Annotated in this window: 56 protein-coding genes and 3 pseudogenes (1 of these 59 running past the window's edge); 18 read left to right on the forward strand and 41 right to left on the reverse strand. The window is 40.9% G+C overall.

Features of this window, described 5'->3' with window-relative positions; all coding sequences use genetic code 11:
• Positions 1–205: 205 nt before the first annotated feature.
• Together mazE and ACVC7T_RS03275 are read left to right on the forward strand one after the other, a co-directional pair.
• A complete protein-coding gene (gene mazE, locus ACVC7T_RS03270) occupies positions 206–421 on the forward strand; it encodes a type II toxin-antitoxin system PemI/MazE family antitoxin (protein WP_105160922.1) in 216 nt (71 codons plus the stop codon).
• On the forward strand, positions 411–755 hold the full coding sequence (locus tag ACVC7T_RS03275) for a type II toxin-antitoxin system PemK/MazF family toxin (protein ID WP_105160921.1): 345 nt from the start codon (positions 411–413) through the stop codon (positions 753–755). Before mazE ends, ACVC7T_RS03275 begins: the two co-directional genes overlap by 11 nt.
• Before the next feature lie 32 nt (positions 756–787).
• Here ACVC7T_RS03275 and ACVC7T_RS03280 read toward each other — a convergent pair whose 3' ends face one another.
• Positions 788–1,486: a GntR family transcriptional regulator gene (locus ACVC7T_RS03280; RefSeq protein ID WP_105123328.1), complete on the reverse strand. Its 699-nt coding sequence runs from the start codon at positions 1,484–1,486 to the stop codon at positions 788–790.
• A 272-nt stretch (positions 1,487–1,758) separates the two neighbouring features.
• Between ACVC7T_RS03280 and guaA the strand changes: the two genes are divergently transcribed.
• A complete protein-coding gene (gene guaA / locus ACVC7T_RS03285) occupies positions 1,759–3,309 on the forward strand; it encodes a glutamine-hydrolyzing GMP synthase (protein ID WP_447262457.1) in 1,551 nt (516 codons plus the stop codon).
• A 155-nt stretch (positions 3,310–3,464) separates the two neighbouring features.
• On the opposite strand, the gene ACVC7T_RS03290 is transcribed toward guaA, so the two are convergent.
• From ACVC7T_RS03290 to ACVC7T_RS03305, 4 genes are all read right to left on the reverse strand, one after another.
• Positions 3,465–4,919: a PIN-like domain-containing protein gene (locus ACVC7T_RS03290; RefSeq protein ID WP_024415802.1), complete on the reverse strand. Its 1,455-nt coding sequence runs from the start codon at positions 4,917–4,919 to the stop codon at positions 3,465–3,467.
• A gap of 129 nt (positions 4,920–5,048) precedes the next feature.
• Positions 5,049–5,453, reverse strand: coding sequence for a hypothetical protein (locus ACVC7T_RS03295; RefSeq protein ID WP_447262458.1), 405 nt, complete (start codon positions 5,451–5,453; stop codon positions 5,049–5,051).
• Between the two features lie 16 nt (positions 5,454–5,469).
• Complete coding sequence (locus tag ACVC7T_RS03300) at positions 5,470–6,309, reverse strand: hypothetical protein (RefSeq protein ID WP_044753043.1); 840 nt, start codon at positions 6,307–6,309, stop codon at positions 5,470–5,472.
• A 15-nt stretch (positions 6,310–6,324) separates the two neighbouring features.
• On the reverse strand, positions 6,325–7,302 hold the full coding sequence (locus ACVC7T_RS03305; protein ID WP_447262459.1) for a hypothetical protein: 978 nt from the start codon (positions 7,300–7,302) through the stop codon (positions 6,325–6,327).
• A gap of 116 nt (positions 7,303–7,418) precedes the next feature.
• Between ACVC7T_RS03305 and ACVC7T_RS03310 the strand changes: the two genes are divergently transcribed.
• Positions 7,419–7,625, forward strand: a complete 207-nt coding sequence (locus tag ACVC7T_RS03310; RefSeq protein WP_024406352.1) for a helix-turn-helix domain-containing protein — start codon at positions 7,419–7,421, stop codon at positions 7,623–7,625.
• Between the two features lie 24 nt (positions 7,626–7,649).
• Here the strand turns inward: ACVC7T_RS03310 and ACVC7T_RS03315 are convergent, their stop codons facing one another.
• Positions 7,650–8,951: a hypothetical protein gene (locus tag ACVC7T_RS03315; RefSeq protein ID WP_447262460.1), complete on the reverse strand. Its 1,302-nt coding sequence runs from the start codon at positions 8,949–8,951 to the stop codon at positions 7,650–7,652.
• A 252-nt stretch (positions 8,952–9,203) separates the two neighbouring features.
• Between ACVC7T_RS03315 and ACVC7T_RS03320 the strand changes: the two genes are divergently transcribed.
• From ACVC7T_RS03320 to ACVC7T_RS03355, 8 genes and pseudogenes are all read left to right on the forward strand, one after another.
• Positions 9,204–9,512 (forward strand): hypothetical protein, encoded by a 309-nt coding sequence (locus ACVC7T_RS03320; protein WP_447262461.1) that lies wholly within the window; start codon positions 9,204–9,206, stop codon positions 9,510–9,512.
• 22 nt (positions 9,513–9,534) lie between these two features.
• Positions 9,535–10,059, forward strand: a complete 525-nt coding sequence (locus tag ACVC7T_RS03325) for a hypothetical protein (protein ID WP_044753047.1) — start codon at positions 9,535–9,537, stop codon at positions 10,057–10,059.
• Positions 10,060–10,567: 508 nt separating this feature from the next.
• The gene (locus ACVC7T_RS03330; RefSeq protein WP_447262462.1) at positions 10,568–11,809 is read left to right on the forward strand and encodes a Rep family protein; all 1,242 of its coding nucleotides are present in this window, start codon (positions 10,568–10,570) and stop codon (positions 11,807–11,809) included.
• A complete protein-coding gene (locus ACVC7T_RS03335; protein ID WP_050573319.1) occupies positions 11,787–12,020 on the forward strand; it encodes a DUF3173 domain-containing protein in 234 nt (77 codons plus the stop codon). Before ACVC7T_RS03330 ends, ACVC7T_RS03335 begins: the two co-directional genes overlap by 23 nt.
• Positions 11,992–13,302, forward strand: a complete 1,311-nt coding sequence (locus tag ACVC7T_RS03340; RefSeq protein ID WP_447262463.1) for a tyrosine-type recombinase/integrase — start codon at positions 11,992–11,994, stop codon at positions 13,300–13,302. The genes ACVC7T_RS03335 and ACVC7T_RS03340 overlap by 29 nt, the downstream gene beginning before the upstream one ends.
• A gap of 162 nt (positions 13,303–13,464) precedes the next feature.
• A pseudogene (locus tag ACVC7T_RS03345) lies at positions 13,465–14,472 on the forward strand (MFS transporter).
• 45 nt (positions 14,473–14,517) lie between these two features.
• Positions 14,518–15,042, forward strand: a complete 525-nt coding sequence (locus ACVC7T_RS03350; RefSeq protein ID WP_105160918.1) for a hypothetical protein — start codon at positions 14,518–14,520, stop codon at positions 15,040–15,042.
• 83 nt (positions 15,043–15,125) lie between these two features.
• Positions 15,126–15,998 (forward strand): hypothetical protein, encoded by an 873-nt coding sequence (locus ACVC7T_RS03355; RefSeq protein ID WP_153056060.1) that lies wholly within the window; start codon positions 15,126–15,128, stop codon positions 15,996–15,998.
• 60 nt (positions 15,999–16,058) lie between these two features.
• On the opposite strand, the gene ACVC7T_RS03360 is transcribed toward ACVC7T_RS03355, so the two are convergent.
• From ACVC7T_RS03360 to ACVC7T_RS03405, 10 genes are all read right to left on the reverse strand, one after another.
• Entirely contained in the window at positions 16,059–16,487 is a 429-nt protein-coding gene (locus tag ACVC7T_RS03360) for a hypothetical protein (RefSeq protein WP_105160916.1), read from the reverse strand.
• Positions 16,488–16,498: 11 nt separating this feature from the next.
• On the reverse strand, positions 16,499–17,257 hold the full coding sequence (locus ACVC7T_RS03365; RefSeq protein ID WP_105160915.1) for an SDR family NAD(P)-dependent oxidoreductase: 759 nt from the start codon (positions 17,255–17,257) through the stop codon (positions 16,499–16,501).
• A 52-nt stretch (positions 17,258–17,309) separates the two neighbouring features.
• On the reverse strand, positions 17,310–17,909 hold the full coding sequence (locus tag ACVC7T_RS03370; RefSeq protein WP_105160914.1) for a lysozyme family protein: 600 nt from the start codon (positions 17,907–17,909) through the stop codon (positions 17,310–17,312).
• Positions 17,910–18,884: a nucleoid-associated protein gene (locus tag ACVC7T_RS03375; RefSeq protein ID WP_105110167.1), complete on the reverse strand. Its 975-nt coding sequence runs from the start codon at positions 18,882–18,884 to the stop codon at positions 17,910–17,912.
• Between the two features lie 2 nt (positions 18,885–18,886).
• On the reverse strand, positions 18,887–20,143 hold the full coding sequence (gene glyA, locus ACVC7T_RS03380; protein WP_447262464.1) for a serine hydroxymethyltransferase: 1,257 nt from the start codon (positions 20,141–20,143) through the stop codon (positions 18,887–18,889).
• Between the two features lie 33 nt (positions 20,144–20,176).
• Complete coding sequence (locus tag ACVC7T_RS03385) at positions 20,177–20,779, reverse strand: L-threonylcarbamoyladenylate synthase (protein ID WP_185741522.1); 603 nt, start codon at positions 20,777–20,779, stop codon at positions 20,177–20,179.
• A complete protein-coding gene (gene prmC / locus ACVC7T_RS03390) occupies positions 20,766–21,599 on the reverse strand; it encodes a peptide chain release factor N(5)-glutamine methyltransferase (protein ID WP_105160913.1) in 834 nt (277 codons plus the stop codon). The genes ACVC7T_RS03385 and prmC overlap by 14 nt, the downstream gene beginning before the upstream one ends.
• A complete protein-coding gene (gene prfA, locus ACVC7T_RS03395; protein ID WP_105160912.1) occupies positions 21,599–22,678 on the reverse strand; it encodes a peptide chain release factor 1 in 1,080 nt (359 codons plus the stop codon). The genes prmC and prfA overlap by 1 nt, the downstream gene beginning before the upstream one ends.
• Positions 22,679–22,906: 228 nt before the next feature.
• Positions 22,907–23,476, reverse strand: coding sequence for a thymidine kinase (locus tag ACVC7T_RS03400; protein ID WP_105160911.1), 570 nt, complete (start codon positions 23,474–23,476; stop codon positions 22,907–22,909).
• 337 nt (positions 23,477–23,813) lie between these two features.
• A complete protein-coding gene (locus tag ACVC7T_RS03405; protein WP_105160909.1) occupies positions 23,814–25,142 on the reverse strand; it encodes an excalibur calcium-binding domain-containing protein in 1,329 nt (442 codons plus the stop codon).
• Positions 25,143–25,263: 121 nt separating this feature from the next.
• Between ACVC7T_RS03405 and ACVC7T_RS03410 the strand changes: the two genes are divergently transcribed.
• Entirely contained in the window at positions 25,264–25,446 is a 183-nt protein-coding gene (locus ACVC7T_RS03410) for a 4-oxalocrotonate tautomerase (RefSeq protein WP_024413156.1), read from the forward strand.
• A gap of 38 nt (positions 25,447–25,484) precedes the next feature.
• On the opposite strand, the gene ACVC7T_RS03415 is transcribed toward ACVC7T_RS03410, so the two are convergent.
• From ACVC7T_RS03415 to ACVC7T_RS03435, 5 genes are all read right to left on the reverse strand, one after another.
• Positions 25,485–26,828: an MATE family efflux transporter gene (locus tag ACVC7T_RS03415; protein WP_105160908.1), complete on the reverse strand. Its 1,344-nt coding sequence runs from the start codon at positions 26,826–26,828 to the stop codon at positions 25,485–25,487.
• Positions 26,829–26,911: 83 nt separating this feature from the next.
• Complete coding sequence (guaC, locus tag ACVC7T_RS03420; protein ID WP_105110159.1) at positions 26,912–27,895, reverse strand: GMP reductase; 984 nt, start codon at positions 27,893–27,895, stop codon at positions 26,912–26,914.
• A gap of 284 nt (positions 27,896–28,179) precedes the next feature.
• A complete protein-coding gene (gene nth, locus ACVC7T_RS03425) occupies positions 28,180–28,803 on the reverse strand; it encodes an endonuclease III (RefSeq protein ID WP_105160906.1) in 624 nt (207 codons plus the stop codon).
• A gap of 8 nt (positions 28,804–28,811) precedes the next feature.
• Positions 28,812–29,606 carry a hypothetical protein gene (locus ACVC7T_RS03430; protein ID WP_447262465.1) on the reverse strand — a complete coding sequence of 265 codons (795 nt, stop codon included), beginning with the start codon at positions 29,604–29,606 and terminating at the stop codon, positions 28,812–28,814.
• A 2-nt stretch (positions 29,607–29,608) separates the two neighbouring features.
• Complete coding sequence (locus tag ACVC7T_RS03435) at positions 29,609–30,379, reverse strand: glycosyltransferase family 2 protein (RefSeq protein WP_447262466.1); 771 nt, start codon at positions 30,377–30,379, stop codon at positions 29,609–29,611.
• A gap of 85 nt (positions 30,380–30,464) precedes the next feature.
• On the opposite strand from ACVC7T_RS03435, the gene ACVC7T_RS03440 reads away from it, so the two are divergent.
• A complete protein-coding gene (locus ACVC7T_RS03440; protein WP_447262467.1) occupies positions 30,465–31,364 on the forward strand; it encodes a glycosyltransferase family 2 protein in 900 nt (299 codons plus the stop codon).
• A gap of 558 nt (positions 31,365–31,922) precedes the next feature.
• On the forward strand, positions 31,923–33,413 hold the full coding sequence (locus ACVC7T_RS03445; protein ID WP_447262468.1) for a lipopolysaccharide biosynthesis protein: 1,491 nt from the start codon (positions 31,923–31,925) through the stop codon (positions 33,411–33,413).
• A gap of 75 nt (positions 33,414–33,488) precedes the next feature.
• Here the strand turns inward: ACVC7T_RS03445 and ACVC7T_RS03450 are convergent, their stop codons facing one another.
• Positions 33,489–34,664, reverse strand: coding sequence for a hypothetical protein (locus ACVC7T_RS03450; protein ID WP_105123348.1), 1,176 nt, complete (start codon positions 34,662–34,664; stop codon positions 33,489–33,491).
• Between the two features lie 297 nt (positions 34,665–34,961).
• Between ACVC7T_RS03450 and ACVC7T_RS03455 the strand changes: the two genes are divergently transcribed.
• Complete coding sequence (locus tag ACVC7T_RS03455; protein WP_105110151.1) at positions 34,962–35,906, forward strand: glycosyltransferase family 2 protein; 945 nt, start codon at positions 34,962–34,964, stop codon at positions 35,904–35,906.
• A 58-nt stretch (positions 35,907–35,964) separates the two neighbouring features.
• Here the strand turns inward: ACVC7T_RS03455 and ACVC7T_RS03460 are convergent, their stop codons facing one another.
• The 4 genes and pseudogenes from ACVC7T_RS03460 to ACVC7T_RS03475 form a co-directional block, all read right to left on the reverse strand.
• Positions 35,965–36,708, reverse strand: coding sequence for a CpsD/CapB family tyrosine-protein kinase (locus ACVC7T_RS03460; protein ID WP_447262469.1), 744 nt, complete (start codon positions 36,706–36,708; stop codon positions 35,965–35,967).
• A 17-nt stretch (positions 36,709–36,725) separates the two neighbouring features.
• Entirely contained in the window at positions 36,726–37,463 is a 738-nt protein-coding gene (locus ACVC7T_RS03465; protein ID WP_105160899.1) for a Wzz/FepE/Etk N-terminal domain-containing protein, read from the reverse strand.
• Positions 37,464–37,551: 88 nt separating this feature from the next.
• Positions 37,552–38,898: a sugar transferase gene (locus ACVC7T_RS03470; RefSeq protein ID WP_447262470.1), complete on the reverse strand. Its 1,347-nt coding sequence runs from the start codon at positions 38,896–38,898 to the stop codon at positions 37,552–37,554.
• 287 nt (positions 38,899–39,185) lie between these two features.
• Positions 39,186–40,295: pseudogene (locus ACVC7T_RS03475) on the reverse strand (IS630 family transposase).
• 174 nt (positions 40,296–40,469) lie between these two features.
• Here ACVC7T_RS03475 and ACVC7T_RS03480 point away from each other — a divergent pair.
• A pseudogene (locus ACVC7T_RS03480) lies at positions 40,470–40,841 on the forward strand (IS30 family transposase); the annotation flags it as partial.
• 104 nt (positions 40,842–40,945) lie between these two features.
• On the opposite strand, the gene ACVC7T_RS03485 reads toward ACVC7T_RS03480, so the two are convergent.
• From ACVC7T_RS03485 to ACVC7T_RS03515, 7 genes are all read right to left on the reverse strand, one after another.
• Positions 40,946–42,016: an ABC transporter substrate-binding protein gene (locus ACVC7T_RS03485; RefSeq protein ID WP_447262471.1), complete on the reverse strand. Its 1,071-nt coding sequence runs from the start codon at positions 42,014–42,016 to the stop codon at positions 40,946–40,948.
• Positions 42,016–42,786 (reverse strand): ABC transporter permease subunit, encoded by a 771-nt coding sequence (locus ACVC7T_RS03490; RefSeq protein ID WP_172059287.1) that lies wholly within the window; start codon positions 42,784–42,786, stop codon positions 42,016–42,018. Before ACVC7T_RS03490 ends, ACVC7T_RS03485 begins: the two co-directional genes overlap by 1 nt.
• On the reverse strand, positions 42,787–43,587 hold the full coding sequence (locus tag ACVC7T_RS03495) for an ABC transporter permease (RefSeq protein ID WP_447262472.1): 801 nt from the start codon (positions 43,585–43,587) through the stop codon (positions 42,787–42,789). It abuts the gene before it with no gap.
• Positions 43,571–44,725, reverse strand: a complete 1,155-nt coding sequence (locus ACVC7T_RS03500) for an ABC transporter ATP-binding protein (RefSeq protein WP_105137431.1) — start codon at positions 44,723–44,725, stop codon at positions 43,571–43,573. The genes ACVC7T_RS03495 and ACVC7T_RS03500 overlap by 17 nt, the downstream gene beginning before the upstream one ends.
• A 132-nt stretch (positions 44,726–44,857) precedes the next feature.
• Entirely contained in the window at positions 44,858–45,757 is a 900-nt protein-coding gene (gene murB / locus ACVC7T_RS03505; protein ID WP_105110143.1) for a UDP-N-acetylmuramate dehydrogenase, read from the reverse strand.
• Between the two features lie 126 nt (positions 45,758–45,883).
• Positions 45,884–46,744 (reverse strand): homoserine kinase, encoded by an 861-nt coding sequence (gene thrB / locus ACVC7T_RS03510; RefSeq protein WP_394731457.1) that lies wholly within the window; start codon positions 46,742–46,744, stop codon positions 45,884–45,886.
• A gap of 2 nt (positions 46,745–46,746) precedes the next feature.
• Positions 46,747–48,033: a homoserine dehydrogenase gene (locus tag ACVC7T_RS03515; RefSeq protein ID WP_394731458.1), complete on the reverse strand. Its 1,287-nt coding sequence runs from the start codon at positions 48,031–48,033 to the stop codon at positions 46,747–46,749.
• A 111-nt stretch (positions 48,034–48,144) separates the two neighbouring features.
• Here ACVC7T_RS03515 and ACVC7T_RS03520 point away from each other — a divergent pair, with 111 nt between their 5' ends.
• A complete protein-coding gene (locus ACVC7T_RS03520) occupies positions 48,145–49,071 on the forward strand; it encodes a polysaccharide deacetylase family protein (RefSeq protein ID WP_105160892.1) in 927 nt (308 codons plus the stop codon).
• Positions 49,072–49,120: 49 nt separating this feature from the next.
• Here the strand turns inward: ACVC7T_RS03520 and ACVC7T_RS03525 are convergent, their stop codons facing one another.
• From ACVC7T_RS03525 to ACVC7T_RS03560, 8 genes are all read right to left on the reverse strand, one after another.
• The gene (locus ACVC7T_RS03525) at positions 49,121–49,432 is read right to left on the reverse strand and encodes a hypothetical protein (protein ID WP_105110139.1); all 312 of its coding nucleotides are present in this window, start codon (positions 49,430–49,432) and stop codon (positions 49,121–49,123) included.
• Positions 49,433–49,469: 37 nt separating this feature from the next.
• Positions 49,470–52,649, reverse strand: a complete 3,180-nt coding sequence (gene carB, locus ACVC7T_RS03530; RefSeq protein WP_105110189.1) for a carbamoyl-phosphate synthase large subunit — start codon at positions 52,647–52,649, stop codon at positions 49,470–49,472.
• A gap of 384 nt (positions 52,650–53,033) precedes the next feature.
• Complete coding sequence (locus tag ACVC7T_RS03535) at positions 53,034–54,113, reverse strand: carbamoyl phosphate synthase small subunit (RefSeq protein WP_105110138.1); 1,080 nt, start codon at positions 54,111–54,113, stop codon at positions 53,034–53,036.
• Positions 54,114–54,221: 108 nt separating this feature from the next.
• A complete protein-coding gene (locus ACVC7T_RS03540) occupies positions 54,222–55,145 on the reverse strand; it encodes an aspartate carbamoyltransferase catalytic subunit (RefSeq protein ID WP_105160891.1) in 924 nt (307 codons plus the stop codon).
• Positions 55,146–55,172: 27 nt separating this feature from the next.
• Positions 55,173–55,694, reverse strand: a complete 522-nt coding sequence (gene pyrR, locus ACVC7T_RS03545; protein ID WP_105123364.1) for a bifunctional pyr operon transcriptional regulator/uracil phosphoribosyltransferase PyrR — start codon at positions 55,692–55,694, stop codon at positions 55,173–55,175.
• A 240-nt stretch (positions 55,695–55,934) separates the two neighbouring features.
• The gene (locus ACVC7T_RS03550) at positions 55,935–56,579 is read right to left on the reverse strand and encodes a Pr6Pr family membrane protein (RefSeq protein ID WP_447262473.1); all 645 of its coding nucleotides are present in this window, start codon (positions 56,577–56,579) and stop codon (positions 55,935–55,937) included.
• 397 nt (positions 56,580–56,976) lie between these two features.
• Complete coding sequence (locus ACVC7T_RS03555; protein ID WP_105123365.1) at positions 56,977–57,315, reverse strand: zinc ribbon domain-containing protein YjdM; 339 nt, start codon at positions 57,313–57,315, stop codon at positions 56,977–56,979.
• A gap of 74 nt (positions 57,316–57,389) precedes the next feature.
• On the reverse strand, positions 57,390–57,671 hold the 3' end of the coding sequence (locus ACVC7T_RS03560; protein ID WP_105160889.1) for an RluA family pseudouridine synthase. Its footprint extends 615 nt past the window's final position; only the last 282 of its 897 coding nucleotides appear in the window; its start codon lies beyond the right edge, outside the window; its stop codon occupies positions 57,390–57,392.

Genomic DNA, 57,671 nt, shown 5'->3' on the forward strand with positions numbered 1-57,671 from the left:
ATAGCGAAGATTTTGTGGTATACTAGTCATGAGAAGATTTCCTTTTTGATGAGTAGGTGGTACTCTTATCATATCAGGGAATCTTCTTTTTGACTTCTAGAAGTCTCACATCTATTGTAACGCTACATTAAGACGAGCGAAAATACTCAAAAACCTTTGACTTTTTTGTCAAAATCGTGTATACGATGTACGGAGGTATCCTTTTATGAATATTGTGAAAACGCGTAAGGTGGGTAATTCACCGGCAGTAACCATTCCTAAAGAACTAGGTATTCGTGAGGGCAAAGAATTCCTTGTCTACAAAGGAGTTGACGATGTGATTGTTCTTGCGCCCAAAATCCCTAATCCCTTTGACAATATGGAACCCTTCATCATGGAAAATGACTTTGAGGGGGAGGTGTTACTCGATAATGAAGGTTGAGTATATTCCTCAAAAGCAGGATATTATCTGGATTGATTTTGACACTTCTATTGGTAAGGAAATTCAGAATCGCCGTCCTGTTTTAGTTATCTCCAGTCAAAAATACAGCCGAGCAACAGGTTTCGTCGCTGTCTGTCCTATTACACACGGTGCAAAAACTTTAGAGAGCCGTGGGCTATCTGTGCCGATTGACTCAGAAAAAGTCGACAGATTCGTCAATCCTATGCAACTCTATACTTTTGATTTCATATCTAGGAATGCCAGCAAAATCACACAGTTAGATACTTGGACTTTCCAGAAAGTCGTTCAGCTTTACAATTATATTTTTGAATAGAGTCGAAAGGCTCTATTTTGCTTGCTCTTTTCCTAATTATTCTCCAAATAAAACTCAAACCGTTCGCCAACGTACTGGCTGTTAACAAATTCAAAGGCCTGGCCGTCATCCAGGTAGGAAACCTGTCTCAGAGCCAAAATTGGCTGATTTTTGCTGATGTCTAGGTAGTTAGCCACCTTCTCATTGGCCAGCCGTGCAAAAATGGTCTGCTTGCTGGTGCCGATTTTATAGCCATTGTCCGTCAAGGTCTTGAAGAAATGGTTGGTCACTTCCTCCTTGGGAACGCTTTTAATCAGACGCTCCGGAATGCTGGCAACTTCATAAACGACAGGGACATTATCAGCATAGCGAACCCGTTCCATCCGGACGACATATTCCCCCTTGGTCAAGGCTAGCTGTTCAACTTCTTTCTCATTTGGTTTGGTTCGAGTATAAGACAAGAGCTTGCTACTCGGCTTTTTGCCCTGCAAGAGAACCAACTCTGTAAAGGAGGTCGTGCCGCGCATCTTTTCTTGAACCCGAGTGCTGGCCACATAGGTGCCGGAACCGACCTTACGCTGGAGCACTCCTTCTTCGACCAGGAGGGTGATGCCTTGGCGCAGGGTCATGCGGGAAACGCCGAACTCATCGGACAGGTCACGCTCGCTGGGCAGGCGCTGGCCAATCTTCCAAACACCCTGGTCAATCTGCTCCTTAATCTTATCGTGAATGGTAATATATGCTGCTTTCATTTGTCAAACCTCTCTCCGTCTAGTCTACCAAAATTAGACCAATTTTACAAAGGTCAGCTGTTTTTTATGAGTAAAAATAAGGCAGGCAAACAATGACTGGTAATCTGCTTTAATAAAATGAGTAAAATCTAGAAAAAAACGAACATGGGATTTCAAAAAAATCGCCATAGTTTGGAAAACTGATAATTGGCAAATATAGTTTGGAAAATGTTCGTATTTATGGTAAAATAGCTATCAGTATTTGAATGATTTTCAAATGGAAAGGGAAAAACATGACAAAACAAGATGTCCAAAAAATTATCGTTCTGGATTATGGTAGCCAGTACAACCAGCTGATTTCACGTCGCATCCGTGAATTCGGTGTCTTTTCAGAACTGAAAAACCACAAAATTACTGCTGAGGAGGTCCGCCAAATCAATCCGATTGGTATCGTTCTTTCTGGTGGGCCAAACTCAGTTTACGCGGAAAATGCCTTTGACATTGACTCAGAAATTTTTGAACTGGGGATTCCAATTTTGGGGATTTGCTACGGTATGCAGCTAATTACCCATAAATTGGGCGGTAAGGTGGTGCCTGCTAGCGAGGCTGGTAACCGTGAATATGGTCAGTCAACACTTGAACTCAAGGCTGAGTCTGCTCTTTTTGCTGACACTCCTTCTGAGCAATTGGTTCTTATGAGCCACGGTGACGCTGTGACGGAAATTCCAGCTGACTTCCACTTGGTCGGTCTGTCTGCGGATTGCCCTTATGCTGCCATTGAAAATATCGAACGTCGCATCTATGGTATCCAGTTCCACCCAGAAGTTCGTCATTCCGTATACGGTAATGACATCTTGAAGAATTTTGCCTTTGGTATCTGTGGTGCGCGTGGCGACTGGACCATGGAAAACTTCATCGAGACTGAAATCGAGAAAATCCGTGCAACTGTTGGCGACAAGAAGGTTCTTCTGGGTCTGTCTGGCGGTGTGGACTCGTCTGTTGTCGGTGTCCTTCTGCAACGTGCGATCGGTGACCAGTTGACTTGTATCTTCGTCGACCACGGCTTGCTCCGTAAAAATGAAGGTGACCAGGTAATGGAGATGTTGGGTGGCAAATTCGGTCTCAATATCATTCGCGTAGACGCTTCTAAACGTTTCCTAGATTTACTTGCTGGCGTATCTGACCCTGAGAAGAAACGTAAAATCATCGGTAATGAATTTGTTTACGTATTTGACGACGAGGCAAGCAAGTTGACAGATGTAAAATTCCTGGCTCAAGGAACGCTTTACACCGATATTATCGAGTCTGGGACGGATACGGCTGAGACAATCAAGTCTCACCACAATGTGGGCGGACTTCCAGAGGATATGCAATTTGAGTTAATTGAGCCGCTCAATACCCTCTTCAAGGATGAAGTACGTGCGCTAGGTACGGCACTCGGTATGCCTGATGAGGTTGTGTGGCGTCAGCCATTCCCAGGTCCTGGACTGGCTATCCGTATCATGGGTGAAATCACCGAGGAAAAACTCTACACTGTCCGTGAGTCAGACGCTATCCTCCGTGAGGAAATTGCCAAGGCTGGCCTGGACCGTGATGTGTGGCAGTATTTCACGGTCAATACTGGAGTTCGTTCGGTAGGTGTCATGGGAGACGGTCGTACTTATGACTATACCATTGCTATCCGTGCTATCACTTCTGTTGATGGAATGACTGCTGATTTCGCAAAACTCCCATGGGAAGTCCTTCAGAAAATCTCTGTCCGCATCGTCAACGAAGTCGACCACGTCAACCGCATCGTCTACGACATTACAAGCAAACCACCAGCAACAGTTGAGTGGGAATAATGGAGAGGCTTGATTTACCTTCAAAATAGCGATTCTACAGCAGTTTAGCAGGAACAAACTAGTCTAAAAAGGGTGAATCTTCGTTTGATTCCCCCCTAAATCCCCCCGAAAAAAGAATTAGCTAGAAATTTTTTCTGGCTAATTCTTTTTATATACTATTGATTTGTTTCAAATCCGTCATCAAATTCTTCACTGTGATAAGAACGTTCGTCTCCATCGTTTTCAAATGTTTTTGAAAATAATTCATCAGTATTTGCTGAAGTAAATAGATTGTTAAAATTCGTATACCTATTTGATTGCAAGGCATTCCAGTCATCCCCTAGAGGTATTTTTTTAGGTAACTCTTTCGCCTCCCCTTTAAATACTATTTTTTTCTTTGAAGAATCTTCAGGGGATATAGTAATATCTTCGATTTCTGCATAATGTGTAATTTTTTTAATAGGCGTTTTTTGGTATACAGCAATATACTTCAAAAATGGAATCCTATCCTCGTTAATCCTAACTGAATACCATGAATTTTCGCCAATAAATACTTTTTCGAAGCCACTCTTTCTTGCTCTAACAATTATTGTATTTTGATATTCTATTTCCGACTTAATTTTTTCAATTTCATCAATTTCCTTCTCTATACCTTTTTTCTCGTCTTCTGATAAGCTCAATATATCTTTAATAAATAGTGAACTTGATTTTCTAATAACGGGTATACCTGTTTCTTTAAGAAACTCTACCTTAAGTTCTGGTAATAACTCTAATTCTGAGGTTCCGTTACTAGTACACCAATCTGTCTTTTTATCATCAGAAACAATTACTACATTACTAAATTTTTTCTCTTTTACAAATTCTATAATATCAAGCCAAAGCATCGCATCACCAAAAGATGCATTAAATTCAAGTGTAGCAAATTTACGCATTTTTTTCTTTTGTTTATCTTTAAATCCGGGTGGAATATCTTTTTGATATCTTTCAGGAATTACTTTTCCAAAATAATCAAGTTTTTCCTGAGTATACTCTTTCCCAAGTACACCTTCTTTTAGGAAAATTGAATTAATTCGTTGAAGGCGCTCTTCAATACCTTCAATATATTTTTGGGAATTGAAATCCGCTTTGTCGGGTTCGATTTGACTCAGTGATTCAACTAATACCTCGTTTAATCCATCTAATTGTGACTTTACTTTGTTAAAAATTTCGTCTAAGAAAGAATCTATTTTTTTATTAGCTCCATTTTCTCCTTTAAAATTAATATTTCCATTTAAAGCATTAATGTCAATACCCTGTTTGTTTATGATTTTTTTCTTCAAAAAATCTTGGAACGCTTTAGTATCTGTGTCAAAGACAGAATCCAAATCCTCTATTCCTTCAAATATGCTGTTAATTGCATCTAGTGTGTTTTTTGTACCAGATATGTGACTCCTAATGTTATCAATGCTTTCAAGATAAACAATAAATGGTAAATATGTTTTGTCAATAACATTTTCTAACGCATTAAAAAATTTTTCTGAATTATGTACCGATTGAATTGCATACGATATATAGTTTGAGTCAAATACATATAAGGTCTGTTCATCTTCATTAAAATCAAGATTATACAATGATGCAAAATAATTATTCATATTAATAATTCTTTCTATAACTTAAATTTTCGATATTTAGATAATAACTTACAGTTATTAATAATGTCAATAGAATTAAGTAAAATAAATCCATAAGAAAACAACCAAGAAATTTCTCGGTTGTCAACATTATTTATTTAATGTTACTGTTTCACCACTGTCCCCTGCTAAATCAGGTATTGTTACAGAATCTCCTGAAACTGAATATTTCAGCTCAGTACCATTGTTATCACTGATAATCTGTTTGTCTGTATCAATAGTTACTTTCTCGGAATAGAGGTACTTCACATTATTGCCTCTCTCTGAAAGGAGATTGATATTAAGTATGTTTTCATCACCACTTACTTTTAGTTCATAATGCAATGTCAATTCTTCGTCTTCAAATCCCATTTCAGAACCATCAATACCGCCTTTTTCGTATGAATATGTTCCTGATAACTGACTATCATTGGCATTCGATTGATTACCACAAGCACAAAGGACAATTGTCAGCGTTAGAGTGAGCAGGGTCAATATTAGTTTCTTTATGTTCATCAGTTTGCTCTTTTCTTTAATTGTTTGAAATTTGATTTTCTAGCTCTGAATCACTTGGAGCTGTAGATGGGTAAGTTTCAAATACTAGCTTGGGTACAATGTAGATATTCGCAAGGCTAGATAATACTATTTGTTCTGAAATAATCTCTTCTCCCATTACTTGGTCTCTAGTAATATCCCATAAAGAATTTCCGTAATCGGTTGATAGTAAGTAGTATTTAGAATCTAACTCACTATTTTGCAATTTTTTAGCATAATCAGTTTGACGATTCGCAAGAGCTGATGGAAGAATTTCAAGTTGAATAGACTCCCCAGCTGGTAAATCACTAGCAAGAGCAATTTGAGCGATTTTTACCCTCTCAGAACGTCCTGACAAAGTTGTGTAGCCATATAGAGTGAAATATGTCCCGTACAAGTTGTTATTGTTTGAATTGGTTGTTGTTCCAATCAGTGTTTCATCATAGTTGTTAGTAACAGTAACTTTCAATCTTCTAGTTGCTTCATCATAACCGTCAATCGTGACATTTAGCTTTGTCAATTCAGAAGGAAGGTAATCATTAGTAACATTTAGACTAGCCTGTCCATTGAAGATGTTGGTTTGATTCTCATTCCATGCTTTTTGACTACGTTCTTCAATCTCATTATGGTAGTTTGAGCCATCAGTCTCAGCTACTTCTTCATAAAACTCCTTCAACCACTTATTTCTTTGTTCCTCGGAGATTGAATCCTTTGACGAAGAGGAGGTTTCAACAATTTTTTCAGAGGATTTTGTGGTACTTTCATTACTCTGACAAGCAAATAATAGTACTGTAGATGCCAATAGTGTAAAGCTCGCTAAAAATTTCTTTTTGTTCATAGTGTGTCTCCTTATTTATAACCAACCGTTTTTCTTCGCAATATCATCATAGAACTCAGAACGGTCATTCCTTCGTTTTAATTCTTCTGCCACTTTATTTTGAGCTTCGGTATTATCTCTAATGTTACGTTGCTCTTGCGCGTGTTGTTCTGCACGTTGTCTAGCCAGCCGAGCTTCTGATTCTCTCGTCTCTTTTATAACAGCTTTCGATGCCTGCTCAACTCTTCTAGTCGATACTTCTATATCCCAAAGATTCAAAGCTTTTCCGATAGTCTTCGCTTGCCCATATTCTAATTTCTGTATGAGGAAATTTATGACTTCATCATTAGTCCAATACTGATTGGGAATGGGAATGGTATTCATAATATTCATCATTTCATTTTGATAGTTCAGTAGTTGAGCTTCAGTGGATTTCAAGGTATTTTTCAGATTATCTACAACTAATTGTTGTTTTCTACGCTTTCCAGGGACGAGAGCATTTTTCTTTCGATTCTCTGGAATAACAACATTTTCATAGTAGATTTTATTTTTTTGAACCTGTCTGATACTATATAAAACCCAGACTATCAAAAGCCCAACCACAATCGGAACAGGAATTGAGGGTGGATAATAGATAAAGTCTTCAACCGCTTTTATTGGGATATAGAAGAATGTATCCTCAAACTCAAAATCTTGGAAAAGTATAAAAGTTCGAATAATTGTTTCTATAATGACACCAATTATGGCAATCCCTGCTATAGATAATAGTGCAACTATAAGAAATATGAAAAACACCATAAGGGACGGTAGGTGAACCAGATTAAAAATAGTAAATCCTCTTGTGCGAATATCCCATTTAAAGTCCTCAAGAAATACTTTTTCATCTGAAATAGCATTTAGGGTAACCTCGGCTTGAAAAATTTCTCTTTCAAGTTCTTTTATTCTATTTTGTGTTGAGGGAATTAGATTATTTTTTAGGGTTAAAAATCTCTTGAGAGCGAATAAAACTTCCATTTTTTACCTCTAATATGTTTATTATCTAAAATTATACTCAATAAATTGAATATAGTCAATATGTTGGTAATGTTACCATATTGTTTATATAAGAGAATTTAAGAGCGAGTAATAACATGATTTCATATAAACCCTTCTATGAGACTTTGAATAAAAGAGGAATTTCAGAATATTATTTAATCAAGGTTGAAAAAATTTCCGCACATACGTTACATCGAATGAAATTAGGTGAACCAATAACAACAAAAACAATTGATAAATTATGTGAAATCCTTGAATGTAATGTTGAAGACGTAATCAAACATGAACTAGATGAATACTAAAAGCCAAGCACAATCGCTTGGCTTTTAGTATATTCGGTTTTCTAAGAAATTTTTTAATCTCATATCAATAATTTTGGCATATTCAAGGCAATCCTCCTTGGACTGCTGAAGTTTCTTTTTAATATCTAGATACAATTTATCACTATTATCTGTAATTGCGAGTGCTTCTTCAACCTTAAGTAATAATTGAATAATGGACTTTTCAAAATCATTCGAATATTTGCTATAATCAATTGCTTTTCCTAAATATTCATCTATTAAATCATACATATCTTTGTAATACATTGACTCAAGGTCCTGCTTTTCGAGTTCGTTCTCAAAATCTTTCCATTTTTCCAAAATACTTTTAAAGGAGTATTTCTTAATATTCAGGGAATCTAGGACATTTTCAATAGTCATTATTTCTAACTCAGAACTGCTACGATTCAAATTTTCAATGATAAGCATAGTAATTGTAACTTTCTGAATACATTTCCTTAGTTCCAAATAATAGTCTTCGAAATCATCACTCAATTTATTTAAAGTATAGTTTATATTTTCGTCTAAACCTTGATATTCTTCAATAATATTTTGCAACTGTAACTTTGTTCCTTCCCACTTCTTCTCTAACTTTCTATATTCTTCAGGAATAAGAGTAGAAATTTTCTGTGGCGATTTGCTTAAACGACTTCGTTGAATTGCTTCTAGTGTTGCCTTTAGTTCGTAGTGACCATTAAAATTCTTGTGGTTATCAGTTGAGCATTTTCTGACCAAACGTATTAAAGATTCGAGCTTATAATCATCATTCTTCTCAATGTTAATCTGTACAGATTTTGTAAGGTATTGATTATTTATTAAAAACTCAATTTCTTGTTTATTAAGAAATATCTCTTCATTAACAAATTGTATAAGCGTAACTAACGATTCAGTAGCGAGTAGCTGTGTCTCCATTTTTTTATCATAATAATTTTCAGAGATGTAAAGGATAAAATCAGCAATTAACTTATGCATTTGCTCCTTATTCTTTTTATTTAGTCGTACCTTGCTTGTAATCTCTTCTACAATCCAATGAGTATAGTTTATTGCAAGTGGCTCCTTAGCAAATACTTTTGCTAGTTTGTTGCTTAATTCTACAAACATTGATTGAGCAATCAATTCTTCAACTTCTTCTTGAAAAATTCTAAATAATATATCGTGGTCAGTCCTGTACTGGCCATTTAACTTATCAAATTCTTCAATCTGTTCAGAAAAAATATTATTTTTGTATTCTACAAAATCATATGTTCCCTTTAAAAACGTTGCTACAGAAGCTATTTCAAGCTCTTTTTCATTGAAAAAAATTTTCATAACATTGCTCCTTTCGGATTTTATCTTAAAACTCTGAAATCTACTAATTAGCATGTGAGCCTATTTATATAACTTGAATATTATATAATTTCACAAATTCGGATTCGTATCATTATCTGTTTTTTACACACAAGTTTATAGCAGATATAATGAATGTAGATTAACGTTAATTGATTTTTTAACTCTTTGTAGAATATTTTAACACATAAGTATCCTACAAAAAAGACCATTAAAATGAGAGGAAAATTAAGAATGAAAACAAAAAAACTAAGTCCTTCGGTTTTAGCTAACGCTGTAACTGATGTTAGTAAACCATTTTATTTATTGTCTACCGACTATACTTTGAAATTTAAGTACGATGATAATGGTAGGACGGATAAAATAACGGGATACAAATACTGGTTTATGCAAGATAATTCAGTGCCGTTTCAAGTTGCACTTCCAGCAGAATTGAATAAGAATTTAAAAATATTTATTGGATATAAATTTCAGAATTTAGAAGCTTATGATTTCAATGGTACGATTTATTTCAGAGCTGAATCAATTCAGTTATTTGAATAAAAAAAGAAAGGTAAACTGAAAAATGAAGATAACTTTGTCATCGACTGTCGCTGAGCATACACTACAAAATGAAGCAACTGACTTTGACATTGCTCTCATCACTTATAGTGAAATGTCAAAAAAAGACTTCAAGTTAAAATGTTCAAGTAGTCTAGAAGAAATGATAATCGGTCATGAAGAACGAGAAAAAGCACCGGTGTATTTAGTACTAAAAAATAAATATACTGGTGAATATTGTGATACTTCTTCTATTTTACGACTACAAGAAAAGCTGTACAATGAGCAACTTGAAAATACTAAAGCTGATTTAAAAAGAACAGAGTCAGTATTAACTTCTAGAAATGCAGAGTTAAATCGATTGCTTAGTGACAAAGAAAAAGTTGAGAAAGATATTTCAAACGCTATTAGAGAACGTGCAAGTGTCAATCAAGAAATACGTGTTCTTGAACGTGATAAGCGCAAAGCAGAAAGAGAATTTAACGACTGGAAAGATGATAACCCGATTTTTCGATTTTTATACTGGCTTTCTCAGTTAATATATGACTAATTCTTTATAATAACTCTAGAAACCGATAAAAATTTATTGCTTGTACTTAAGTGAAACACTCAATCTATCATTGCTCGATTTGTTGTTTTGCTGATAATTTCTTTTAAGAACTGTGATTGAATGTAGTCTGTTGAAGCTTGCAAGACAGATGAATGAAATCACAGTTCTTAAGAAAATCAGCATCAACAAGAGCAAAGACTAGCTATTGAGCAGTACCGCTTAACAAGTAATCAATTTTTCTATCGTTCTAGTTTATACAAGAATTAGCATGCAGTATTGAGAAATATGACGAAAAATTTATCATGTTTCCTCAAAAATTCTATTTCAATTGTGCATTTCGTAAGAACATTTATTGAAGATTTGCACTGACGAAACATAGCGATTAAATTATCCAAATTTTTATTTTGTCATTGTCAAGAGTAATATCTGCTCTAGAAAGAGATGCTGTCTGGGCTTGTTATAGACAGCATGAATTACATTGTCATTGTCAAAATTTGAAAGGAATAAAATGAAGAAAAAGAGAAAAATGTCAGAAAAGGTACCTTCAATTCGACATACTGCTTATATGTTCTGTTCAACAGTAGAAAGTGTTTCAATTAAAAATTTGCAAGAAATAATCAAATTATTTCAAGAAACACTGAATCCATTTGAAATTGCAGGTATTATTCACGATAAAGATACTGATTCAGAACCACATTTTCATATCATCATTAGATTTAAAAATGCAATTTGGTTAAATTCAATTATCAACAAGCTTTCGCAAAATGGATTTGAGGTTCGAGCGAACTTTTTCGAAGCTTGGAAAGGTAAAGTAAACAATGCTTATTCTTACTTAATCCATCGTACGGAGGATGCAAGTGAAAAATATCAATATTCAGTAGATGAAGTTATCGCAAATTTTGACTATGCTGAAAGAATCGAGAGTATTGAATCAAAAATCCACTCTAACTCTAGAAAAGAAAAAACATTCAATGTTGTCCGAAATCTCATAAATAAAATAATCGCTGGAGATATAACATTCGACGAAGCAATTAAAGAGGTTGATGGATATACACTTGTGAAATACGATAGAGAATTTTCAAAAGCTAAGAAAAGACGAACAGAAATTGATTTTGAAAATTGGAAAGAAAATGCACTAAAAAATGGGTTTAAGCGAGAAATAGTTTGGCTTTATGGACCATCAGGAACTGGAAAATCAAGATTATGTAAACACTTTGCAAAGTCGCTTGGAAAACCATTTTATACTACAGGCTCCTCTCGTGACCCTTTTCAAAACGTTGGTTCACAAGAAACAATTATAATTGAGGAAATCCGTCCAGGTCGGGGAGGTAATTTTAATTACGCTGACTTCTTACTTATCATTGACCCATTTAATGCTGATGCTACTGCTTCCAGCCGTTTCTTTGATAAACCAATTATTGCAACAACAATAATAATAAACACTCCATTTTCGCCTTTTCAATTTTACGAATCAATTAGCAAACAAGTTGGCTTTGATAAGAAAATTGATACTGTGATTCAGCTCATTAGACGGATTACACTACTTCAAGAAGTAACTGATAAATCTATTATTACATACAAATTCGATAACGAAAAAAATAAATATGTGGAATATGAGCGAATAGACAATCCTTACTACGAGTCCGATAAAGATAAAATTGAATTTAATTCAGATGTTTATAACAAATATAAAGAAATGACTCTCAAAATTTCACAGAAGGAGGAAGATGATGACAGACAGAATGATTGAAAAATCCCATTTGATAAAGATGGGGTTTACAAAATACCAAGCCACAGGCATTATCAAACAAGTTAAGCTGAACCTTGTCAATCAAGGTTATTATTTGTATAATAACAAGAGACTTGGTATTGTTCCAGCTTCTGCTGTCGAATCTTTTATTGGAGTAACAATTTCAGAGGAGACAGAAGAGAATGGCAAACAAAACCCAACAAAAGACTAAGTACCCAGGTGTTTACAAGGACCTAAAGTCAGGTAAATTTTTTTATCAGATTGAATTAGGTACAGACAAAGCAACAGGAGAGAGGATAAGGAGAAAGAAATCAAAAGATAGATTCGGGAATATTTTTACATCAGCACTTCAAGCGCATAAAGAAGTTACTAGGATAAAAAGAGAGTACCATAAAGCAGATGGCTATTCTTTTTATCATATGAAGTATCGAGAATTTATGGACACAGTATATATCCCTTATTACCGTTCATATGTCGAGACCTCAACGTTTAATACTAGATATCCAGCTTTACAACTTATTATTGAAAAATTTGGTGATTTAAAACTACGTGAAATTAGCGTGACTGATGTTGATAATTTTAAGATTTGGCTACTGACAGATGAAAACAATGGAGGCTCAGGTTACAGTCAATCATATGCTTCCCTAGTTTTTGGTATGTTTCGTAAAACACTTGATAAAGCTGTCGAGAGAAATTTTCTTGAATACAATATTTCAAAAAAAGTAAAGGCAATTCCGAAAGGAAAGCAAATTGTCCCTTATTGGACAAGGACGGAATTCGAGTTAGTCTTGCAACAAATATGCCTAGATGATGTATATGAACATTTATGTTTTGTAATGCTATATCTATATTATACGACTGGTATTCGAGTTAATGAAGGAACTGCCTTGTATTGGAGTGACATTGCATTTGGGCAACAACAATTACGCATCCACCACATGCTTGAGGTTCAATCAAGAAAAAAATACATTAGAAAAGAATATACAAAAACAGATGATGGCAAAAGAATCATTGAATTAGATGATACAACTGTCAGTATATTAAGGCAATGGCGAGAAATACAAACTCAAATAGGACTTGGTAAAGAAAATGACTTTATATTTACTTATGATGGCTATCCTATGATAAAATCAACCATAAACCGAATATTAAATAGATATGCAGAGCTTGCAGGTGTTCGTAGGATTCAACCTAAAGGTCTAAGACATAGTCATGCAAGCTATGTTTTAAATGAGTTAAAAGCTTCTATTCTTGCGCTTTCAAAGAGATTAGGACATTCAAGCCCTGAGATAACTTTGCGTCACTATGCTCACTTGTACAGTGGTGCTGATAAAGAGATAGCCCAGTTACTCACTAATGCAATTAACATACAAACTGCACATCAAACTAGAGTAAAATTTAATGGAAATCAACATATGAAAAAATCATTCCCCCCTAAAAATCCCCCCCTTGAAGTGTATACTACTTCTAATCCCTTGTCCCACAAGGGATAGGAGGATACCTGTTTCAATTGAGTGGGAATAGAATAAGTTACTCAAAAAACCGCATGAAATAAAGTGTTTCATCGGTTTTCTTTTATCGTTAGCACCAGTTTAGCACCAAAATATAAAAACTACCAAAATTAATGGTAGTTCATCCTACTTAAAAGCAAATATATTCTTTCTCTCTTTCTCCTACCCTATTTTGGTGCCTTATCTGACAGGTTCAACAGCCGGCACGGCAAGCGGATTCCCTTCGTCTTTCTAGGCAGTCTGCTAATCTGCTTTGGACTGGTCCTTCTACCCTATGCGACCAGCCACAAACTTTTCTGGCTCTTCAATCTTGGCTTGGAACTTGTCTTATTTGCCATGTCCATTTCTCGGGCTCCTGCTATTGCCCTCGTGCCCGATTTGACACTCAAGCCTTTGCGTAGCAAGGCTAATGCCATCATCAATCTTATGGGTGCTGTCGGTGCAATTCTAACGCTCATTGCCCTAGCCCTGCTGGTCGATAAGTCAGACCAGCCTGACTATACTGACCTCTTCCTGACAGTTGGACTCATTTTGCTAGTCAGCTTTGCCATTCTCCGCTGGAAAATTGATGAGAAAAAAATGGCCATCCCAGTCCAAAACGAAGAGTAAAAGACTAGAGGAGCGGGCGAGCTCGACAAGGAAGTCAAGATTTCCCTTTTTTTCCTGCTGGTGTCCATCTTCCTGTGGTTCATAGCCTACAACGGCATTACGACTGCTTTTTCACGCTATGCTATCGCTGTCTGGGACATGGATGCTGGCCAGGTGGCACGCTCGCTCATGCTGGCTGCTATTGCAGCAATCATTACCTATATTCCCTCTGGATTTTTAGGGACAAAAATCGGTCGCAGAAAGGCGATTTTATTAGGAATTTGCCTGTTTTCCACGACCTATCTTCTCGGTATCATCCTGGCCACTTTTTCAGCCCTGGTCTATCTGTCTTTTGCTATTATGGGGGTGGGTTGGGCCTTCATCAATGTTAATTCCCTGCCTATGATTGTAGAGATGAGTCATGTTGCGGATGTGGGCAAGTACACTGGCATGTACTACACTGCCTCTATGGCGGCGCAGATTGTGACTCCCTTCTCATGGAGTTGCTGGGATTTGATGCCCTATTTCCCTATGCCCTCCTCTTCTCCATCCTGTCCTTCCTGACCATGATTTTAGTCCGGCACGGGGATTATTCCTAGAAAGGTTGCTATGCTTTATTTACTCGGATTCCTCATTCTCATTGGTTTATTGATTTTTTTGCTCAAACCTCGCATGGGGCGGGTTGACTTTGGTCCTTTCTGGGCTGGGATTATGCTCACAGGGTTTTTTATGATAATAGCGGAGCTGCACCGGAAAATAGTCTGGCAGCGCGTGACCAGCTATCTGGACAGCTACACAGGAGCTTTTATGGTAGAATCCTCCAATCCCCTGGTTGTCGCCTATTTTAAGAAACATCGCCCTAACTATATTCGTGGACAATTGTCTGGTGATTTAAGTTGGCAAAAGGGGCTGATTTACTTTGCTATCAAACACCTGCTGACCAATTGTCTCACACGACCAGACTTTATCGCCTACGAGCATGAATTTCAGAAAAATCCATCACTTAATCTAATTCGCCTGCTCTCTCGCATCCCTCTGGTGGTCTATACAGTAAAGCCCCCTCAAGGATACATTAGCAATAAAAAACGCTTTGACATACAAATCTTTGAAGGCTTTGATGCCAAGGAAATGTAGTCAGAGCATTTCTTTTTAAAAATAAGTTTAACAAGTTTTACTTTTAACTGGATTTGCAGAAAATTTTCTGCTATACTGGTTTTATGAAAAAAATGAAACTTGGACAACTCCTGGATTTACCCACTTTTCACCAATTATACAGCATTCCTATCGAAAGAAAAGCCGAACAGCATGAGAATTATATAATCGTTTTTAGCCAGGGCGAAACGCTTTTTGTAGACAGCCAGAGTGAGAACGGTCAGACTTCCCAAGCCCGCTTTGCCAGTCATTTTACAAGGGAGCAACTCCTGATTGGCCTTGGCGCAGTCCCTCTCGATAGCTTGGATACCTGCCATATCCTTGACATCCAGCCAAATATCAGCCATAGAGGTGCTACGACACCTTATTTGCTGGAAAACTATGGTAGCTTGCCTCATTTTAAAAAAATGGCAGAGCGTTACCGAGTTCATGAACGGTCGATTATCTTTGACCCCTACCGCTATTCTTACACGGTAGATGAGAAAAAAATTGCCAAGGACAGAGGATTTACAATCGTTGACCAGAAGGATTACGAAAAAATCCGTGATTTCAAGCCTTTCTTGCAAACCAATCGTGGCACGATCTATGCCCTTCCCTGTACGTATCATGACATCAAACGCCAGCAAGAAACCAAGATTTATATCATGGGCTGGTATTTTTATAACCAGCAAATCAAAATCTCCTGGAAACCGTCCCATTCACGAAAGGCCCGCTGGCGCTCCTCGATCATCTTTATTGACAAGATTACTGATAAATTCTTCTTTCAAGGAGAACTCTATAAAAAGGGAAGCTTCCCAATATTCTTAGAAAATCTAGCCCTTTCCACTGGAACCTCTCAAAAATTCCCCGCAGTTAAACAGACCTATGACCACTTCTTGGACACAGTAAACCAGCAGAAAATTGGAACCGGTGTACGGAAAAGTAAAAACTGGGCATGAAACCCAGTTTTAGAATATTTACCTGTAGAGCTAAAGGACATTCAAATCTTCAGCTGTTTCTTATGGCTGGTGGACCAGTTGGTTGTCCTTATCATAGATTTCGCCATTTTGGTAGACCCAGTAGAGCGAACCGTCATTCCCTTGTAGCAGATTGTAGGGAATAGACTCTGTCCGAGTATAATTTCCTTCAATGACAATCCAATCCTTGTCGCCTAAGATCATTTTGGCATAGTCAATGGTATCCTGCCCACTCTCTAGTTGGACCCCTCTGTTTAATTCTGAAAGATCTTTTCCTGAAACTTCTGTGGTCTCAGAGCTACTGGTGCTAGTTGAACTACTTGCCCTTGTCGATGAAGAGCTACTAGTCTGCTTGCTGCTAGATGGGGAACTGCTGGTGCTTATCTGCCCTATTCTTGTTTTATTGGTGCAGGCACCTAAGAACACGGCAGATAGAAGTAAGATGGATAAACTGTTTCCAAACTTTCTCATAGCAAGACCTCCTACTCACGATGAATGGTAAATCCTGTCGCTTGCTTGGTGGCCATGATCGTCATATCTGAAATCTGCACATGGGCTGGTTGATTGGCTATAAAAATGGTGCAGTTGGCAATATCTTCTGCCTGAAGTGCATCAATCCCTTGGTAAACTGTTGCTGCTCGCTCCTTGTCTCCATGGAAACGCACCTGGCTGAAGTCCGTCTCCACAATTCCTGGTTGCAATGTTGTCACCTTGATGTTTTTATCAATGGTATCAATGCGGATACCGTCGCTCAAGACCTTGACAGCGGACTTGGTTGCAGCATAAACAGCCGCACCTGCATAGGCATAAATCCCAGCAGTTGAGCCGATATTGATGATGTGACCATTATTGTTTTCTACCATTTGTGGCAAAATCTGGCGTGTCACAGTCAGCAGACCACGAACATTGGTATCAATCATAGTCAACATATCAGCCAAATCATATTCTTGGAACTTATCCAGTCCCAAAGCCAGACCAGCATTGTTGACCAAGACGTCCACCTGTCCAACTTCTTTCATAATCTGCTGGCACTGCTCTATAACTTCTTCTACATTTGTTACATCAAACACAGCCAGAGTCACATTGATGCTATAACTTATTTCCAAGTCCTTTTTAATCGTTTCTAGCTGTTCCTTCCGGCGCCCAGTAATAACTACATTATCACCGTTTTTAGCAAAGGCATATGCAATGGCCTTCCCAATTCCGCTACTTGCACCAGTGATCATACAGGTTCTTGTCATCTTGGCACACCTCCGTTCATATTTCTATTATAACACTTTTTAAGAGGGAGGGTTAAAAAAGATTGATAAAGCGCATCAGATACATGTTAAATTGGACCTGGCGTGAATAGTACATATTGCCCCCGTTGACATAGAGCTTGCCGCCATTGACAAGAGCAAGTGGATGCCAGTAGGTATAAGTTTCTAGACTAGTATTACCCAAACTTGGTGCGACTACTGTTTTGGAATACTCCTCAGCCAAATCCAGGGAGTTCTCACCTCCATTTGTAGCCACATAATCAATATAGGTCTGCCCAAAATTGTAGGCCTGGACTGCCGTCCAAACATCCACCCCACGTTCTCCTGCCAGCTGCAAATTTTGACTGAGATAGATAACGCCTTGGCGGATGCTCTCCTTGCTATCTGTAATGGCATTGATGTAGCCCGTCGCAGACTCGCTAGACTGCATTACGTCGACCTGTTTCCCCTTTGTTTCTGTGTAAATCATGGCTAGCACCAGTTCTTCATTTGCTGCGGTATCATTTTCAGCCAGGACTTCTTGGACCAAGGGCTGGAAAGTCATGACCTGCTCAACCGCATGATAGGTCTGGTACAATTGATAACAAAGAAAAACAAGGACGACAAGAAAAATCGTTCTTGTAATTTTTTTCATTTATTTACTCTTAATATCTTCGATGTTTTTAATCAAAATGGAGTAGGTTCCGTTAGGGTTTTGGATGAACTCCACCGACTCTGCATCCTCATAGACTGAATTCGGTACAATCAGCTCGATGCCATTTGATAGGGACAATTTCTGATTTTCAAATTTTTTGAGCTGACGGCTGGCATCAATCTCATCAAAGGAAACCTTATCTGGGATGACTTCCTTCAGCTGGTCGACAAAATTCAAGCGGGCTGTGAGATTGTTGTCAAAAAGCTGGTCGGCCAATTTCTCAGGCGATAACTCATTATCCTCTTCCAAATGATTATAGATAGCCGACTTGACCCTGGACTGGAATTGGAAATCCCCCTGATGAAAACTATCCGCAATTTTTTGTGCGGTCTGCTCAAGGGCCTTAATGGATTTTTTGGCAGAATGAGCTGGCGTAACTTGCAAAAGATTATCTGAAAAATAGTTGAGAAAGGCTCCGTTGTGCTTGATTCTTTTCTCAATCAGGTGGTATTTGTAGGTCTGCAAGTTGATGATGAGGGCTTCGTCAGGTGCGGAGCCTGGACCAGGCAGATTGTTCTGGGTAATCTTCAACGGGCTGTCGCTTTCCGAGCCAACGTGGGCCAGGTTTTCACGTAGAGAAATCCGCAAAAATCCAAAATGTTCAATTCCATTTTTCTCAAAAGCCACAAAAATCAAGTCGTTGGTCTTAAGGTTTTCAGAAATTGAAAACTCTTCCTTCCAGAGATTGGCAATTTTGACCGAATTATCTATCAGATTACCTGACAGATTTTCTAGGAAGGGATTTTCCGAATCAAATTGGCCAGTTTTGGCTTCGTCTGAAAAGACACGTTCAATTTTTTTGCGTAAATATTCTTCTATTTTAGGACTGACAGTCAAAAGCTGGTCGGCAAGGACCAGCTCTGTATCGTCAGGACTAAATTGATGTATGATTGCTTGTTTTACAAATATATCCATTTTTAATTTTCATAGAGTGGGAAGCGGTCTGTTAAGCTGCGAACATCTTGGCGGACTTGTTCCAACACAGTTTCATTTTCAGCATTTTTCAAGGCTGTAATGATGAAGTTAGCTACCTGGCGACACTCTTCTTCCTTGAAACCACGAGCTGTCACAGCCGCTGTCCCGATACGAATACCAGAGGTCTTAAATGGAGACAAGGTTTCAAATGGAATAGAGTTCTTGTTAAGGGTGATACTTACTTCATCCAGCAAGTTTTGGGCAACTTTTCCGTTTTCAACGACTTTAGTCACATCAACCAAGAAGACATGGTTGTCTGTTCCACCAGAAATAACACGGAAATTCTCGTCAGCTTTGAAGACATCTGCCATTGCCTGACAGTTTTTGATAATCTGGCTTGCGTAGTCTTTGAAGGCTGGGTCCAAGTTTTCCTTGAAGGCAACAGCCTTAGCAGCAATAACGTGCTCCAATGGACCACCCTGCATACCTGGGAAAACTGCAGAATTGATTTTCTTAGCCAATTCTTCGTCGTTGGTCAAAATCAAGCCACCACGAGGGCCACGAAGGGTCTTATGAGTGGTTGTGGTAACAATATGTGCATGTGGAACTGGATTTGGATGAAGACCAGCTGCAACAAGACCTGCGATATGAGCCATATCTACCATCAAGTAAGCACCAACTTCATCAGCAATTGCACGGAATTTTTCAAAGTCAATGGTACGAGAATAGGCAGATGCACCTGCAACAATCAATTTGGGTGAGACTTCTTTTGCACGAGCCAAAATTGCATCGTAGTCCAAGACTTCTGTCTCCTTATCAACACCATATGCTACAAAATTGTAAGTCTTACCTGAGAAGTTGACAGGAGAACCGTGGGTCAGGTGACCACCAGCTGACAAATCCATACCCAAAACAGTATCACCTGGCTGGATGAGCGCCATATAGGCTGCTGCATTAGCCTGGCTACCAGAATGCGGTTGTACATTGGCAAAGTTAGCATCGAAAATTTCCTTAGCGCGCTCGATAGCAAGATTTTCAATCACGTCAACTACTTCTGTACCACCATAATAACGTTTACCAGGGTAGCCTTCCGCGTATTTATTAGTAAGAATAGATCCCTGAGCTGCCATAACAGCCTTAGAAACGACATTTTCAGAGGCAATCAATTCAATATTGTGTTGCTGACGATCTTCCTCATCCTTAATCGCAGCCCAAAGTTCTTTGTCAAATTCTTTATAATCAACTAAATCGAAAATCATCTATGATACTCCTATTTTATGTTTAGACGTGGGTCAATCTGCAAATTCAATTTCAGGTACAGCAGCCAAAATTTCTTCCTTGGTGATGGCACCTTGACGCAAAATTCGTGCTTGCTGACCAGAAAGGTCCAAAATGGTCGAATCTACACCAGTCAGGGCTTGATCATCCTCAAAGCCTACCAGCTCTTGAGAAAACTGGGCCTGAATATCCTGGAAATATCTTCCGCTTTCTTTTCCTGATAAATTAGCAGATGGACCAATGAGAGGGCCAATCATGTTTATCAATTGTAAGGTTATTTCGTGCTTTGGCACCCGAAAACCTACAGTTGCCAGACCTGAATTTATCCAAACAGGAACATTATTGTTCGCTTTTAGGATAATTGTTAGGGGACCAGGCATAAAACTATTATACACTTTTTCAAGAAAAAAGGGAGGATTTTGACTAAAATAATGGATATCGTTCAGGTTTGACACATTTAGGTTCATAGCCTTATCGCGCGGGCGTCGCTTGAGTTCATAAACATGATTAACAGCAGTTTCCGACAGGGCCTTGGCAAAAAGCCCGTAGACGGTCTCCGTCGGCATAATGACTGCACCGTCGTTTTCAATTATTGTTCGGAATTTATCCATTATCATCAGCAACCACCTTTCTATCCTGGCCAAACTGGTCCTTCAGTACTCGGACATTTTTTTCTGGGAAATGCTGACGCAGCAAATCAGACACCTGCTGCCCTTGTTTGTAGCCAATTTCAAAGTAGATTTTTCCATTATTAGTCAAAAATTGACCAGCTTGCTCAATGATATTTCGATAGATAGCCAAGCCTTCTTCTTCTGCAAAGAGCGCTACATGTGGCTCTGATGCAAGGACATTTAGCCCGACCTCAGCCTTATCATCTGGCGAAATATAGGGCGGATTGGAGACGATGATGTCAAAGGTTCCAGAAATATTTTCAAACAAATCGGACAGGATAAACTGGACGTCAACCTTGTTGCGCTCAGCATTTTCCTGGGCTAAAGTCAGTGCGTCGGGTGAAATATCTACTGCAACTACATCCCAATCTGCTCTAGCATGAGCAAGAGAAACCGCAATAGCACCGCTGCCAGCTCCAATGTCCAAAACTCGTAAATTAGCTCTGCTATTTTCCGACAAAACCAAATCAACCAACTCCTCTGTCTCCGGTCTCGGAATAAGCACCCGCTCGTCCACCTTGAAACGCAATCCGTGAAAGTCCTCGTAACCTAGGATGTACTGAGCTGGCTGATGCGCTTTGAGCTGCTGAAAAATCTGCTCGATTACGTCCCGCTCCTCAGCCGACACTTCTTGACGAAGTAGCAAGACAAAGGCGGTCAGATCAAGATTTTTCAGACCTCGATAGACAAAAGAGAGGCTCTCAGGCTCCTCTCCCACTGCCAAAAGCTCTGCCTCATAGACAGAAAAAAGTTGGGCGTATGTCATTACTTATTCAGCTCTTCCAGTTTTTGCGTTTGATCATAGAGTACCAAGGCATCGACAACCTCATCCATCTTACCAGACAAAATGGTGTCCAGTTTTTGCAGGGTAAGACCGATACGGTGGTCGGTCACACGGTTTTGCGGGAAGTTGTAAGTACGAATCCGCTCCGAACGGTCACCAGTGCCGATGGTTGACTTGCGCTCAGCATCTTGCTCGTCTTGGGCAATTTGGGCAAAATGGTCAGCCACACGCGCTCGGATGATTTTCATAGCCTTGTCACGGTTCTTTTGCTGGGTACGCTCTTCCTGCATTTCGACCTTAATGTTGGTCGGCAAGTGAACGATACGAACGGCAGTCGCCACCTTGTTGACGTTCTGACCACCAGCACCAGAGGCATGGTAAATGTCGACACGAAGGTCTTTTGGATCGATGTCATATTCCACTTCTTCTACTTCTGGCATAATTAGGACAGTTGCTGTTGAGGTGTGGACACGACCTTGGCTTTCTGTCACAGGGACACGTTGGACACGATGTGCTCCTGATTCATACTTGAGTTTTGAATAAACGGATTGACCAGAAACCATAGCCACGACTTCTTTGATACCACCGACGCCGTTGTAAGAGGCCTCCATAACTTCAAAGCGCCAGCCTTGGCTTTCTGCGTATTTTTGGTACATGGTCAACAAATCGCCAGCAAAAAGTGCGGCCTCATCACCACCAGCTGCACCACGAATTTCCAAGATAATGTTCTTGTCATCGTTGGGGTCTTTTGGTAAGAGAAGGATTTTTAATTTCTCTTCATAGGTTTCTTTGTCAGCCTTGGCTTGTTTGAGTTCTTCCTTGGCCATTTCTTCCAAGTCGCTATCGCCAGAAGATTCTTTAATCATTTCTTCTGCATCGATAATGTTTTGAAGTACAGTCTTGTATTCGCGGTAGGCTGTTACTGTATCACGAGTTGCCGCTTCTTCCTTAGACAACTCCATAAAACGCTTGGTATCGCTGACCACATCAGGGTCAGACAACAATTCACCAAGTTCCTCGTAGCGATCTTCCACCGCCTGTAATTGATCGTAGATGTTCATAAAATTAAGATACAAAGCCCGTTAAACAAGCACAGTCAAAATAGGAATTTCGGCCAAGCGTTACAAACACTTGGAGAAATTATCTTTTTGACACAGCTTGTAGGGCGTGTTCAATTCCCTTCTATAATGTGTAGGTCATGAAACAGGCACAGTTCGTAGCCCGTGTTCAATTCCTCTCTAAAAATTGTTTGGAACAAAATGTTCCACTCTTTTTATCCTATTAAATGACTATATTTCAGGTGAAAAATAGTGTCTGCGGCAGACTGGAATATAGGTTTCGTTGCCTCCGATTTGGATTTGCTCTCCCTCGTAGGTCGGTTTGCCGTCCTGGGTTCGCAAGACCATGGTTGCTTTCTTTGAGCAATACTGGCAAATGGTTTTGATTTCTTCAATCTTGTCCGACAAGAGTAACAAATGTTTCGATCCTTCAAACAATTCATTTCTAAAATCATTTTTAAGACCGAAGGCCATAACTGGCACACCGAGTTCGTCTACCACACGGGCCAGGTCATAGACGTGATGACGTCGGAGAAACTGAGCCTCGTCGATGAGGACACAATAAGGATGCGGGTCCATTTTCTCAATATAACCAAATACATCCATCTGGTCGTCAATGGCCACCGCATCTCTTCTCATGCCAATTCGGCTGGAAACGACTCCGAAAGCATCGCGGGTATCCAGTGCCGAAGTCATAATGACAACGGGTTTTCCCTGCTCCTCGTAGTTGTGAGCTACCTTGAGAATTTCGATGGTCTTACCAGAGTTCATGGTTCCGTATTTATAGTATAATTGAGCCATTTTTCCTCTTCCGTTCTAAAATTTCACTCCCTCCATTCTATCATAAAATCACTATTATGGGAAAGAGAAAAACAAGCCCAGTTGAGCTTGTTTGGAAATCATGGCCACATGAATAAATTTAAAACCAACTCTAATAGCATCTCACCCCATTTGGGCTTCCATTTATAGAGAACCAGGAGGATGTAAATAGCAGAAAACAATGTTATGGTTACCAGGATGGGTCCGATGATGGTGCTGATTGGAAACACTGCCATTGCAAAATCAAGGGTAAATAGACCTAGTAACAAAGCTAAGATGATGCGGTATGCAGGTTTCAAAACAGTCCCTCCTGTTTTATCTACTCGCAACCAATTCCGTCGCCATCTCTGTCTAGGTGACTTCCATAACCAGGTTGACCTTGATAGACCGGAGCTGCTCCTGCTGCTCTCGCTGCCTTACAGTTCGGATAGTAAACATTGCTTGCAGGTGCTTGCGCAAAACCATGGATTTGACCTTGTGATTGAGCCGCCGCTTGAGCCTGGGCTGCAGCTTGCTCCTCAGCAATTCGTTTGGCCTCAGCTGCCTGGCGTTCTTCCTCCTCTTTACGAGCCTTTTCTGCGATAGCCTTCTCAGCATTCCAGTATTTGATGACAACCTTGCTATTTTTCTTATAAACAGTATCTTTCTGGGAATCCCAAGCCTTCCCATCTATTTCAATAACGCTCACCTGACCATTTTTACTGATATCATCTGTTTCCGTAGCAACTTCGGAAATCTGAGTGAAGCCCGCAGCAGTAAATAACTCCTTATTCTTTTCTACTGTTGCGTTTGAAATATCCTTAGGTACTTCAGCAAAGTTTGAAAAATCATAGTAACTGATGACGATTGGCGTTGCTTTTTTTAAGATAATATCTTGCTTGGTATCTAGTCTTAGTTTCTCATCATCTACTGTAATATCGCGGATGGTCCCGTGTTTTGACTTGTCCTTTTCTTCAATTTTATCCCACTTTACCTGTGTAAATCCGACTTCAGTCAGGGATTTTTCTAAATCTATCTTATTTTTAGTCTCTAAAGCATCCTGTGGAAATTTCAAATTATCCTTGCTAGCATCAAAATAAGTTACTTTGACAGGAAGACTTGTCGAATAAAAGTAGCCTTTCTGATAGGAATAGGGACCAATTTCCAAATTCTCTACTTGATCGTTCTTGTCATCATTTCCTTCTGCCAACAACATAACAGAAGATAGCTCAATATTGTCAAACCCTGCCTCTATCAACTCTTTTTCAAGCTCAGTGACATTTCCAGGATAGGAAAGATTGCTTAATTCAACCGCATCATCTTTCGGGGCATGATAAGATATGGAAATCGGTACATTTTTTGAGGCAGTCCCTTCTTTCCATTCTTCGCCATCAACAAGAACAACTTCTACCTTACTACTTTCATCAATTTTTCCGTACTCTAAATCTGCAATTTTTAAACTTTCCTTGATATTTTCAAATCCAGCCTCTTTATAGATTTGTAGAACTTTTTCAATAGGTTGGCCGTAAACTTGTTCTTTCGCCGGCAACTCAGCAGTCGTCAATTGAATTCCTGCAACACTTGCTACCAGCAAACCACCTGCTACAGTAGCTGTTTTTCTGTTGAAAATCTTTCTGATTTTACCTTGATTTTTAATCTTACCTAGCATATCTATCTCCTTTCTTTCACAATATTATTATATAGAACAAAGGATAAAATTGCAATTATTTATAAAATACTTGAATAATTTTTTTACTGTGATAAAATATTCAACAAAAAGGAGAATTTATATGCCATTTGTACGTATTGATTTATTTGAAGGTCGCACTGAGGAGCAAAAAATTGCCCTAGCTCGTGAGGTGACAGAGGTTGTTTCGCGTAATACCAACGCCCCGAAGGAAGCTATCCATGTCTTTATTAACGACATGAAAGAGGGAACTTATTTCCCGCATGGCGAAATGAAACGCAAATAAATAAAAACTGACTTGTCTTCTTTCAAGTCAGCTTTTTCTTATTGCTTATCTTTTTTTACAATATATCGTAAGCGTAGATTCAAGGAAATCCCGCAGGTGAATATCCCGACAATCAAGCCAATCCAGTAAGCTTTTGGTCCCAAGTCCGTCAGACTATCCAGCAACCAGGCAATAGGGAAGGTCATGGACCAGTAGGACACCAGGCCTAGCACAAAGGGAAAGGTGGTGTCCTTGTAGCCCCGTAAAATCCCCTGAATCGGTGCTGTAAAGGCATCTGCCAGTTGGAAAAAGAGGGCAAAGACCAGGAAGTCAGAGGTTAAGGCGATAAATTCAGGTTCTATACCATAAAGACCTGCTACCATTTCCCGATTAAAATAAAGGAAAGTCAAGGTCAGACTGGCAAAGAGAACGGCTGTCAAGCGGCCAATCAGACTGTACTGCTGGACATCTTTCAGGCGTTTTGCCCCGTGTTCGTAGGAAACCAGAATAGGCAGGGCCATGGAAATGCTGAGCGGGAAGGCATACATGAGAGTCGCAAAATTCATAGCTGCCTGGTGGGCCGCAATGGTCTGCGCAGAATATTTGGACATGTAGAGCCCGACCACTGCAAAAATGGCTACTTCTGCGAAAACCTGCAGACCGATGGGAAGACCGATTTTTACCCCTTCTTTGAGCATGGCAGGATTAAAGGATGTCCAGTCCCACACTTGGTAGGATGCAATCTGCTTATTTTTCCTCATGACCAGGACAACCACTGCTAAGACTGCCCAATAAGCCAAAGCAGTCCCAAGTCCAGCACCTGATCCGCCCAGGGCCGGCAGTCCCAATTTCCCATAAATCAAGAAATAGTTAAAGAGGGTGTTAAAGGGAACCAGGAGCAACATGAGGTACATGGACAGTCGGGTCAGACCGAGGGCATCGAAAAAGGACCGGCAGACGCTGAAGATGAGAAAAGGCGGGATGCCAATGGAAATATAGTAGAGATAGGACAGAGCAACTCCTGCAACTTCAACATCTAAGCCTAGCCAGCTCAAAATAGGCCTAGCAAAAACAAAGACCAATATATACAAAATTAAGGCCAAAAAGCCAGACAAATAGACAAACTGGTGAAATTCTTCGCGAATCTTGTTCTTATCGCCCTTGCCCAGATGATAGCCGATAATGGGAACCAAAGCCGACACAATCCCTGTCAAAAAGGAGAAAAATGGGTTCCACAAACTGGTCGCCATAGAAACACCCGCCAAATCAAGGGTACTAAACTGTCCCGTCATCATGGTATCGATGAAAGAAGCCGAAAAGTTAGCAAATTGATAAATCAAAATCGGCAGAAAAATTTTTAGAAAGAGAAGAAACTTTTCTTTTATTGTTTTAGTTGGATACATAATCGGTCCTTTAATCTTAGTCAATCTATTGTATCAAGAAAAGGACCTGCACTGCAAGTCCTCTATTTCATTACAAACATAAATTAAATCGAATCGCCGTTCCAGATGGAATTTTTCACGACGACATAGTCCACATGGCGCAGGCTGTTCAAATCACGACCACCTGCGTAAGAAATGGATGACTGCAGGTCCTGTTCCATTTCCACCAAAGTATCCTTGAGATGCCCCTTAGCTGGCAGGAGAATTTTCTTGCCTTCTACATTTTTATAAGCACCTTTTTGATACTCAGAGGCCGAGCCGTAGTATTCTTTGAATTTCTCGCCGTCCACTTCAATGGTTTTACCCGGACTTTCAATATGCCCTGCAAAGAGGGAACCAATCATGACCATGCTGGCACCGAAACGGATGGATTTGGCAATGTCACCATGCGTACGGATACCACCATCCGCAATAATGGGTTTACGAGCCGCTTTAGCACACCAACGAAGGGCTGCCAGCTGCCAACCACCTGTACCAAAGCCTGTCTTAACCTTAGTAATACATACTTTACCCGGACCAATGCCGACCTTGGTTGCGTCAGCACCCGCATTCTCCAACTCACGAACCGCTTCAGGCGTCCCAACATTTCCTGCGATAACAAATGTCTCTGGCAACTCTTTTTTAATATGCTTGATCATCTTGATGACACTGTCCGCATGACCATGCGCAATGTCAATGGTGATAAATTCGGGCACATCGTTTTTCAAGCTAGTCACAAAATCATATTCGTAGTCTTTGACACCGACCGAAATAGAAGCAATCAAACCTTGGTCATGCATCCGTTTGATAAAGGGAATGCGTCCTTCTTCGTCAAAACGGTGCATAATGTAGAAATAACGGTCCTTAGCCAGCATCTCCGCCACATCCTCATCAATAATGGTCTGCATATTGGCCGGAACTACAGGAAGTTTGAAACTGTACTTGCCCAAAGTCACCGTCGTATCCGCCTCAGAACGGCTGTTGATGATACACTTGTTGGGAATTAACTGAATGTCCTCATAGTCAAATACCGGCATTTCGTTGTACATAGCTTTACCTCATTTTCTGAACAATCTTACGAAAAATACATTGTTTTTTCGTTTTTAAATCAACTTACAGAATAAATTATATACTATCGTTTGGTTTTTGTCAAATATAAAGCCATGCAGATGATTAACGTTCGCTTATTCTCAATTATCCAACATTTAAAACGTCACTTCATTCGTATTATTCGATTTTTGAGAATATTTTAGAACAAATTCAAAAAATCATTCTTGTTTTCTGAATGAAATTGTCCTAACAATCAAAAAAATCTCCAAAAACTGAAGATTTTTTAATCAAATTCATATAACTGCGGAAATTTTGCACATTCTGGATTTTTCGGATGGCAGACTTCCCGTCCAAAATAAATCATGGCCTGATGGGCTGGGAGCCAGAGTTCTGGTGGCAAAACTTCCATGACCCGTTTTTCTGTTTCCAGTGGCGTAGCGGATTTTTTAACAATATCATGGTGTTTGCAGATGCGACCGACATGCGTATCCACCGCAAAAGCTGGGATGCCAAAGCCGACACTCATGACGACGTTGGCGGTCTTTCGCCCTACTCCTGCCAAACTTTCCAATTCCTCGCGTGTCTGTGGAACTACACCGTCAAATTGATCCAACAACTGCTGGGCGCATTCTTTAAGGAATTTAGCCTTGTTACGGTAAAGACCCAAGCGTGAAATATAGGGCTCAATGTCTTTGACCTCGGCTGCTGCCATAGCCTCTGGTGTCGGATAGGCCTCAAACAAGGCAGGTGTTTCCTTATTGACCGCCACATCTGTCGTCTGAGCAGACAACATGACCGCTACCAGCAGTTCAAAATGATTTCTAAAATCCAAACTTGGCTTGGCGTCTGGATAGAGGGCAATAATTTCTTCAATCACTTTTCGTGCACGTTTTTTTGATAATACCATGTAAACCTCTAGTCCTTATTTCTTGAAAATTCCCTTGCTCCTTGGAACATATAGCGAATATTGTCCGTTATTTTTATTTCTGGGAGCATCATTTTCCGTTTCCGAATAGCAAATTGCAAAATCAGCAACCAATACCAATTGGGTGACATGCGTTTATATATTGCACCTCGTTTCCGACAAACTTCAGGTGAATTAGAACGATCCCAATAAGAATCTCTAGCATCTATCAAAGTTGCAATTTTGACAGGATAACTATAAATTTTCAGTCCCTTGCGAAGAGCATCAAATAATAAAATATTTTCTTCACCCGAACCATATTTAGCACCAATTCCGAACCGTTCATCAAACACAATTCCTTTTTGTAATATACTAGATTTTTTAAAGCTAATCTGCACAGAAGAGGTTCTCATTGCCCCAAGATGATAAATTCTTCCTTTTTTCAATGGTTTCTTGGCCAAGGTTGCCACCTCATTGTCTACATAAAAGACAATCACATCCGCATCTGGAAATTCCTGATAGGCCTCAGCCACAATCTCCTGGTAGTTATCGACAAAAACCATGTCATCATCTGCAATTTGACAAATCGCATGCTCAGGTGCTAGGGCAAGAGCATCGTTTCTACTGGCACTCAAGCCCAAACGATTGGAATGCAGTATGGTCGAACGCTCTTTTGTTACCAATTCAGACTGCTCACGACCTGACCGATACTGATTAACAATAATCGTGACAACAGATGTTAAATTCATCGTCTCAAGTAATTTGTCTACATTGTGATTATCCACTGTTGCTACTAATACAACCATTCCTATATCCTCCTCTTCACAGCGTTATAGGCATACCCAATGAAGGGAATAATCGTTTGAATTAAGGATAGACCTTCTACTTTTCTAAATAGATACCATGTCCGTTTGATGGCCTTTAGTTTGTTTGCAGATAAGGAAGAGTTGACGCGGCGGTAGATAGACAGAGCTTCAGGTAAGCTATAAGCGTAACCTGTAACTTTCAGTATCTTCCACCAAGTAGCAGTATCCTGTCCTCTACGGACATCAGGCATCGCAATCTGCTCTTTTGTTAACTGGTGTAAATCCAGCATAACGGTTGAAGTGAAAATCGTGTGATTGCGTAGCGATTCCTGGTAAGAGATTTTAGCAGGAACTTTGACTATTTTGTTTAAACTTGTACCGTTTTCGTCAGCAAATTGGTAGGCTGTAAATGTAAAAGCATGACCGTTTGCTTCTGCGAAGGCAAGTTGCTTTTCTAATTTTGTTGGCAACCAAAGGTCATCTGCGTCTAAGAAGCAAATATAGCGACCATGCGCCGCTGCTACCCCTTTATTCCTAGATATTGCCACCCCTGAATTAGTGGGATTCTCCAAGAGAGTCAAATCGGGTACCCAAGTCATCATCTCTTTAACAAGGACAACAGACTGGTCTGTCGAGCAATCGTCTACCACGATAATTTCATAATTCTGATAGGTTTGTTGTAAAACAGAGTTAATTGTCTCAGTAATATAGTCAGCTGCATTATACATGGGTATAATTACGCTAACCAATGGACGAGATAGGTCTTTATTCATTGCATAACCTCAGCAAATATATTTGAAAATTAGTATCTATTATAGTAATATTAAAAGCGATAATAGACGAGAAGGAAAAAACAAGATGTCTTTACCATTGATTTCAGTAGTTATTCCCAACTACAATAGAGGTCATCTACTGCAAGAAGTCCTCGCAAGTGTTATTAGTCAAACCTACTCCAATTGGGAAATTATTGTTGTGGATGACTGCTCGACAGATAACTCACTAGCCGTCCTAAAACAATTGCAGGAGCAAATCCCTCAGCTTATTGTACACCAATTAGCTGAAAATAGTGGCGCTAATGTTTGTCGCAATAAAGGTGTTGAGTTAGCTAAGGGCGAATTGATTGCCTTTCTGGATTCAGATGACTATTTCTTGCCTAGTAAACTAGAAAAGCAAGAACATATCTTCCAAAAATATCCCGAAGTAGGATTTGTTGTGACTGGATTTGGCTCAACTGCTGTCCATGTACCATCTGGGGGGCTCTTGGAGGTTGGAGATACTATTTTACAAAATAATCTCGGTGGTTTCTCAACCTTGATGGTAAAAAAATCCTTGTTCCTACAGATTGGTGGCTTGGATAACAGCTTATTAAGCTGTCAAGATTGGGATCTCTTTTTAAAACTCCTAGAAGTTTCCAAGGGCTATAAGATTTCGGAAGACCTAGTTGTCTATGAAATTCAAGATGACAGCATTTCAAAAAACAGCAACAAGGTCATTCAAGGTTATCAGGTTGTTTCCAAACGTGCTGCCGAGATAAATAGCAGACTAAAACTCGTGCCTGAGAGAAAACTAGCTAGCTACCAGGAATACTATCTAGCTCTGCGCTACTATGGTTTAAGAGACATTGGTCAGGTACGCCATCATCTGTGGCAGTCACTGCGTATCCAACCAACTCCACTTGCAGCTATCTATCTCCTTGTTTCTTGTTTTGGTTGGCAAGCCCTTCGTGGTTTTATTAACCTAAAAAATAAAATAAAGTAAAAGCGTAGAATCTGTGTTCACAAGTTGTAAATACAGGTTCTAAGGAAACAAAACCAAGCAAGAGGGATGACAGCCGATAATTGGTTGGCAGTAGATACAAAATAGCAAGAAAAACAGGTAAGAATACTCATTTTTTAAGAGACTATACAAGTATTTGTTCTTTCTGAAATCCAATCTTTTCAGGTATGCTTTAGCAGATTGATAGGTTTCTTTATTGTTTTCTTTGATGGAAACCATCAATAATTGCAAGAGCGCCTCAATCAATTTAAATTCATAATACTCTTTATGATTCTTGCAATTTTTAAGCAAAAGCTCGCAGGAAGCAACTAATTCGAGAATATTCTTTACTCGGAAATCTGAACTGAGCGAATTTGCACAAATACGATAGGTGTACATCTGATCATGAACACTTGTAATATTATTAGCTGCAACCATTAAGTCAACATAGACACCATCACTATTTCCTTTTAAAATTATGAAACCCTTCACATCATTCTACCAAAAAAGGGTTTACTTTTCAAAAAATGTTACCAAAAAATTCACAAGGAAAGGCTTGGAATGAATACAAAATCACTGAAAATCAACGGGATTATTTCCCTTTTGAACAAATGTATTTCAATCGTCTGTAGTTTAATTCTCCCTCGGCTTTTCATCACAGCTTATGGTTCAGAAGTCAATGGGCTCATGTCCAGTATTACTCAATATCTGACCTTGATTAGCCTATTGGATATGGGAATGGGAACTGTCGTCCAAGTTGCTATGTATAAACCATTGTTGGACCAAGATTATGGGAAGCTGTCCACCATTTATTATAAGTCTCAGCAATTTTTCAATAAGATTGGACTCTTTTTAATCGTTTATGTCGGTGCGCTCTGCCTCTTTCTCCCTCAGGTACTGTCCAGCCATTTCTCACAGCAACAAATAATGAGTCTGATTGCTATTCTTTCTCTGTCGCATCTCCTTCAATTTTTTGTTGGCATCACCAGTCAAATCATTTTAGGCTCTGATCAAAAAGCCTATATCAAGGAAATCTTACAAGGATTGACCAATATTGCCAATCTCTTACTTTCCATGTTTCTCATTAAACAGGGACAAACTGTATTTCTAGTTAAATTCGTTTCAGCATTGGTCTTTATAATCCCACCAATCTCTATCAGTTACTACGTCCACAAGCATTACCATATTTCCAAGCAAGGAATTGATAAAAACTTTAAAATCAACCAACAATGGTATGGAATTGGTCAGCATATCGCCTATACTGTTCAAGAAAGTACCGATATTGTCATCCTTTCTATGTTCTCAAGCTTGAACAGTGTATCTGTCTATGCGATTTATAACACGGTCTTTCAGGGAATTAAAACTTTTCTCAATGCAGCAACCAGTGGCTTGCGTCCCTTTCTTGGGCGTGCCCTACATTTGGACGATCACCAACTTCTCTTTCGGCAATTTAGAAAGTTAGAATGGCTCTTACATACTGGTTCAACCATTGTCCTTGCGACAACCTTTCAATTGGTGACGCCATTCATCCTTCTCTATACGGATAAGGTGACCGATGCCAACTATAACCAGCCTTTATTTGGCTATATCATGACGATTTCCCTTCTTCTCTACGCTATTCGTTTGCCTTACCGGACCTTGGTTTTCGCTAGCGGAGAATTTAAGAAAACACAGTTTGGAACCTATACCGAAGCTATCTTAAACTTAGCGATTTCTCTGATGTTAGTTGTACCTTTAAACATTGTTGGCGTTGCCATCGGTACAGCTGTTTCACAAACCTTCAGTCTGGCCTATTATATCTGGTATACCTACCGTTTTATCATTACAGGTCAACCCGTTTCAATCTCTAAACAATTACTGATGGATGCGGCTATCTTTACCTTGTCCAACCTCCTGCTCCTTCCATTTACTGGAAGTATTGGTTCCATTGTCGGTTGGATTGTCTTTGGCAGCATCAGTATCCTTGTCACAACCATTATCAGTTTGATTATCAATTATGCTTTCTCTCAGAAAGAATTATTTGACTTTTTAAAACGAAAACTGCCAGCATAAGAAATACCATACTAGTTCAAGACAAGTTTGTCCATCTAGTATGGTATTTTTCTATATGGCTACGCTAAGGTAGACTTAATCCTTCCATATCTCTTGCCGATAAACAGCATAGACTACTGAAAGCATGATGATGAAACTATAATCTCCATACATACTCCCCGTTACAAAGAATTTCAAAAAGAAAGCTGAGACTGCAAAAACGACAACTTTCTTATTGGTCATAGATGCTCGGAAAAAGGTTGTGCCGATAAAATAAACGAGAAAGAGCAAGATCATTGTCCCCAAAACCCAGCCAAAGCTCAGATAGGTTTCCAAGATAAAATTATGGACATATATACCATCCGGCATCAAGGTTCTGTCAAAAAAGGCCCCGTTGATTTCCCCACCCATGATTTTCAAATGCGCGATAGCCGTCTCTATCATAAACTTACGCCCTGTGCTCTCGCCAATAATCCCTTGATTAATACGGTTGAGAATATAGGAACCTTCTATATGAACAGAAGCAAGTACCCGTCTAAGAAAGAGGAAAATTCCTGCAAACAGTGCCAAGCCAGAGAAAATTTGTAAGAAGGTTTTTAAGGTTAGGTGACGCAGGACTTTTTTTTCAATCAAATCTATGAACAAACACAGGAAACCACCCACTGCCAACCAAATCAAGGGACCACGCGCCCCATAAATAACACCTTCTAGCAACATAACAATCGCAATGCCTGCTTTCAACAGGCTTGGGCGATGAATGAAATTAAAGACAAACAACAGCCAAATCGGTAACAAGTTATAGGAATATGGCATGTAATTCGTCGCATTATGAAAGACATATTTTGCGATAAAAGCACTGACAATAATCACATAATTCATATATTCTATGAACTTGCTGGTAAAGAGATAGGAAAAATCAGTTATTCGGGATAAAATCAAGACCGCATAGGGTAAATAAAAGGTGTAAATCATCACCATCTCAACCCCTGTAAAAGTCCTTTTGACAAATCGATTACTGGTCAAATACAAAATAATATACAAGAGATAGATGAAATATAAACTCGTCAGCCGTTTCATGGACAAAGGGAAACGCACAAAGATAACAAAAGCAAATAGATAAATAAGCGCATAGAAGAAAAAGATGCTTTTGCTCGCTAGATAGGCAAATCCCAGCCGTTGTAAGGCCGTCGCCATCACCATACTGAGGGGATAGATGCTAATCGAGACATAGAAGAAGATGACACTCCACTTATTGAAGGTATTATTCTCCATACCTGTTTACCCATAACACAAGTTTTTCCCTACAAGATTGTTGTAGAAACATCGATTGTGGCCCTCCCATATCCTGTTCTTTCCGGCGTTCGTACAATTTATGTACTCCTACTTCTCTAATCATTTCTCTTCCTTTGTCTGATAATATTTGGTAACACTATATTATAACACCTCGATTTCAAAAATAGAAATAATAGATATTCTCGAACCCAAAATCCCCACTTTAAAAGTGCCCAACCAATGATAAAAGACTTCTCTGTGCTATAATAGTACAAGACAGAAAGGAATAGGTAAAATATGGTAGCGCCTAAAGTTTCTATTATCGTACCCGTTTACAATACGGAACAATATATCGCGGAATGTATCCAATCCATTCTCCAACAAAGTTTGAAGGATATTGAATTGATTTTGGTCAATGATTGTTCAACAGACCGTTCTTTAGAGATTTTAAAAACGTATCAACAAGAAGATAGTCGTGTTACTGTGATTGACCTGCCTGAAAATGTGGGGGTCGGCGATGCTCGCAATAAAGGCATAGATATTTCTAGTGGTGAATTCGTTGCCTTTGTCGATTCAGACGACTTGGTCAAGGTAGATATGTTTGAAAAACTCTATCAGCAAGCCAAGAAAGATCAGGCTGATTTAGTATTGTGCGACACAGGTACTCTCTCATCTGATGGACGCGAAAAAACTGTTTGGCACAAGCCAATCTATGGGAAAGCAAGGCTGCAAGACATCTATCACAATACACAACCCACGGCTCGCATGGTCGCTCGAACACTGATTGACCAAACGAACTTTCGTTTTCTATCGGGTATGGGTGAAGGTATCTATTTCGAGTTGATGATTGCTGCTAACACTATCACAACGGTTCCCGAAAAACTCTATATTTACCGTTCGCGTCAAGGCTCGCTCAGTACCACTCCTAATCCTGATAACAACCGCAAGTCTATGGAAAATAGCCGCATTATGGGCCAACGTAATCCTGACTATGCTGATTATTTCACCTTCAAAATGATTGAAGATTTACTTCAAATGGTTGCTAATGCAGTCAAAATCGGTGACCAATCAGCCTATCAGGAGGCTGTTGCAGAGCTCGAAAAATTAAACTTTAAACAAAACCCATTTATTCCAACATTTTATAAAAGGGAATATAGCTGGCACCGCTATTATCTCAAAGTCTATTTACTCCCGGCAAATTATTATCTGGGACGAATGATTTCCTTGTTACTATTTAGATAGTCTGCTGATGTACAAAAGAGTTGAGCCAATGCTCAACTCTTTTTACAATCTAATTTTTCTAATCCTGAGAACCTTGTTCCCGACCATAATAATACTGGTAGGTATCTTTATGCTCTTTAGGAACATCGTTCATGACATAGCCAAGCAATTGTGCATCGACATTGTTTAGCAAGCGCAAACTCTTTTCCAATTCATTTTTCTGAACATAGCCATGACGTACCACCAATATCATGCCATCGACCTTTCGGGCCATAATCTGAGCATCCGTCACACTGTTGACAGGAGGCAAATCATAGATGACAAAATCAAAATAATTGTCTAACTGCTCCAACAACTGTATCATGTTGTTGGACAACAAGAGTTCTGCTGGATTTGGTGGGATGGTACCAGAGGTAAGGATATATACCCCTAAATCCTGAGGATAGTGCAGCAACTCTGTAAATCGTTGGTTAGGGTCAATAACTAAATCTGTTAAGCCGCGGAGATTTGGTAATTCAAAGGTTCTATGAACCGTCGGTTTTCGCAAATCTGCATCCACAATCAACACTTTCTTACCAGCAGCCGCCAAGCTATGAGCTAGATTGGCTGATACAGTTGATTTTCCTTCACCCGGTATCGAAGAAGTCACCCCGATGGAAGTAATCTTACCATTCAACTGGGCATATTGTAGGTTGGTCCGCAGAACACGAATTTGTTCAGCGTTTAAGCTGGTTGGTTGGGTCGCCGAATAGAGGGGCGAGCCTTGTAGTTGTTGTTTATTTAGTTCTCTTTGTCTTCTTTTTCTTCCAAAAAACATCAGCATACTCACTTTCTAAGATGCTATTTATTTAATTTATAATGGGCATTACTGATTTCACTAGCAGTCATATCATATAATTCCGTCAGTAATGTTAAGTTCTGCGCCTGAAGGTAGGCATCATTCTTCACTGTTCGATCAAATAGATTTCTAGAAATGATGAAGCCAAATGATAGGAAGATTCCTGCCAGAATACCCGTCACGACATTTTTGATAATACTAGGTGAAACTTTATTGGCATTGTAAGAAGCAGGTGAGAGGACGACCACCTTACCAAATCCTTCACTGTAAATATCTTGCAAGGTGTCACTAAAGACCGTTGTAATTTCCTCGAGTACAGCCTGGGCTTCCTGAGCATCATCCATACGCAAATTGACTACAAAGGCTTGAGAATCTTCTGTCTGAGTGAAGGTCAAGCGCTCTTTCAAGTAATAAGCCGGATATTTACCACCAAATGAATCTGCAACCTTACCCAAGACAGGCACACCAAAAAGAATATCTCGATAGGTCGGAATCATTTCAAGGTTTGTTCGGATTGAGTTAGCCGCACTGACATAAGCATTCTGATTGCCAACATCAATAGGATCCTGAGCAACCAGCAACTGAGCGCTAGATGCATACTGGGGAGCAACAACCAAACTAGCGTATAATCCCATAAATGCTCCCCCAATGAGAGAACAAATGGCAATGATCACGATATTTTTCTTAAAAAGTGCTATCAACTCAAAAATATCTATGAAATCATCTCTCTGTTTAATCATTAACTTGTTTACCTTTCATACGGTGAGATTTTTTCCAAACAACATTATATCAGAAAGTTTCTAAATGATGTATTTCTAGGACTGCTTTCTATTTGACAACGATCGAATAAGCTTCCAATTGCTTCAAGCTCGTGATTTTGTTGTCAGTATTTTCATCTACACCCTTCGCACTTAACTTATCCAATAAGATATTCAACGTACGCAATACCAGTTTGAGATCAAAATAGAAAGAATAGCGTTGAATGTACAATAAATCATACTTTAATTTACTATTGAAATCTGAATTATAGGTCCCGTAAATCTGAGCATAGCCTGTCAAGCCAGCTCTTACTCTATGCCGAAGATGATAATAGGGACTCTGTTTTTCATATTGTTCGACAAAGTGAGGACGCTCGGGTCTCGGACCAACGATAGACATATCCCCCCTTAAAATATTAAACAATTGTGGCAATTCATCCAGGCGAGTCGCTCTTAAAAATTGGCCCAAGCGTGTTACCCGACTATCATTAGATGTAGCAAGGACTGGTCCAGACTGACCTTCAGCATTATTGACCATAGAACGGAATTTTAAAACTTGAAACAGTCTGTCATTCATTGTGACACGCTGCTGGGTATAGAAGACCGGGCCTTTTGAATCCAACTTGATTGCTAGAGCGACTAAGAGCATGATAGGCCATGTCAGCATCAATAAGACTAATGAAATAAGAATATCAAACATTCTCTTAAAAAAATGTTCCACTTTTGTAAGCTGAAAAGTCTTAAACCCTAAGAAAATATCATCGCCGAATTGATAGATGGAAGACTGAATTTCCAGACCAGAACGGAAATATACAGCATTGTAAATCCCCTTATTCTCCCTTATCAGCATAGTGTAAATTACTTCTCGATCTCTTCCGACCTCACCAGCAAAATAAACTGCATCAATATCATCGAGATAGTTGCTGACATTTGTAGCAAAATCTGTCGTAAAGGCATGAGTGACAGTAAAAATCATATTTTCAAACTTCATCAGATTTACTACTGATTTGACTACTTCATCCTCATGTCCAATAACACATAATCGTTTACCACCAAAAATTTTCCGATAAATATATAAGGCCAGATAATTATATAAATGAGTACAGCTTGTGGCCAATAATAGAGCTAGTAATAAAGTAGGCCAATCTGGATACCTTATCAGGTGAAAGGCTGCTAAGATTGTCAGAATAACAAAGACAATCAGCTGAACTGAAGAGGTTACATAGGCCAGCGTTTTATAAGACTTGTTGTAAAAGTGATGATTACCAGCCATCAAAGCTACCAGAGACTGAATACCCCCGATATAAGCATATTCCAGTGTAGACAAGGACTTGTCACAAACAATGGCAAAACTAATCGAGAAAATGATTGCGCTAATTGTAAGATAGAAGATGTGAAATAATCTTCTATATTCCATATTATTCCCTTCTTTCTGTTTATGATATGGATTGTCAAAAGAGATTTTTAGTAAATACTGAATAAACTTAATTATCCAACGAAAAAACTACTTCTCTTAAAATTACCAAAGAAAAGTATATTTTTGTAATTTTATACATTTGTATTCCGAGCTGTATAGTAATTATTTTCCAGATAGAATCCTTTGATACATCAATTCATTTTATCATAAAATGATGAAATTATTACTAGTTATGCTTATTGAAAATATCCTGAAAACGTTTCATATCAGTCGTTTTTAATTAATACTCAACTAAATTCAAAAATAGCCAAGCTCCAATCTCTACGTGCAATTGATTTGAGTTGAGAAGGAGATAGGTTTTGAATAACCTCTTGAAGTTTATCAATAATCTCATTCAAGCTTCTAAATATCTTATTCTTGAAACCACGTTTGCGGATTTCGGCCCAGACTTACTCAATAGGGTTCATCTCTGATGTGTAAGGTGGAATAAAGGTAAATTCTATATTCTCAGGGATATTCAATGTCTGAGATTTATGCCAGATGGCATTGTCCATGACTAGAATAATGTAGTCATCTGGATAATCTTCTGACAATTGGTCTAGAAATTCATTCATCCAATCACTATTACAACCACCTGCTATGATAAAAAATGATTCTCCTGAGTGGGCGTCCACAGCACCATAACAATAGCGATATTCACGGTTATGTTGACTTGCGACACTAGGTCTATACCCTTTTGGAGCCCAAGATTTTCCTAGTTTACTAATAGGACCAAAACCCGCCTCATCCTGATACATAAGGCGGATTTTTTGATACGATTTCCCATTAATAAAGCGCTTACTCAACCTCTCCTCGCACAAAGATTTTATTTTTAGACGCTAAAATGGCTTCCGCGTCTGCTTTTTTAGGATGTTGGGGGCGTGAGGTGACTTTTGTTGCTTACTGCGTAAGCTTTATCTCCCACCTCAAAGAATCTCTTGATTCTTTGACCCAACCATGGCGTTTTAAGAGAGCGTATAATCCTTCTCGAGTTGTTTTCGACCAACTTTTGCCTGATAGGCTGCCAAAAGAGAATTAATCGTCACCAATTCTCCCTTAAGAGCAGAAGAAAGTTGCTCATTCAGGAATTGTTCTTCCTCTTCTTGTGTCATGTAGGCGCGACGACGTCCGCCACGATTGTCAGTAAGGAGTGCCTGTAAGCCTCCGTCAAGATAGCGATTCAAGAGGTTTCGAACTGTTTGATGGACAAAGCTCACTGATTTTGCGCTAGCTGTTAGGTTCTGGTTTTCTGAGTAAAGAATGAGAGCCTGAATTTTTCAGTGATGTGGAGCATTTGTCTTGTCTCTGAGGGCTTGTTTTAATTCGTGAACTTGAGTGGGGGTGAGTTTGTTTGTCATAATACCATAAAGCCGCTATTTTTGATTTTTGTTAAGTATAACTTATTCACCACTTCATTCTACCACAGTCTTCGATTATTTATAAACCTAAATTGTCAAATTAAGCTAGACAGAAAAAGCCATCTATGTTAGCTCAGATAAACTACCACATTTGTCTGAAAGAAACTAACATAAATGAACTATATCGAACTCGTAATGATAGAGGCTTACTACAAAGAATGTATAAAAGTTACAGACATCATGGTAGCTCTTGGAAGATCAAAGCAGACCGTCTATCATGTTATCAAGTTTCTCAAAGACGGACATTCTGCCTATGACTATTATGAACACTATAAGGCTAATAAGAAGCGCTGCGGTCGGAGGAAAACAAATCTTTCGCAAGTAGAAAAAGACTTTATTCAAACTCGTTTAGATCGAAGCTGGAGACTTGATATCATTAAAGGAACTTATCCAAATAGGATTTCTTGTTCTATGAGAACTCTCTATCGGCTAGCTGACCGTGGTGTTTTCAAGAAGGAAGACCTCCCTTGGAAAGGAAAACGAAAACTAGAAAGAGAATGGTAGATATGAACCGCACCCCAAAAGTTAGATTTTTCTCTCTAACTTTTGGGGTGCGGTTCAATCCAGTAGTAAGTCTTCAGTCTTATCCTCTACTTCCGATACATTTTAAATTGTAGGAAGAGGTCATTATAGAGACCGAGCATTTCCTTGCCCAGGTTGTCATAGACTTCCATCTCTTTCATGGTTTCCTCGGAAGGATAGAAAGCTTCGTCATTTTGAGTTTCTTCATCCAACATAGCCTTGGCTGCAGAAATCGGCGTTGAGTAGCCAACATATTCCGCATTGCGAAGGGCATTTTCAGGACGAAGCATGAAGCTCATAAAGGCATGGGCCCCGTCGATGTTCTTGGCTGTCTTTGGAATAACCATATTATCAAACCAGAGGTTAGAACCTTTTGACGGTACGACATAGTTCAGGTTTTCATTGCCATCCAGCATTTCACTGGCCTCACCTGAGAAACTGACAGCAATAGCCGCCGCATCCTGAATCATGTAACCCTTGATTTCATCAGCAACAATAGCTTTGACATTCGGAGTCAAGTTATAGAGATGTTCCGCAGCTTGGGCAATTTCAGCCTTATCCTGCGAATTGAGACTGTAGCCGAGAGATTGTAAACCAAAGCCCATGACCTCACGGACACCGTCAATCAGCATGATATTGTCACGATATTCCTCAGACCACAAATCCTCCCATTCCTGTGGCGGATTGTCAACCATGGTTTCATTGTAAACAATTCCCAGGGTTCCCCAGAAATAAGGAATGGAGTAATCATTGTTCTCATCAAAGCTGAGCCCCATAAATTGCGGGTCGATATTTTCTAATCCCTCAATTTTCGACTTATCCAACTTGATCAGCATATCTTCTTCAGCCATCTTAGAAATCATGTACTCAGACGGCACAGCCAAGTCATAGGTTGTCCCACCCTGCTGAATCTTTGTGTACATGGACTCGTTGGAATCAAAGGTCTGGTAATCAACCTGGATACCGGTTTCGGCGGTAAATTCGTCCAACAATTCTGGGTCGATATAATCACCCCAGTTATAGATGACCAATTTATCAGTGGTTCCTTGGGTAGAATCATCCTCTAGTTTGCTAGAAATTCCCCAAAGTACGAGAATGATAGCAAGAATACCAACAAAAAATGATGTCAATCGTTTCATTAGTTTGCCTCCTTCTCACGCGAAATAAAGTAATAACCTACGACAAGCACAATACTGAAGAGGAAGACCAGGGTGGACAGGGCATTGATTTCCAAAGAAATCCCCTGACGAGCCCGTGAGTAAATCTCAACAGACAGGTTTGAGTAGCCGTTTCCTGTGACAAAGAAGGTCACGGCAAAATCATCCAGCGAGTAGGTAAAGGCCATGAAGTAGCCTGCAATAATAGCTGGAGTCAAATAAGGCAGCATGATTTCTCGGAGCATTTGCGGTTGCGTTGCCCCCAAGTCATAGGCTGCGGAAATCATATCAGCATTCATTTCTTTGAGTCGTGGCAAGACCATGAGGACCACAATCGGAATCGAAAAGGCAATGTGGCTGAGTAAGACAGAGACAAAGCCCAGCTGGAAACCAATCATGGTAAAGAGAATCAAGAAACTCGCACCAATCATAACGTCCGGTGCTACCATGAGGATATTGTTGACCGATAAAAGGGCATTCTGAAACTTCTGCTTGGACTGGTAGATATAAATGGCACCGAAGGTCCCGATAATTGTCGCAATCAGCGAGCTGAGGAAGGCTAAAAAGAAGGTTTGAGCCAAAATCAGCATCAGGCGACTATCTCCCAGCATGGCTGAGAAATGCTCTAACGTAAAACCAGTAAAGCCATTCATATCCCCACCTTCATTGAAGGCATAGAAAATCAAATAGAAAATTGGCAGATACAAGACAAGGAAGGCAGTGGTTAGATAAATCTTTGCAAATTTTTTCATTTATTTCTTCCTTTCTTTCGTTAGCCACATAATGGCCAGCATGGCAAGAATCAAGACGACACCAATGGTGGAGCCCATGCCCCAGTTCTGGGTTGTCAAGAAATGCTGCTCAATGGCTGTACCCAGCGTAATCACACGGTTACCACCGATAAGGCGGGTCAACATAAACAAGCTCAAACTTGGGATAAAGACCGCCTGCACACCTGAACGAACACCATTCATGGACAGAGGAAAAATAACTTTTATAAAGGTCTGCCAAGGAGTTGCCCCCAAATCTCGACTAGCATTGATAAGATTAGGATCTAAATCATCCAAGGCATTGAAAATCGGCAAAATCATGAAAGGAATTTCAATATAGGCCGCAACAGTGATAAATGAAAAATCTGTAAAGAGAATTTGCTGGGCACCCAGGCCAATAAATTCCAAGAACTGATTGACCGAGCCATATTGACCAAAAATCCCGATAAAGGCATAGGCCTTTAGCAAGAGGTTGACCCAAGTCGGCAGGATAATCAACATGAGCCAGAGCTGCTTGTGCTTGAGCTTGGTCAAAAAATAGGCTGTTGGATAGGATACCAACAAAGTAACCAAGGTAATCAAACCTGCGTAAAAAATGGAGTTAAAACTCATCCGCAAGTAAGTATTATTTGGCGAGTTAAAGTAAGTTTGGTAGTTGGCTAGGGTAAAGTTGCCATGAATATCAAAGAAAGACTTAAAGACAATCAGGGCAACAGGCGCCAGTACAAAGAGGAAAACCCATAAAGCATAGGGGATGGCAAAGAGCTTAGAGGTTTTCTTCATTGCGTTCCTCCTCAATGGCATTGATCAAGCCATCTTCCACTTCTTCGACTTCTACATATTCCTCGATACGGGCATCAAATTCTTCTTCCGTTTCGTTGAGACGCATGATATGGATGTCTTCTGGTTCAAAGTCCAGACCGATGACCTCACCGACAATAGCCTTGCGCGTCGAGTGAATCATCCACTCATTGCCCAAATCATCATAGGCGATGATTTCGTAATGAACCCCACGGAAGAGCTGGGTATCCACCTTAACCTGCAACTTGCCTTCTTCAGGCAGGGTAATCCGCAAATCTTCCGGACGGATGACCACTTGTACCTCTTCATTTGGACGCATACCACCGTCCACAGCCTCAAAACGCTTGCCGTTGAACTCAACCAGGTAGTCCTCAAGCATGCGACCAGGCAGGATATTGGACTCCCCGATAAAGGTCGCTACAAAATGGTTGATTGGCTCATCATAAATGTCAACTGGTGTCCCTGATTGAACAATTTCACCATCATTCATGACGAAAATCCAGTCAGACATAGCCAGCGCCTCTTCTTGGTCGTGAGTAACAAAGACAAAGGTAATGCCCAGACGCTGCTGCAATTCACGCAATTCGTATTGCATCTCGGTCCGTAGTTTCAAGTCAAGAGCTGACAAAGGCTCATCTAGCAAGACAACGCGCGGTTGGTTGATGATTGCACGCGCAATGGCCACACGCTGACGTTGACCTCCAGACAATTTCTGGATGGCACGGTTCTCATAACCAGATAAACGAACCATCTGCAGAGCCTCTTTGACACGGCGGTCAATTTCAGCCTTATCAACCTTGCGTAATTTTAGTGGAAAAGCCACATTTTCAAAGACGGTCATATGCGGGAAAAGGGCATATGATTGAAAGACAGTATGGACATCCCGCTTGTTGGTCGGAACATCATTGATCCGCTGTCCATCCAGATAAATGTCACCAGACGTCGCATCCAGGAGACCTGCGATAATATTCAAAATCGTTGATTTACCGGAACCAGAAGCACCAAGCAAAGTGTAAAACTTGCCTTCTTCCAGTTCAAAACTAATGTTTTTCAAGACAGTTGTTCCACTGTCCTCGAAGACCTTAGAAACGTCTTTAAATTCAATAATTGGCTTTTTCAATTCTCATAAATTCCTTCTTTAGGTAAACTAACAGATTCCAGGCTCTGTTGGGCCTATACCACCTCGTGGGCAAGAAAACTGCTCGTCATACTACCTGCTACGATAAGCCTCACCCCTCAACTGTACCGATGATTACAAACTATCACCGATAATCCGAACCTCTCTCTCCAAGGTTACTCCTGAAAATTCTTTGACTGTTTCAATGACATGAGCAATCAAGTTTTCATAATCCTGAGCTGACCCATCTGCTACATTGACCATAAAGCCTGCATGCTTTTCCGAAACTTCCACACCGCCAATACGATGCCCCATGAGACCGGCCTCCATGATGAGCTGGCCAGCAAACATTCCTGGTGGACGCTTAAAGACAGATCCACAAGAAGGGTACTCCAGTGGTTGCTTAAGCTCGCGCAAATGTGTCAATCGGTCCATTTCATATTTGATAACCGGATGATTACCAGGCTTCAAAGCAAATTTGGCAGATAGGACAATTGCCCCATTTTCCTGCAGGATGGATGACCGATAACCAAAGCGCAAATCACGATTATCCAATGTTTCGACATAACCAGCAGGAGTTAAAATTTGTGCAGATACCAAGATATGGGCCACTTCACCACCATAAGCACCGGCATTCATATAAACAGCACCGCCGACACTACCAGGAATGCCGCAGGCAAATTCAAAGCCAGTCAAGGAATGAAAGAGGGCAACCTTGGTCGTCTCAATCAGGTTGGCACCTGCCTCAGCCTCAATCGTATAGCCAGAAACCGTCACTGAGTTGAGCTTATCCATCCTGATAACAAAGCCCCTGATGCCACCATCACGGACGATAATATTACTAGAATTTCCTAAAACCTGCCAGGGAATACCTTCACGATTGGCAAATTCTACGATGCGTACGATCTCATAGCGATTACGTGGAAAAGCCAGGTAGTCTACTGCACCCCCGACTTTTGTATACGTATATTCCTTTAAGGGCTCATCAAATCGAATATCGATTCCCTCAAGCTCCTGTCTAATCTTATCCTTCATTATCATTCTCATTTCAAAAATAGATATACGGTTCATATTATACCAAAAATTTAACTAGATTACGATTATTTTTGGACAATTGCATCAAAAACAAAAAATACAGTTCCCTCAAGAACCGTATTTTGTTTAGGATACCTTAATCCCGTCTTTATCTACCTGTAGGATATGCACACTGCCGTCCAATTCAAGCTTTTCTATGGCAAGTTTAATGGCCTCTTCCTTATCCTTAGAGGCTAGTACCATAACGGTTGGACCTGCTCCAGAAAGGTAGGTTGCATAAGCACCCAACTCCTGAGCTGTTTGCTTGATGGGGCAAAATTCCTTGACCAAGAGTTGGCGATGAGGCTCGTGGAACATATCTGATTGGATAAGTTGACCAGCTTTTTCCAAATCACCGGACATAAGACTGGCAATAGCGACGTTGGCAATACTGCTTGCTGCCACGGCCTTCTTATAGCCCATCTGCGATGGCAGAACTCCACGGCTTTCACTGGTCCGCAGAGGATAGTTAGGAATAAAAGCGATAAAGCTGGCCTCTGGGAAGTCCGTCACAACAGCATGGACTTTCTTATTGACATAGCTGGCAATAACTAGATTTCCATAAATAGCTGGCGCTACATTATCAGGATGACCTTCTATCTTAGTTGCCAATTGCAACTTTTCTTCCTGGCTTAGGTTCAATTGACCCAATAGATTGGCCAACTCAATCCCTGCTACAATGACAGAGCTGGACGAACCCAAGCCACGGGCCAAAGGAACATCGCTTGTCATTTTCAAGCGGTGAGGTGGCAGGTTTTTGGAAACTTTCAAAGCTGTCTTAATCAGCAGATTACTCTTATCAGATGGAACATGCTCTAGGTCATGCTCAATAAACCATTCATCTGCAGGCGCTAGAATTTCAATGGCCAGGTATTTTGAGAGGGCAACACCGACCGAGTCAAAACCCGGTCCTATATTGGCTGAAGTAGCTGGAACTGTAATTTTCATGCTTATTCTCCCAAGACCTTGAAAGTATTTAAGACAGTGAAGTCCTCAGCCTGGGCAAGCTTTTCAGTCACATTTTCTAGCTGGGTCTTGCTCATCTCATGGGTCACGATAACCATACGAGCTGTCTCACCGTTTGCCTCCTTCTGCAGAATTTGCTTGAAGGAGATTTCTTCAGAGTTGAAAATTTCTGCCAAACGGAGCATTTTTCCGTTCTGGTCAGATGCTACGATAGAGAAATAATATTCGCTCATCACATCAGACGGAGCTGCCAACTGGAGCGGACGGCTATACTCATTAAATGCTTTGCCAATCGTACCGTCTTTCAGACGACGAACAATGCGAATCAGGTCGGCAGTCACGCTAGTAGCTGTTGGTTTTTGTCCAGCACCTGGTCCGTAGTACATAGACTGGCCGATACCAATGGACTCGACAAAGACCGCATTCATAACGCCATTGACACTAGCAAGCGGGTGATTTTTTGGCAGGAAGGTTGGTGACACTTCTGCTGCAATTCCAGAAGCTGTTTCACGAATATCCCCTACCAACTTGATGACATAGCCAAGCTCTTGTGCTACTGCTACATCTTCAGGTGTGATATTGGAAATTCCCTTGTGGGCAACGTGGTCAAAATCAACAGTCATACCAAAGGCAAATTGGCTGAGGATAACGGCCTTATAGGCTGCATCAATTCCTTCAACGTCGTTGGTCGGATCTGACTCTGCGTAACCTAGTTCCTGGGCTGTCTGCAGGGCTGTTTCGTAAGTCCATCCTTCGTCTAGCATCTTGGTCAGCATGAAGTTAGATGTCCCATTCAAGACACCCAAAACACGGGTAATATTATCCGCAGCAAGAGAATTGACTAAGGTACGCAAGACTGGGATACCGCCTGCAACCGCTGCTTCGTAGTAAAGGGCCAGTCCTTTTTCCTGAGCCAGAGTACGCAATTCACTGCCATGCACAGCCAACAGGTCTTTGTTAGCTGTCACGATATGCTTGCCTGCCTCCAAAGCGCGTGTGATGAAAGTTTTTGCTGGCTCGATACGTCCCATAAGCTCAACGACAATAGCAATGTCGTCGTCTGCCAAAATCTCGTCAATGTTGGTCACGAAATCATAGTCATGGCCTGCAGCCAATAAACGCTCTTTTTCCGCATCGTCCTTTACAAGAACCTTTGAAATCTCTATGCTGTCTTGGGCTGCCAATTCAATCTTTTCCTTATTTTCTGTCAGAAGGAATGGCACACCACTCGCTACCGTACCAAACCCCAATAATCCAATCTTAACTACCATATTATCTCCTTAAAACTATTTTTCCTATTATACCAAATATTCTGACTATTTGGCAAAAATTTTGGTATAATTAAAGTAGTAAGAAGAATTACATATATTGAGGTAGTGAATATGGCGAAGAGAAAGCATGGGCGGCACAAGCATCAAAAAGTGAAAAGATTTCCAGTAATATTTACTCTGCTGAGTGTTTTGCTGATTGGAACCCTTGTTTTTTGCCTCGTCTACTTCTATCAAGACCCAGGATCCAGAACAGACTTGGTCCAGCAAACTCCAGAAACCCCTAAAAAAGAGATTGATACAACTCCTTCACAGAAAACTGGTCCTGAAGAAGTAACTTGGGTTAAGCAAGAAAGTCCGGTCCGTCTGCCCATTCTGATGTACCATGCTATCCATGTCATGGCTCCTGAAGAGGCTGCCAACGCCAATTTAATTGTGGATCCTTCTACGTTTGAAAGTCATCTCAAGGCCCTCCAGGAAGCTGGCTATTACACCCTTTCACCTGAAGAAGCTCTGCGGGTTCTCAGGGACAATGAAGTTCCTGACGGCAAGAAAGTCGTCTGGCTAACTTTCGATGATAGCCTCTGGGATTTCCATAGCCATGCCTATCCTTTGCTTAAGCAGTACCAGATGAAGGCTACCAACTTTGTTATCACTGGTTTTACGGAAAATGGCACAGCGGGCTACCTGACTGTCGATCAGATGCTGGAGATGAAAGAGCACAAAATGTCTTTCCAAGGTCATACGGTCAATCATCCCGACCTGGCACAAAGCAGCCTTGAAAGCCAATCCATTGAGCTTTCCTACTCCAAACAATTCCTAAACCAGCAACTTAGTCAGGAAACCATTGCTCTAGCCTATCCTGCTGGTCGCTATTCAGCCGATACCCTGGCTTTGGCAGAAAATACCGGCTACCAATTGGGATTGACCACCAACCATGACCTAGCAACTGTTGATAACGGAATGCTTAGTTTAAATCGTCTGAGGGTATTGCCAACGACCACTGCCGACATCTTGCTAGAGATGATTCAAGCCGACTGACATAGAGATACAAGAAAAGATGACCTCATACGAAATCATCTTTTTCTTTTTATATTCCCTTGGACTGCAACAGCTGCGCATCAAAGTCTGTTGCTGGGCGCCAACCCTTGGCTAATAAGTCTCTGATATGGAGTTTATTATAGAATGCCGCCATGACAATATTGACGATAAAGACAAGATAGCCCTTTTCTATTGAGTAGGCGTAGTTACCAAGAGCTGCATTGGCCAGTAGCATAATAGCCGCCCATTTCCAATCCCGTCTAAAGACGGCAACCCACATGGTAAAAAACAGGGTCGTCCAAGAAAAACCAAGGGGAGCCTGTTTAAATTGCCCCCGATGATTGGTCAGATTTACTTTCATTTCTATCTCCTCTTCTAATGCATAATCCTATTATACACTAAATAGCCTGGGTCATGAAACTTCTGCTTTCCAAGACTTTGACCATAGCCGCAGCTGTATCAATGGCTGTAAAGAGTGGGATACCACCTTCAATGGCTGAGCTACGAATGACTTGACCATCCGAGTCTGCCACACGCTTTTTACCAACTGTATTGACAATGGCTTGAATTTTTCCAGCTCGAACCAGACTTGGAATATCGAAACCACCTACATCACCAACTTTATTGACCAAGGTAACAGGAAGTTGGTGGTCCGTCAGATAGGCTGCCGTTCCGCTAGTCGCAAAAATGCCATACCCCAAATCGTGGAAACGACGCGCCAGCTCCAAGGTTTCTTCCTTATCTTCATCCGCAATGGTAAAGACGACATTGCCAAATTCTTCCAAGTGCTGGTAGCTAGCTTCAAATGCCTTGTAAAGTGCTTTTTCAAGCGTCACATCTGAACCCATGATTTCGCCCGTTGACTTCATTTCAGGTCCCAAAAGACTGTCAACCTTCGCCAATTTTGTGAATGAGAAGACTGGAGCTTTGACGTGGACCTGCTTGCTTTCTGGATAGAGACCGTCTGCATAACCAAGTTCTGCCAAGGATTGACCCAAAATCAATTTGGTCGCGACTTGAGCCATCGGAATGTCTGTCACTTTTGACAGGAAGGGAACGGTTCGGCTGGCACGTGGATTGACCTCAATGACATAGACCTTTTCGTCCTTGATAACAAACTGAATGTTCATCATACCGATACAGTTGAGACCAATAGCCAATCGCTTGGTGTAATCAGCAATGGTTGCTTGTACCGCTGGCGACAGGGTTTGAGGTGGGTAAACTGCCATCGAGTCACCCGAATGGACACCTGCCCGCTCGATGTGTTCCATAATTCCCGGAATGAGAACATCCTTGCCATCAGAAATCGCATCTACTTCACACTCTTGACCAACGATATAACTGTCAACGAGAACAGGGTGCTCAGGACTAGCCTTGACCGCCGTCCGCATGTAGGAACGTAGGTCATTTTCATTTTCAACAATCTCCATGGCACGCCCACCCAAGACATAAGATGGACGGACAAGGACTGGAAAACCAATTTTGCGGGCCGCTTCAAGAGCCTCTTCTTCATTGGTTGCGGTTTGACCTGGTGGCTGCGGGATGTCCAAGTCTTTCAGAGCTTTTTCAAACAAATCGCGGTCCTCAGCCCGGTCTAAATCTGCTACCTGAGTTCCCAATATCGGAATACCAGCCTTGGCAAGCGGTTCAGCCAAATTGATGGCTGTCTGCCCACCGAATTGCACAATGACACCTTTGGGCTGCTCCAAATCAATCACATTGAGTACATCTTCCAAGGTCAAAGGTTCAAAATAGAGCTTGTCCGAAACCGAGAAATCTGTCGAAACAGTTTCAGGGTTGGAGTTCATGATAATAGCCTCGTAACCTGCTGCCTGAATGGCTTTGACAGAGTGAACCGTCGCATAGTCAAATTCAACCCCTTGACCGATGCGGATTGGCCCAGAACCTAACACAAGGACCGATTCCTTGTCTGATTTGATGGATTCATTTTCCCAAGCATAGGTTGAATAGAAATAAGGCGTCGCGCTCTCAAATTCTGCTGCACAGGTATCCACCATTTTGTAAACTGGGACAATGCCATTTTCAGTCCGGAGCTGGCGAATGTAGCATTCCGTTCGCCCCCACAGCTCTGCTATTTTACGATCTGCAAAGCCGTATTTTTTCGCTTTTTTGAGGACATCTAAGTTATCAAAATGAGTCGCCAATTCCTGCTCAAGCTCTATAATATGCAACAACTTATCAAGGAAGAACAGGTCAATCTTGGTTAATTGGGCTAGTTCCTCAATCGTATAGCCACGACGAATGGCCTCAGAAAGGTAAAAGAGTCGGTCGTCCTGCGCTTTGACAATCTTTTCCACTAAGTGATCGTCCGGCACTTGGCTGAGTTCTGTCATTTCATTGTGATAAACACCGATTTCCAAGGAACGGCAGGCTTTCAAAAGGCTTTCTTCAATGTTCCGTCCGATGGCCATGACTTCCCCTGTCGCCTTCATCTGTGTTCCCAGACGGCGCTCCCCTTTTTCAAATTTATCAAATGGGAAACGGGGGATTTTAGCAACTACGTAGTCCAAAGCAGGCTCAAACATGGCATAGGTTGTCCCAGTTACTGGGTTAATCATTTCATCCAAGGTCAAACCAACCGCAATTTTTGCCGCTAATTTGGCAATAGGATAGCCAGTTGCTTTTGAAGCCAAGGCTGACGAGCGTGACACGCGCGGATTAACTTCGATGACATAGTATTTGAAACTATGGGGATCCAAGGCCAACTGGACATTACAGCCACCTTCGATTTTCAAGGCGCGAATAATGCTGAGGCTGGCATCGCGGAGCATCTGGTTTTCAATGTCTGACAGGGTTTGAGTCGGCGCAAATACGATAGAATCTCCTGTATGAATTCCCACAGGGTCAAAGTTTTCCATGTTACATACGACCAAGGCATTGTCTGCCGCATCGCGCATCACTTCGTACTCGATTTCCTTGAAACCTGCAATTGAGCGCTCAATCAAACATTGAGTTACTGGCGACAATTTCAAGCCATTTCCTGCGATTTCGCGGAGTTCTTCCTCGTTGGCACACATACCGCCGCCTGTACCGCCCAGCGTGAAGGCCGGACGCACAATAACAGGGTAGCCGATAGAATTGGCAAAGTTCAACGCCTCATCAACGGTCGTCACAATTTCAGACTCAGGAATGGGCTGATTGAGATCCTCCATCAATTGTTTGAACAAATCGCGGTCCTCAGCTTGGTCAATGGCCGACAATTTTGTTCCCAAGAGCTCAACACCCAGCTCTTCCAAAATTCCAGCCTTGGACAATTCCATAGCCATGTTGAGACCTGTTTGTCCACCAAGGGTTGGCAAGAGAGCATCAGGACGCTCTTTTCGCAAAATACGACTGACAAATTCCAGCGTAATCGGCTCGATATACACCTTATCCGCAATTTCCTTGTCGGTCATAATTGTTGCGGGGTTAGAATTGACCAGTACAACGCTGTAGCCTTCTTCTTTCAAGGCCAAACACGCCTGCGTCCCCGCATAATCAAACTCCGCAGCCTGACCAATAATAATCGGACCAGATCCAATCACCATAATTTTTTTAATATCGTTTCTTTTTGGCATAATGTATGATACAAAGCCCGTTAAGAGGACAAAGCGAAAATAGGAAACGCGCCGCTGATGCTTCAAGCAGCCAAACGACGTTTATCTTTTACACACAGTCCTTAGAGCATGTTCGAATTTTAAAATCAAATCGTACTCGAACCTGTATCTTCTCCTTTCTATTTGTCAACTCACAGGTTGACATTAAATAAGATCAGTCCGACGTTAGGAAAGTCAATTCGATACTAATTGGCTTTCCTAACTAGTGCAAGGGATAGCCTGACCTCCATAGAGGCAGGCGTAGGGAAATGAGTTGCGTGCAACCATTGACCTGTCCCTTGCCTTTCTATTTTCTATCTCTCTGGATAGAATTAAATAACTTTCTGACGCTTAGCAACCATTCAACTAGCGTTCTTGCTTAAATGAATCCATCAAGTCCATAAATTCGTCAAATAAATAGCTGGCATCATGCGGACCGGGTGCTGCATCTGGGTGGAATTGCACTGAAAATCCGGGAAGGTATTTGTGACGGACGCCTTCGACAGACTTGTCGTTGATTTCCTCGTGGGTAATCATCAAGCAATCCGGCAGTTCCTCGCGTGACACTGCATAACCGTGGTTTTGACTGGTAAAATCAACACGTCCTGTCGCAATTTCGCGCACGGCATGGTTAAATCCACGGTGACCGAATTTCATCTTGTAGGTCTGGGCACCATTTGCCTTCGCATACAATTGATGGCCCATACAAATACCGAAAATCGGAATCTTCCCTTGAATACCACGAATCATATCAAGCGCCTCTGGAACATCATCTGGGTTCCCCGGTCCATTGGACAACATAACACCGTCTGGAGCCAGAGCCAAAATTTCCTCTGCGGTCGTGTCATAAGGAACGACAGTTACATTGCAATCACGCTTGGCCAATTCACGTAAAATCGAATGCTTGAGACCAAAATCGACCAGTACAACGCTCCGACCGACACCCGGAGCAGGATAGGCTGTCTTGGTAGACACCTGCTCAATATTATTGGTCGGCAAGACTGTCGCCCGTAGCTGATCGGTCAAATGTTCAACACTATCTCCAACATTAGCCAAGGTCGCCTTCATCGTCCCGTGCTGACGAATAATCTTGGTTAAAGCTCGCGTATCAATCCCTGAAATACCGGGAATTTTTTTAGCTTTCAAAAATTCATCCAAGGTCAATTGGTTGCGCCAATTACTAGCACGACGGGCCCACTCACTGACCACCACACCCTTACAAGTTGGCGTGATAGATTCGTAATCATCGCGATTGATACCATAATTTCCTACCAAAGGATATGTAAAGGTCAAAATCTGACCGTTATAAGATTGGTCGGTAATGGACTCCTGATAGCCTGTCATTCCAGTAGAAAAAACCAGCTCTCCAGTCACATCAATATCCGCTCCAAAGGCCTCGCCCTCGAAAATTGTTCCATCTTCTAAAATTAATCTTCTTTTCGTCATATCTACCTCGTTGATTCTCTCAGGAATCCTTTAACGTTTTGAAATTATATTCACAAAGGGGGCAGAAAACCAGCCTTAGTTAAATGTGCCGAGCTGTGAATACAGGTTCTATACCTTACCATTTACAATCGCCTCCAAAATCGCCATTCGGACAAAGACGCCGTTTTGCATCTGACGAACAATCCGCGATTTGGGAGCCTCTACCAGCTGGTCATCAATTTCAACATCACGATTGACAGGCGCAGGGTGCATAACAATCGCCTGTTCCTTCAAGCGCTTGTACCGTTCCCCCGTCAATCCATGTAGACGATTATAGGTTTCTTTTGAAAAACTTTCTGATCCATCGTGGCGCTCATGTTGGACACGCAGAAGCATCAAGACATCCACTTCCTCGACAATATCATCAATCGCAACATGTTGACCGTAGACATCAAATTCCGCCGAATACCACTCTTCTGGGCCGGTAAAGTAAATATCTGCCCCCAGTCGCTTGAGGATTTGCATGTTGGACTTTGCAACCCGCGAGTGAGTAATATCGCCTGCAATGGCAATTTTCAGATTTTCAAAGGTGCCAAATTCTTCATAAATGGTCATCAAATCCAGCAAGGACTGGCTTGGGTGTTGCCCAGAACCGTCCCCACCATTGACAATGGAGGTCTGGATGCTCGGACTATCAATCAATTGTTTGTAGTAATCAACCTCGGAATGGCGGATGACACAAATATCAACGCCCAAGGCTGACATGGTTAAAATGGTATCGTACAAGGTCTCGCCCTTGTTGACCGAGCTGGTTCGAGCATCAAAGTCAATCATGCCCATATCCAAGCGCAGCTCCGCCATTTCAAATGACTTATGCGTTCGCGTCGAATCTTCAAAGAAGAGATTGGAGGCATAATACTTCCGACTTAATGTAACGGACTCGCCTTTCTTGAAAGCCAGTCCGCGTTGAATGAGACCCAACACCTCTTCATTCGAAAGTGTTTCCATTGTTACCAAGTGTTTGAGAGAAACCTTACCATCTACAATTGTCATGATACTACCTGCCTTTTTGTGCCTGACCTATTCTGCCTCTACTAATAAAACTGCGTCATGACCGTCAATTTCAGTCATGTGAACGATAATTTCCTCCACCCGACTGGTCGGGATATTTTTCCCAACATAGTCCGCACGAATTGGCAATTCCCGGTGGCCACGATCGACCAAGACAGCTAAACTAACACGAGCAGGTCTGCCCAACGATACGAGATTGTCAATGGCGGCACGAATGGTACGTCCAGTGTAGAGAACGTCATCCACCAAAATAACATCACGATCATTGACATCGGCGGTGATGCTGGTGGTATCTTCTTCTACTTTCACATCGTCGCGGAAGGGCTTGGTATCTAATTCTCCCAGAGGAACATCAATTCCTTCCAACTGTTTCAGACGTTCTTGAATCCGTCGGGCAATGAAAACACCTCGTGTCTTGATACCAGCCAAGACGATATTGTCCAAATTCTTATTGCGCTCGATAATCTCATAGGTGATACGGGTAATTGCCCGTTTCATGGTCATATCGTCTACGATTTCTTTGGTTTTCATTCTAAACCTCCATAAATATGATACAAAAAAACTCTCCCTTTCAGGAGAGTTCAGAAAATACAGGACCAGTGCATGAAAAACTCCAACAGAATTTCCCATCTTGTATGTCCACATTTGCTCAATGCTCTCCTTACCTGTCTCTCTGGACAGCACTTAAAGGATTTCTAGCATCAGTATAGCACACTTTACCTACGGCGACAAATTCTTACTGTAAAAAATTTAATAATCTTCGTATTTTGCTTAGAATGGTGCTGATTTAGCCAAAAAAGACTGTGGTTTTAGGGATTTTACACCCGCCAAAACATAACCAAAGAGCAGATAGGTCACAAAGATAATGGCGCAGTAGGTCAAAACGTAGTTCCAGCCATACTTGGGAACATTGAGAAAGAAATAGGCAAATGGACTATCTTTGGCGTCAGGAATAGGAATCTTGAGGAAAAATCCATTGACCAAGCCAAAAGCCATGTAGGCAAGTGGCAGACTGGTCCACCAAACGGGGTCCAACCACTTGTACTGTCGCAGCCGATCGACAATGAGCGTATCCAGCAAGAAACAAATGGGAACGATATAGTGGCAGAGAAGATTTTCCACGCGCCAAAAATGCTCAGCCAGCGGTGCCAACATGATATGATAGACCACACAGGTTATCATGATGGACATAGTCACACCAGCCTTGATTCGCAGAAAGTTCTGGTCTTGCAAATTTTGGCCCTTGTTCATGGCATAGACCATATAGACCGCAAACACAGAAACCAGCAAGTTGGATTGCACCGTGTAGTACATGAACATGCCAATACCATATTTAATGATTTCTAGAGCTGTTCCCGTAATCGCTAAAGCAGCCAGCAAACAACGACTGTAAAATAGAATACTTTGATTCTTCATAGTTTCCTTTCTTATATTAAAACCTTTTTCAGACTTTCCTGAGGTGAAGGCGGACGGAAGTAAACTTTCTTGTTTCTAGGTTTACTCCTCAAACAGTCCCCTAGACTGTTTGAGCTACCTACGGAATTCCATACCTAGTATTTGAGCCTTTTGTCGCTTTCTTATTTCCAAGCAACAACCTACGAAGTTCTGAGAGACCTTTGTAGCCCGAAATACTCCGAATGCCTGAAACGATAACGTTTCAGGCATTTTCATCACAGCGGAAAGTCGCGGTTTGGGCTCACTCCGCTCGCAAAATAAAATAATTTTTTGTTTTATTAGCAGAGCTACTCAGATTATTTGAGCCAATACATAGTTTGTCTACGTCTTGAAAAGACTGGATTTCCCAGTCTAATTGCTAAATCTTCTTCACAAATTCTGATTTGAGTTTCATGGCTCCGAATCCGTCGATTTTGCAGTCGATATTGTGGTCGCCTTCAACGATGCGGATACCTTTAACGCGCGTGCCCTGCTTGAGATCCTTCGGTGCGCCTTTGACTTTCAAATCCTTGATCAGCGTCACTGTATCTCCATCAGCCAAGCGATTGCCATTGGCATCAATAGCGACTGGACCGCTCTCTTCCTCAGCAACCTCGGCTGGGTTCCATTCGTATGCACATTCTGGACAGACCAAAAGCGCGCCGTCCTCATAGACATATTCTGAATTGCACTGTGGGCAATTTGGTAAAGTTTCCATTCTCGTTCTCCTTCTTTTTTATCTGTATCAGTCTATCATCTTTTTGGAAAATGGGCAAGATGCTCTTATTGTCACTACTGAGTGGCTTGACGTAGTTTTTCCAGTGTTTCTTGGAAAATAGCTGGCGCATCAGCCGTAAATTCTACCAGCTCTCCCGTTCTCGGATGGGTAAATCCAAGCGTCTGAGCATGCAGAAATTGACCCTGCCCCTTGAGCGTTTTACGTGGTCCATAGGCCTCATCGCCAGCCACAGGATGACCGATATAAGCCATGTGAACACGGATTTGGTGGGTTCGTCCCGTTTCCAAGGTTAATTCAACCAAGGTATAGTCACCGAAACGTTCCAAGACTTGAAA

This window comes from Streptococcus sp. P25B114 (assembly GCF_053010325.1).

Coding starts and splice junctions, on each gene's coding strand:
- mazE (WP_105160922.1), top strand. CDS start 206: ATGAATATTGTGAAAACGCGTAAGGTGGGTAATTCACCGGCAGTAACC.
- ACVC7T_RS03275 (WP_105160921.1), top strand. CDS start 411: ATGAAGGTTGAGTATATTCCTCAAAAGCAGGATATTATCTGGATTGAT.
- ACVC7T_RS03280 (WP_105123328.1), bottom strand. CDS start 1,486: ATGAAAGCAGCATATATTACCATTCACGATAAGATTAAGGAGCAGATT.
- guaA (WP_447262457.1), top strand. CDS start 1,759: ATGACAAAACAAGATGTCCAAAAAATTATCGTTCTGGATTATGGTAGC.
- ACVC7T_RS03290 (WP_024415802.1), bottom strand. CDS start 4,919: ATGAATAATTATTTTGCATCATTGTATAATCTTGATTTTAATGAAGAT.
- ACVC7T_RS03295 (WP_447262458.1), bottom strand. CDS start 5,453: ATGAACATAAAGAAACTAATATTGACCCTGCTCACTCTAACGCTGACA.
- ACVC7T_RS03300 (WP_044753043.1), bottom strand. CDS start 6,309: ATGAACAAAAAGAAATTTTTAGCGAGCTTTACACTATTGGCATCTACA.
- ACVC7T_RS03305 (WP_447262459.1), bottom strand. CDS start 7,302: ATGGAAGTTTTATTCGCTCTCAAGAGATTTTTAACCCTAAAAAATAAT.
- ACVC7T_RS03310 (WP_024406352.1), top strand. CDS start 7,419: ATGATTTCATATAAACCCTTCTATGAGACTTTGAATAAAAGAGGAATT.
- ACVC7T_RS03315 (WP_447262460.1), bottom strand. CDS start 8,951: ATGAAAATTTTTTTCAATGAAAAAGAGCTTGAAATAGCTTCTGTAGCA.
- ACVC7T_RS03320 (WP_447262461.1), top strand. CDS start 9,204: ATGAAAACAAAAAAACTAAGTCCTTCGGTTTTAGCTAACGCTGTAACT.
- ACVC7T_RS03325 (WP_044753047.1), top strand. CDS start 9,535: ATGAAGATAACTTTGTCATCGACTGTCGCTGAGCATACACTACAAAAT.
- ACVC7T_RS03330 (WP_447262462.1), top strand. CDS start 10,568: ATGAAGAAAAAGAGAAAAATGTCAGAAAAGGTACCTTCAATTCGACAT.
- ACVC7T_RS03335 (WP_050573319.1), top strand. CDS start 11,787: ATGATGACAGACAGAATGATTGAAAAATCCCATTTGATAAAGATGGGG.
- ACVC7T_RS03340 (WP_447262463.1), top strand. CDS start 11,992: ATGGCAAACAAAACCCAACAAAAGACTAAGTACCCAGGTGTTTACAAG.
- ACVC7T_RS03350 (WP_105160918.1), top strand. CDS start 14,518: ATGCTTTATTTACTCGGATTCCTCATTCTCATTGGTTTATTGATTTTT.
- ACVC7T_RS03355 (WP_153056060.1), top strand. CDS start 15,126: ATGAAAAAAATGAAACTTGGACAACTCCTGGATTTACCCACTTTTCAC.
- ACVC7T_RS03360 (WP_105160916.1), bottom strand. CDS start 16,487: ATGAGAAAGTTTGGAAACAGTTTATCCATCTTACTTCTATCTGCCGTG.
- ACVC7T_RS03365 (WP_105160915.1), bottom strand. CDS start 17,257: ATGACAAGAACCTGTATGATCACTGGTGCAAGTAGCGGAATTGGGAAG.
- ACVC7T_RS03370 (WP_105160914.1), bottom strand. CDS start 17,909: ATGAAAAAAATTACAAGAACGATTTTTCTTGTCGTCCTTGTTTTTCTT.
- ACVC7T_RS03375 (WP_105110167.1), bottom strand. CDS start 18,884: ATGGATATATTTGTAAAACAAGCAATCATACATCAATTTAGTCCTGAC.
- glyA (WP_447262464.1), bottom strand. CDS start 20,143: ATGATTTTCGATTTAGTTGATTATAAAGAATTTGACAAAGAACTTTGG.
- ACVC7T_RS03385 (WP_185741522.1), bottom strand. CDS start 20,779: ATGATAATGGATAAATTCCGAACAATAATTGAAAACGACGGTGCAGTC.
- prmC (WP_105160913.1), bottom strand. CDS start 21,599: ATGACATACGCCCAACTTTTTTCTGTCTATGAGGCAGAGCTTTTGGCA.
- prfA (WP_105160912.1), bottom strand. CDS start 22,678: ATGAACATCTACGATCAATTACAGGCGGTGGAAGATCGCTACGAGGAA.
- ACVC7T_RS03400 (WP_105160911.1), bottom strand. CDS start 23,476: ATGGCTCAATTATACTATAAATACGGAACCATGAACTCTGGTAAGACC.
- ACVC7T_RS03405 (WP_105160909.1), bottom strand. CDS start 25,142: ATGCTAGGTAAGATTAAAAATCAAGGTAAAATCAGAAAGATTTTCAAC.
- ACVC7T_RS03410 (WP_024413156.1), top strand. CDS start 25,264: ATGCCATTTGTACGTATTGATTTATTTGAAGGTCGCACTGAGGAGCAA.
- ACVC7T_RS03415 (WP_105160908.1), bottom strand. CDS start 26,828: ATGTATCCAACTAAAACAATAAAAGAAAAGTTTCTTCTCTTTCTAAAA.
- guaC (WP_105110159.1), bottom strand. CDS start 27,895: ATGTACAACGAAATGCCGGTATTTGACTATGAGGACATTCAGTTAATT.
- nth (WP_105160906.1), bottom strand. CDS start 28,803: ATGGTATTATCAAAAAAACGTGCACGAAAAGTGATTGAAGAAATTATT.
- ACVC7T_RS03430 (WP_447262465.1), bottom strand. CDS start 29,606: ATGGTTGTATTAGTAGCAACAGTGGATAATCACAATGTAGACAAATTA.
- ACVC7T_RS03435 (WP_447262466.1), bottom strand. CDS start 30,379: ATGAATAAAGACCTATCTCGTCCATTGGTTAGCGTAATTATACCCATG.
- ACVC7T_RS03440 (WP_447262467.1), top strand. CDS start 30,465: ATGTCTTTACCATTGATTTCAGTAGTTATTCCCAACTACAATAGAGGT.
- ACVC7T_RS03445 (WP_447262468.1), top strand. CDS start 31,923: ATGAATACAAAATCACTGAAAATCAACGGGATTATTTCCCTTTTGAAC.
- ACVC7T_RS03450 (WP_105123348.1), bottom strand. CDS start 34,664: ATGGAGAATAATACCTTCAATAAGTGGAGTGTCATCTTCTTCTATGTC.
- ACVC7T_RS03455 (WP_105110151.1), top strand. CDS start 34,962: ATGGTAGCGCCTAAAGTTTCTATTATCGTACCCGTTTACAATACGGAA.
- ACVC7T_RS03460 (WP_447262469.1), bottom strand. CDS start 36,708: ATGCTGATGTTTTTTGGAAGAAAAAGAAGACAAAGAGAACTAAATAAA.
- ACVC7T_RS03465 (WP_105160899.1), bottom strand. CDS start 37,463: ATGATTAAACAGAGAGATGATTTCATAGATATTTTTGAGTTGATAGCA.
- ACVC7T_RS03470 (WP_447262470.1), bottom strand. CDS start 38,898: ATGGAATATAGAAGATTATTTCACATCTTCTATCTTACAATTAGCGCA.
- ACVC7T_RS03485 (WP_447262471.1), bottom strand. CDS start 42,016: ATGAAACGATTGACATCATTTTTTGTTGGTATTCTTGCTATCATTCTC.
- ACVC7T_RS03490 (WP_172059287.1), bottom strand. CDS start 42,786: ATGAAAAAATTTGCAAAGATTTATCTAACCACTGCCTTCCTTGTCTTG.
- ACVC7T_RS03495 (WP_447262472.1), bottom strand. CDS start 43,587: ATGAAGAAAACCTCTAAGCTCTTTGCCATCCCCTATGCTTTATGGGTT.
- murB (WP_105110143.1), bottom strand. CDS start 45,757: ATGAAGGATAAGATTAGACAGGAGCTTGAGGGAATCGATATTCGATTT.
- thrB (WP_394731457.1), bottom strand. CDS start 46,744: ATGAAAATTACAGTTCCAGCTACTTCAGCCAATATAGGACCGGGTTTT.
- ACVC7T_RS03515 (WP_394731458.1), bottom strand. CDS start 48,033: ATGGTAGTTAAGATTGGATTATTGGGGTTTGGTACGGTAGCGAGTGGT.
- ACVC7T_RS03520 (WP_105160892.1), top strand. CDS start 48,145: ATGGCGAAGAGAAAGCATGGGCGGCACAAGCATCAAAAAGTGAAAAGA.
- ACVC7T_RS03525 (WP_105110139.1), bottom strand. CDS start 49,432: ATGAAAGTAAATCTGACCAATCATCGGGGGCAATTTAAACAGGCTCCC.
- carB (WP_105110189.1), bottom strand. CDS start 52,649: ATGCCAAAAAGAAACGATATTAAAAAAATTATGGTGATTGGATCTGGT.
- ACVC7T_RS03535 (WP_105110138.1), bottom strand. CDS start 54,113: ATGACGAAAAGAAGATTAATTTTAGAAGATGGAACAATTTTCGAGGGC.
- ACVC7T_RS03540 (WP_105160891.1), bottom strand. CDS start 55,145: ATGACAATTGTAGATGGTAAGGTTTCTCTCAAACACTTGGTAACAATG.
- pyrR (WP_105123364.1), bottom strand. CDS start 55,694: ATGAAAACCAAAGAAATCGTAGACGATATGACCATGAAACGGGCAATT.
- ACVC7T_RS03550 (WP_447262473.1), bottom strand. CDS start 56,579: ATGAAGAATCAAAGTATTCTATTTTACAGTCGTTGTTTGCTGGCTGCT.
- ACVC7T_RS03555 (WP_105123365.1), bottom strand. CDS start 57,315: ATGGAAACTTTACCAAATTGCCCACAGTGCAATTCAGAATATGTCTAT.